The organism is Streptomyces amakusaensis, assembly GCF_039532665.1.
Classification (GTDB): Bacteria; Actinomycetota; Actinomycetes; order Streptomycetales; family Streptomycetaceae; genus Streptomyces; species Streptomyces amakusaensis.
Genome location: NZ_BAAASB010000014.1, coordinates 54,917 through 112,587, shown reverse-complemented (window position 1 = coordinate 112,587; position 57,671 = coordinate 54,917). Strand labels below are relative to the sequence as shown.

Here is a 57,671-nt window from a genome sequence, read left to right as displayed (position 1 = left end):
ATTCCCGGGCAGACCGCCACCATCATGCCCATCGAGGGACAGCGGTGGCTGGTGACCCTCTCCGGCACACGCGGCGGAGAACCGACTGACGACCCCGACCGTTTCGTCGAGTTCGCACGGTCCGTACGTCACCCGCTCGTCGCCGAGCTGATTGAGCACGCCGAGCCGCTGGACAGTGCAGGGACCGTCACCATCTCCCGCTCCGGCGTCAACAAGAGGCGGTACTACGAGCGGATGAAATGGGCTCCGGAGGGCTACGTGATTCTCGGAGACGCCGTCGCGACCTACAACCCCGTCTTCGGACACGGAATGACGGTCGCCGCAGTCGGCGCGAAGGCCCTGGCCGACGCCGTACGTCACAAGGGCATCGCCGCCCCCGGGTTGAGCGCCGAGGTTCAGCGCACGATATCCCGTTCCGTTTCGACCGCATGGGACCTCGCAACCGGTCAGGACATCCGCTACCCAGGCTGTATCGGGCCCAAGCCCCCCGCCGCCGCACGCCTCCTCACCGGCTATGTCAGCCGACTCACCCGCACGGCCGCCAGCTCCCGACGCGTCACCGTTGCCCTGATGGAACCGATGACCCTGTCCGGACCCGCACACGCGCTCGTGCGACCGTCCGTCCTCGCAGCAGTCGCCCGAGGCCCCATCCGCCCACCTCTGACCACACCTCCCCTCACTCCGTCAGAGCGAGCTCTCGCACCCAAACCCCAGACACTCCAATTCTCACAGTGAAGCAGCGGGGCGTACAACGACTGAGCCCACAGATGTGTCAGGGGTGTCACAGGGCTCTCGGTCCGTGCGGGACGGCGGTTCCCGGCGCGGGCTCGGGCCAGCTGCGTACGGCGGCCGTCAGGACGCGGCGGGCCTCTTCGGCGAAGGCGCGCTGTCTGCGGGCGGTGGCGGTGACGACGATGGCGGCGGCGTCGGTGACGGTGCAGATGCGCATCAGCCCGGCTTCGTGCGGGTCCGGTTCGCGGCCGTAGCCCTGGTAGAACGCGGAGCGCAGGTCGGGGCGGTGGTGGAGGGTCCGCTGGGTGATCCGGAGGAAGTCGCGGCCGACGGCTTCGTAGCGGCTGGTCTCGAAGTCGATGACACCCACCTCGCCCTCCTGCACCAGGAGGTTGCGGCCGGTGAAGTCGAGGTGGGAGGGCTGTGCCTGCTGAGCGGGAAGGGTTTCCAGCAGGTGCAGCGCCTCGTCGAGGATGGACAGGTCGTCACCGGTCAACGGCTCGGTGCCGCCTGCCAGCTGGCTGCGGATGTACGCGGCGCGGCCCGCGCCGAACGACGGCAGGACAGTACGGGGCGCGGTGTCGTGGAAGCGGGCGAGGAGGGCGCCGGCCTGCGCGTAGGCGTGGCGTTCCTGGCACGGGGTGAGGGTGAGGGACTGCAGCGGCTCGCCGGCGACCACGGTCATCAGGAGCAGCCGGGCGTCCTCGTCGGCATCAAGGAGCTGGGGCGTGTTCGGGCCGAGTGCCGGGGCCCAGAGGGAGAGCGCTGTGTGCTCCCGCTGGAAGCTCTCGGTGCTGGTGTTGCCCTTGAGGATCATCTGCCGCCCGCCGGCGGCCCGCAGCCGCAGCACCGTGGTGGACGTGCCGGGCCAGCTGAGGTCGGCGACGACCTCGGCCGGTCCGGTGATCCGGGCCGGCGCGCTCACGGAAGGCGCAGGAGGGCGAGGGCCCGGGCCACGGCCTGGTCGGGGCTGAGCGCGGTGGTGTCGATCACCTCGGCCCGCTCGCCCAGCCAGGTCGCGTACGCCTGCTCGTAGTCGGCCAGCTTGCGGCGCCGGAACGCGCGCACCTTCTCGCTGCGCTCCTCGCTGTCGGGGAACTCCATGCTGGATTCGATACGGGCCCGGATGGTGTCGGAGTCGGCGTGCACGAGAAGGTGGCGCAGCTCGGTGCCGTTTTTGTGGAGGGCGTCGAAGATGTCGTCGGCGTACTCGCGGCGCAGCAGCGTCATGGGCGCGATGACCGGGCCGCCGTGGGTGAAGCGGTCCAGTTCGGTGCAGAGCCGGGCGACGAGGTCGCGCCACATCGGGTAGTCCTGGAAGTCCTTCTGCCGGTCCGGGTGGTCGCCGATGCTTTTGCGCAGCAGGAAGCCGATCTCTTCGGGGTCGGTGGTGACGGCGCTGTCGAGGTGCTGGTGGAGGAGTGCGGCCAGCGTGGTCTTGCCGCCGCCGAAGGGGCCGTTGACCCAGATGATCATGATGGTTGTCTCTCGTGTTCGTACGGGTTTCCGGCCGGGCGGAGGTCTGGCCGGAAGGCGCTACGGCTGGGGGACGGTTTCTTTCTGGTGGGGCAGGAGGGGGATGCGGTGCTGGTGGTAGGCGAGGTGGAACCGGTCCGCGTGTACGGTCCACAGCCGGTCCAGTTCCGGGACCGGTTTCTCGGGCACGGTGAGGGTGACCGTGTGCCGGCCTGCGGTGGCGGCCAGGACAGCGTGATCGTACGGGCCGCGCCGGGTGGAGCGGGGCCGCAGGTGGACGGCGAGCAGGCCCCGGGCCCGGTCGGGCAGGGTGACGTGGACGTCGGCCGGCCGGCCGGGGAACAGGGCGGGCGGGACGCCGACATCGAGAGGGGGCAGGGTCGGGGGGAGGCTGAGGGCGGGCCCGCACCTGGGGCACCGCAGAGTGCGCCGTTCGGTGAGGCCGAGCGGGCTGATCAGGTGCTCGTACTCGCGGGGCGCGCGGCAGTGTCCGCATGCGGGGGCGGGTGACCAGTGCGAGGTGCGGTGGTGGGCGCGCGACGCGGCGAGCTGGCGGGAGAATGCTCCGCCGCGGGTGCGGCTGAGGATGGAGAGCACGGCGTGCCCCCAGTTCATGCTGTGTTCCTCGATGTGGTCCTCCCACGCTTCGTCCGGGGTGCGGACGGCTTCCAGGAGCGTGCTGAGTGCCGCCTGGCGGTGGGATGTCATCTCCTGCAGGCAGGCGGACAGGTCTGCGTCGGGGCGCCGGTCGAGGGAGGCGGCGAGGCCGTGATCGAGCGCTTCGGCGTCGTCCAGCCGTGCGCGCCACTCTGCCGGCGTGCCGGTGGCGGCGCGTCGACGGCCGGTCGCGGGGGCGCGCACGGCGGGTGGGGCGGTCGCACGGCCGGGGGTGTGGAGCTGCTGTTCGGGGTCGCCCAGCAGGATCGCCGAGGGTCCGCGGATGCCCCGGCGCCGGCCGTCGGTGTTCAGGCGGGCGGGGATCTGGCCGAGGCGGGCGCCGGAGTGCAAGAGAGCCGCGGTGAGGCGGGGTTCGTCGCTGCTGGTGGACAGGTCGCCGCGGAGCAGTCCGAGGACCGCCTGCGGGTGGCCCTCGACGGCGTCCAGGGCGAGGCTCACGTCGGAGGGGTACTGCTCGGTCTGGCCGAGGGTGATCGCGTTGCACACGAACAGGCCCAGGACTCGGGTGCGCAGGTCGTGCGGTGCGACGGAACGGGTACGCCCGCCCGGGTCGGTCTTGCATGCCGTGGGGGTGCACCCGCCGGCCAGCGGCGTCCCGTCGGGGGAGTGTTCGGCCGTTCCGCTGAGTCCGCACAGTGTCATGGTGCCGAGATGGGCGTGTGCGGAGGAGCCGTCGGCGTCGACCAGGAGGCTGTCCCAGGGGCGGGAGAGGACGTCGTCCAGGGTGCTGCGCCGGTCGGGGTGCCCGGGGGTGAGGATGCGGGTCAGTCCGGTGGCGCCGTCCAGGAGCCCGGTGTGCGCGGGGGACGCCTTCGCGGGGTGGCGGGTGAGGAGTTTGGCCGCGGTGAAGGTGAGGGCGGCGTCGTCGCGGCCGGTGAGGAACCCGGCCGGCGTGTTCTGCCGGGCCAGGGCGGTCAGCAGCGGCATCAGGACGCCGAGGGTCAGGGCGCGGGCCCTCGCCACGATCAGGACGCTGCCGCCCGGGGGTCCGAGTGCGCCGGGATCCTGGAGCATTCCGGGGCTGAGGGCGTGGTGGGGGCGGCCGAGTGCGCGGGCGGCGAACTCGCCCAGGTCCTCGTGGCCGGCCAGGCTCACCACCCGCGCTCCGGGAGGCGGGCTGGAGCGGAGTTCGGGGTCGGGGTAGGTGTGCAGGATGTGCGCCCATCGGTCGGCGCGTTCCGCCTCGGTGGGCCGCAGGACGGGCACGGTGCCCTCGTCCAGCAGCCGGGCGGCCTGCGGCATCCGGCTGATCCACCGGTACGGGTGCGGCAGGCGGGACATCAGCGTGCCTCCTGGTCGGCGGGCGTGATCAGGGCGCGCAGCGTGCAGGGGACGGCCACGTTCTTCGTCATGGGTGCGGCGGTGCGGCGGTGCGGCGGGCGGCGGCCATGCCGTGCTGGTGACGGGGGCCGGTGAGCTGGTGCTGGTAGGGCCAGGCGCGGTCCGCGAGCGCGTCGAGGGCCTGCTCGGCGGTGCGGTGCTGGGTGAACTCGGCCAGCGTCCGGATCCGGGTGGGGCGCCCGAGGGCGGCGAGGTGGTCGGTGACGCGCCGGTCGGTGCCCTTCCCGTGGAAGAGCGGCCGCGGGCCGTCGGCGAACGCCGCCCGGCGGTAGGCCGCGTCGATGCCTGCGAGCGGGTTGGGGCCGTCCGGGTGCAGGAGGAGACGGACGAGCCTGCCGCCGGGGCGCAGGACGCGCAGCGCCTCGTCGGCGGCGAGCAGTGGGTCGTCGGTGAACTGCAGGGCCTCGTGCTCGACGACGAGATCGGCGCTGCGGCCGGGGAGGGGGAGCGTCAGGGCGTCGGCGTGGACGATGCGGACGCCGGGCAGGCGCGCGTCCTTCAGGCGGGTGGCCATGGCGGCGGAGGGTTCGACCGCCCAGTACGCCGCGGGGCCGTCTGCGGCGAGCTGCCGGGTGATCCGTCCGGTGCCCGCACCGAGTTCCACCACCGCGCACCCGGCGAGGTCGGTCGCGGCCCAGGTGCGCAGTGCGTCGGCCATGGCCGGGGCCAGGGGGCGGTGGCGGTCGTACACGGCGGCCAGGGCCGGGGTGTAGAGGGGGTCGTCGGGGGCTTGGGGGGTGAGGTCCGGTGGTGCGCCGAGCAGCGGGGCGAGCGCGGCGGCCGTGTGCGGCCACGGCCAGGAGCCAGTGGCGCCCAGGACGAGCCGGGTGAGATGGAGCAGGTGGCGCAGGACGCCGAGGAGCGGCAGGAGGCCGGCGGCGAGTCCCGCTTTGGCGGTGGGGTCGGCGCGCAGAGAGGCGGTCAGGGCCTCGCGGACGGCCGGGGGGAGGTAGCGGGAGGCGGTGGCGCCGGGCCAGGGCGCCTGCTGGTGCCGGAAGACCATGGTGGCCAGTGCGGTGAGGCTGTGGCGGACGGTGTCGAGGTGGGTCGCGGCGGCCAGCGGGTCGCCGGACTCCGTGGCGGCGGCCAGCTGGTGGAGCGCCCAGCCGGTGTGGTGGAGCAGGTCGGCGGCGCGCGGGGCGGCGGCCGCGCGGGTGCCGGGCAGCCAGGGCGGCAGGTGTTCGGCGTCCACAACGTCGGCGGAGCCGGACCGCGCGTCCAGGTGGCCGGCGGCGGCCCGGGGGTCGGCGTTGTGCGGCATGAGCCGCCATGTGGTCAGGCGGCCGGTGGCGCTGACGGTGGCGAGGGCGTCGGGGCCGAACGGGATCGCGGTGGTGGTCGGGTCTTTCGAGGCGAGACGGGCGGCGAGACCTGCTGGGGGCAGGCCGGTGGCGAGGTGACGGGTCGAGACGGTGGTGTGGCCGTCGGCTTCGGCGTGCCCGGCGGGCGGTGCCGTCCCCGTGGGCGCCGCCTGCGTCCGCGCGGGAGCCGTCACCGGCGGGAGGACGATGCCGAGGCCGTTCAGGAACGTCTCGAACTGCGCGGCGCTGGTGTAGTGGTGGGCGTGCAGTCCCAGGTGGAGGGCCGCGGTGACGTTGGTCCGGCTGTCGTCGGTGAAGACCACCTGGCTGGCAGGCAGGTCCATCATCGACAGCGCCGTCGCGTAGGCCCCGGGGGCGGGCTTGGTCATGTGGATCTCGGCGGAGTTCGCGACGTGCTCGAACACGTCGGTGATCTGGTGCAGTTCCAGGTCGCCGTGGACGGCGGTGGTGTTGTTGGTGAGGGCGCAGGTCACCAGCCCGGCGGCGCGGGCCCGCCGCAGCAGACCGGCCATCGCCGGATCCGCATCGCCGCGGTCGGCCGCCCAGGCTTCGGAGGCCCGTCGGCCCGCCTCACCGAACTCTTCGGTGAGGCGGGTACGGACCTGGTCGGCCCACTGCTCATGGGTCCAGACGCCGTGGTGGGCGAGGTCGAAGCCGCCGTCGTAGGCGATGTCACGGACGGCGTTCTCGGGCAGGCCGCACGCGAGTGCCGCCCGGATGGCGCTGCTGCGCGGCCACAGCCGTACGACGCCGTCGATGTCGACGAGCAGACCGCGTACCGGCTCGTTCATGGGGTGCTCCCGGAGTTCAGGGCGGTGTGGAGGAAGCGGGTGGTGGGGTCGGCGTGGAACGCGTCGAGGGAGATCTCGGTGCCGTACCGCTCGTTGACCTGCTGCAGCAGGAGCAGCGCGGCCAGGGAGTCGCCGCCGGCAGCGAAGAAGTCCCGGGCGCCGTCGGCCTCGGCACCGGTCTGTTCCCGCCACCACCGGGCGACGTCCTCGGGCAGCGGCGGCACGGGGGCCCCGGAGTCCGGCGCGCCGGTGCTGGTGCCGGTGCCGGTGCCGGTGGTGAGGCGGTCGATCTTGCCGGATGCGGTTCTGGGCAGTGACGGGTGTCCGAGGATGAGCGCGGGGACGGCGGAGGGCGCAAGCCGGTCCGCGAGGTGCTTGCGCAGCCGGGACGGGAGGCCCGGGTCGTCCGTCTCCACATGCAGGACCAGCCGCGGTCTGCCGCTCGTCGCCCGGTCGGTCAGCAGCACGGCCGCGCGCACCCCGGGTGCCTGGGCGGCGGTGCGTTCGACCTCGCCCGGCTCCAGCCGGACACCGCCGAGGTTGAGCCGGCCGTCGTCGCGGCCGAGGAACACGTACCGGCCGTCCCGCAGCTGCCGCACCCGGTCCCCGGTGCGGTACACGCGCTCGCGGCACCAGCGCCGGCCGTCGGGCAGGGACAGCGAGAGGAATGCCCGCGCGGTCTCCTCGGGGCGGTCCAGGTAGCCGGTGGCGAGGCCCTGGCCGCCGAGGTAGAGCTCACCGGCTTCCCCCGCGGGCACCGGCTGCCGGCGGGCGTCGAGGACCCAGGCGCGCACGCCGGGCAGCGGGCGGCCGATGGGGACGGGGTCCTCTCCCGGGCGGATGTGCGCGGCGACGATCGCGTCGATGCACGTCTCGGTCGGGCCGTAGGCGTTGGCGACGTCGTACCGGCCGGACCACAGTTTCAGCGGGCCGGGGTGCAGCGCCTCGCCGCCGAGCACGATGCGCCGCAGACGGGGCAGTTCGGTGAACGGCGCGGCGGCCAGGCAGGTGGGGGTGGTGGTGAACGCGGTGATCTCGCGGCGGCGCAGGAAGAGGGGCAGGGCCGGGCCGGGGACGCGGTCGCGGGGAGCGGCGATCTGGAGACGGGCCCCGGCTGTCAGCGCGCCGAGGACCTCCCAGAGCACCGCGTCGAAGGTGAGGGCGGTCAGCTGCGCCACCCGGTCGCCTGCGGTGAGGCCGGACCAGGACGGCAGGACCGCGGCGCGGGCGGCGAGGGCGCGGTGGGACACCAGGACGGGTTTGGGGGCGCCGGTGCTTCCGCTGGTGTGCCAGATGCAGGCGATCCGGTCTTCGTCCGCGCATGCCTGCGTCGCCGTGGTGCCGGGCGGTGCCGTGCCGGTGGCCGGGGCGAGGGCGGTGAGAGGGCCGGCCCATGCGGGCGCTGTGCCGGTGGAGGTGACGACGGCGGTGGCCCGGCATCCGGCGGCGACCTGGCGCAGCCGCTCGGGCGGGTGTGTCACGTCGACGGGGACGGCCGGCCTTCCGGCGTGCCAGGCGCTCAGGAGCGCGGTCACCCACTCGGTGCCGGGGGCGAGCGCCAGCAGCACCGGGCCGCCGCCGGGGTTCGCCTCGCGCAGGCGGGCAGCGGTGTGCGCGACGGCCGCGGACAGTTCGGTGTGGGTGAGCTCGTGGCGGTCGTCGGCGACGGCGACCGTGTCCGGGTACAGGCCGGCGGCCGTGGTCAGCAGGTCGGTGAGGGCCGTCATCTACGCCGCCTCCTTCCGGCGGGACGGAAGGACGACGCCGCGGTGCGCCGTACGCAGCAGATCGAGGGTGTGCAGCAGGTCCTGGTGCGGGACGGAGAGGTTCACGCGGATTCGCGGCGGCCCCGGGTACAGGTGCTGCCAGGACTCCTTGGTGCCGCCGAAGAGGAGATGGGCGTTGAGCTTGAGGTCGAACTGGCGGCCGACGGAGTTGACCCAGGCGACGGTCTCGTCGGGGCGGTCGGGGCCGGAGGCCAGGCGGGGCAGCAGGGAGTATCCGGACACCGGGCGCAGGTGGGCGCCGGTCTCCAGCAGGTCGTCGGCGTGCTCGGTCAGCAGGTCGAACCCGCGGGCGAAGTGGGTGCTCATGGCGTCGAGGTGGTTGACGATGGCCCGGCAGTCCGTCTCGGAGGGGACGGTGGGCACCTGGTGGTGCGTGTACTGCCGGGTGATCCAGCGGTGGCGGCGGGTGAAGGCGGCCGGGTCGCGGTCGTGGGCGGCCTCGGCGAGGAGGAGGACCGTCAGGTAGAGCAGGACGGCCTGTCCGGTCAGGGGGCTGCTGGAGGCGGTGCGGTCGAAGAGGTCGTCGCGGACGGCGTCGAGGAGGGAGGTGTGCCCGCTGATCAGCAGGCCGGGGCGGATCCCGGGGATGCACAGGTCCTTCGACGGTGTCATCAGCACGGCGGTGTCCGACACCGAGCCGGACAGGGTGGTGCGGACGCGGTCGGCGACCTGATGCGGGCGGGGCCCGGTTCCGCCGGCGAGGAAGACGACGTCGACGACCCGGAAGTCCGCCTCCAGCGGGGGCGGGATACAGAGGGCGCCGGTGACGCCGTTGGGGAAGATCTCCACCAGCGCGGTCGCCGTGGCCCGCTCTCCGGCGGTGTGCAGGATTCCGTCGTGCCGGTAGCGGCCCAGGACCGTGCCGCCCCACCGGCGCGGGGTCTGCTCGAAGGCGTAGTAGCAGGGCGCGGGCAGCACCAGTCCTGCGTCGCACGCGGCCAGCCACCGGGTGACCAGTCCGATGCCCTCGGTGGCGCCGCTGGTGAAGACGACCTGCTCGCCGTCCAGATCGACGCCCAGGAAGGCACCGGCCAGGGTCGCGGCGAGGGCCCGGTCGCGGGCGTCGTCGAGGGTGCCGTACTCGTGGAGACGGCCTGCGCGGGCGCACGCCTGAAGGGCCCGGTGCAGGAACCGGTGGGTGGCGGGCGCGGTGGGGAACAGGTTGTAGCCGTAGCCGATCTGCGCACTGGCCCGGGAGACGCCGTCGCGCAGTTCGCGGTAGACGGCCACGCACGGCGCGTCCTCGGTGACGGGAGCGAGCAGCGCGCTCATCGCAGCACCCCCGCAGGAACGCTGTGCACGCCGGTGGCGCTCTCCTGCGGCGCCTCGTCGAGCCGCGGCGTGAACGGGTAGAGCCGGGCGGGGCCGGGCCGCAGGGCGGCGGTCCGCCGCGCGAGTTCGTCCAGCGGGACGCTCCCGTCGGCCGCGGCGGTCATGACCCCGGCCAGGCGCGGCATATCGGCGGCGCCGAGCCCCAGCCACGTAGCCTCCGCCAGCCCCAGGCGCAGAGCGTCATGGCCCAGGGGCAGATCGGTGAGCCAGTTCACGTGCAGTCCCGCCCCGTAGAGGCGGGCGGCGGCGTCCCGGGCGGTCGGCTGGGGGGTGCGGGCGACCCACAGCTGGTGGGTACGGGTGAAGCCGAACCCGGCACCGGCCACTACCCATCCACTGCGGGCGAGTTCCTGGCCCAGGGCGCGGGCGTTGGCGATGACGGCCCGCGCGTACGGGCCCGCGTGATCGGCGAACGCCGCGAGCGACAGACCCAGCGCTGCGACCGCGGCGAAGTGGTGGCTGGACACCATGCGGGGCTGGATCGCCGCGATCCGCGCTCCGGTTTCGGCGGTGCGGGTGGCGATCACCCCTTTCTGCGGGCCCGGGAAGGACTTGTGCGTGGACGCCGAGATGCTGTCCGCGCCGCAGGTGAGCGGGTTGGGCAGCGCGCCGCCCAGGACCAGGCCCAGGGTGTGGGAGATGTCCACGTGCAGGACCGTGGACAGGCCGCGCTCCTTGATCGCGGCGGCGATCGGGCGGATGTCGAGACTGGTGAGGGCGTGGCACTGGTCGACGTAGACCAGGGCCGGACGGTGCGCGCCGAGGAACGCTCCGAGCTCGTCTTCGTTCAGGTCGTGCATGCCGCGCCCGGGGAGGTGGACCGGCGTGCAGCCCAGTTGCCGGGCTATGTCCGCGGTCGCGTAGTGCCCGCCCTGGGCCGGGGCGAGGCAGGCGATCGTGCTGCCGGGCGGCCCGCCGAGCGCGGCGATGACCATCTGCATCGCGTGCAGCCCCGACAGCGGGCGCACGTTCACGGCGGCGGCGCCGGTCAGCCGGCGCAGCAGCGGGACCGCGAGGCCGGTCTCCAGCCACGCGGCCTCCTTGCCGGCAGGGAACCGCCAGTCGCCGTCCGCCGGGTCGGGGGCCTCGTCGAACAGATAGCGGGCGTGGAGGTCCGAGGTCAGGGGCAGCCGCGTGACGGGCGCCATGAGGTTCTCGGCGGGGATGAGGCTGAGGGTGAGCTGGGCGCGTTCCTCGTGGGCGCGCAGCACGCTCAGGCCGCGGGTCAGCAGCTCGGCGCCGCTGGGAGGGGACGAGTTCATGGTCCGGACTCCTGACGGGAGAAGGGGCTATGGGAGCGGGCGGAGGGTGAACAGGGCGCGCAGCAGCAGACGCGGGGCGCTCAAGTCGTCGCGGAACGGGGTGCGGCCGTGTCCGAGGCGGTCGTTGGCGATGATCAGGGCCTGGCCCGGCCGGAGGGTGAAGTCGGTGCGGAAGGCGCTGCCGGGCCGGGCGGCGGCGTCGAGGAACGTCAGGGCCCGTTCCATGGCCGCATCGCCGCCGGTCGTGGGGTGGTAGGCGTCGGTCGCCGTCCGGCTGTAGCGGGTGGTCCAGGAGCCGTCCGCCGTGCGGGCGAAGGCCGGACCGGCCGTGGAGCTGCCGGTGGTGAACGTGGAGGTCCGCACGAGGGCGCCGGGGTGGGCGAGCTGGTCGGCGGCCCGGGGGTCCACGCGCCGCAGTTCGGCGTAGGCGCCGATCAGGTTGACGAGGTAGGAGACGCCGCCCTCGGCGGCCGCGGTCACGCACAGCATGAGGGTGGTGGGGATCTGTCCGAGGGTCTGGAGGGTGCCGTCGCAGTGGACGTTCTGTCCGGCCCGGTCCTGGAAGGGGTGGTTCCCGCCCGGGGCGGCGGTCAGCCGGCTGACCCCACGGCCGGTGGTGTGGCTGCTGGCGGTGTACAGGGGCGGGGTGAACGCCTCGCCCAGGTGCAGGGCGGCGGACAGTTCGCCCAGGTTCCCGGCCGAGGGAACGACCCCGGGGACGTGCACGATCGCGTACCCGCGGCGCCGGTAGCCGTCGGTGACGCGGCGGCGCACCGTGGCGTCCGGCAGGCTCCAGGAGCCGGCCTCGACGGGGGCGGCGGGAGTGGTGAAGGCGGGCATCTGCCGGTCGGCGGTGGCGGAGGTGATGAGCGGGGTGGGCATGGGGCGGATTCCTTTCCGGAGCAGGTGCTCAGATCACGGCCGGGGCCTGCTCGCGCAGCCCGGGGTGCTGGGTGAGGAGGGCGCGGATGCTGTCCCGGTGACGGCGGTCGGTGCGGTCGGGCGCCCGGTGGCCGGAGGCCAGCAGGTCCAGGAGCGGGGCAAGACGGCACTCCAGGGCGAACCGGCCGGACGGGGCGCGGGCGTGGTCCAGAGCAGTGAGGAAGCGCTCCCGCTCGGGCCCGTCGACCACCGCACGGCGCAGGGCGGCGGCCAGTTCCTGCGGACGGCCGGGGTCGGCGACCGGGCCGATGCCGAGAGCGGCGACGAGATCGCCGGTGGCGCCGTGGCCGTCGACGACGACGGGCAGCCGGTACAGGGCGGCGTCACGCAGCCGCAGCCGATGGCAGGTCATGTTCTCCGCCGTCCGACCGCCGGTGATCACCACCGTGCGAGCGGCCTTCACCCACGCGTCCCGCGCCCGGTGCGCCACCGGCTCCCCGGGCAGCAGCAGCCGCTCCTCCACACCGAGTTCGGCCGCCGCAGCGAGCAGCGGTTGGAGGCGCTCGGGCGGCGGCTCGTACAGCAGCCGCAACCTGAGGCCGCTGGTGCGGTCCGCCGCGAGCGCGTGCAGGACGGGTGCGGGGTGGCAGTAGTCCCACACGCCCCCGTTCCACAGCACCTCGCACCTCGCGTCCTCGCGGGGAATCGCCTTGCCGGCCGTGTGGAGGGAGTGCCGGTTGTAGCCGATCGGCACCAGGCTCACCAGGGCGGCCAGGTCGGCGCCGGCACGGTGATGGAGTGCCGACATCCGGCCCGCCGCGACCAGGGCGCCCAGCGTGGAGGCGCGCTCCGCCTCCGAGCGCACCAGCAGATGATCGGACAGCAACAGCTGGAGCCTCCACCGCGCGACCGTGTCCCGGTACAGGGCCTCCGCACCGGGCCCGTTGAACGCGTCGAAGTGGAGGTGTTCGATGGGCGGCGCGTTCTCCGCCACCAGGAGCGCACCGTGCTCGTAGGCGGCCAGGAGGAGACGGGTTTCGGGCAGGTCGGTGGTGATGACGGCGTCGCTGGAGGCGGTGACCTCCTCCTCCCGACCGGCGACGAGAGTGACGCCGGGGTGGGTGAAGTCCGAGACGCGCGGCGTGCAGACGGTGACCTGGTGGCCGGCGTCGGCGAGGACCTGGGCGATCTCCCACAGGCGCAGGCCGATCCCGCCGAGCCGGTCGTCGACCGGGTACGGCCCGGCGAGGATCCCGATCCGGCTCACGAGGCGGCCCCCGTCCAGTGGGCGGTGACCGCGGGCCATGTGCCCAGGTCGGTGAACGGTCCGACCTCGACGGCGACCGCCCGCAGCACGGCACCCGTGTGGTGCGGGTGTTCGGGCAGGCCGAGCGTCGCCCGGTGCAGCGCGCCGACGAATCCTTCCGCCGCCCTGTGGGCGAAGGCGTAGCCGAACCAGACCGCGTTGAACCGGTCCACGCCCTCCAGGCCGGGTTTGTCGGCGTAGTCGGTGACCCGCAGCAGCCCGCCCGCGTCCCGCTGCAGCTGCAGGGCCCCGTCCACTGCCAGGCGCTCGGCGCGGTCCTCCCGGGCGGCCAGGAACACCGACTCCCCTCCGGAGCGGATCAGGTCCAGGGCCTCGCCGACAGCCGCCGGGGCCGGGGTGTCAAGGATCTGGTCGGCGAGGAGCACCAGGGTCGCGGGCCCGTACCAGGCGGCGGCGCTCAGGACCGCGCCGGTCGACTCCGGCACACCCGGGTCCTGGCGGACCACGGCGAGCGGCAGCTTCATCTCGTGGCAGCGGCGCTCCAGATGGCGCGCGGTCGGCTCCCGGTCCTCGCCGAGGACAGCGACGAGCCGCAGCCGCCCGGCGTGCGGGGCCACAAGGTCCAGGGTGCCGTCCAGGGCCACGCGGCCCGGCCCGACCGGCAGAAGCTCCTTCGGCGTGGGCAGCCCCAGCCGGGTCCCGCGCCCGGCCAGGGGGAGGACCACGGTGTCGCGGGACCCGGTCATCGAGTCCCGCCCTCGGTGACGGAACGGATCGCGCGGGACAGGACGCGGGCACCGTGCCCGGCCTCCTGCTCGCCGATGATCAGGGGCGGGGCGACGGTCAGGACCGGGCCGAAGCCGCGGATCAGGACGCCCTGCTCCTGCGCGGCCCGGGCGACGAGGGCCGCCAGCTCCACGGAGGCCATCTCGACGCCGATCAGCAGGCCCAGACCCCGCACGTCCCGTACGGCCGGCCGCTCCTTCAGCGGAGCCAGCGCCCTGAGGAGCTGCGCGCCGCGCGCGGCGGCGGCCGGTACGAGCTTCTCGTCCTCGACGATGTCCAGGACGGTGAGGGCCGCGGCGCAGGCGGTCGCGTGCCCGCCGGTGGTGTGCCCGTGCCGCAGCCCGCCCAGGAGCGAGTCGCGGGCGAACACGTGGTGAATGTCCGCGCGGACGGTGACCGCGGCCAGCGGCGCGTACCCACCGGTCAGGCCCTTCGCCGTGGTGATGATGTCCGGGACCCGCCCGTCGGCGCCGAGGTCGTGCTCGAAGCCGAACATCCTGCCCGTGCGGCCGAACCCGGTCGCCACCTCGTCCGCGATCAGCAGGATCCCGTGACGGTCGCACAGATCGCGCAGCGCGGCCAGCTCACCGGGCGGCGGGACGATGATCCCGCCCACGCTCAGGACCGGCTCGATGAGAACCGCGGCGACCGACTCCGGACCGACCGACAGGATCTGCGCCTCCCACTCGTCGGCCCCGGGAACCGTGCATCCGCCGTGGTCCTCACCGGCCGCGCACGCCCCACAGCGCGGGGTGGCCAGGTGGGCGTAGCCCCCGGGCAACGGTCCGGCCCCGTCCCGCCGGAACGGCGAGGCCGTCGCGGCGATCGCCGCCGCCGTCGCTCCGTGGTAGCCGTCGGCGAACGACATCACCACCGTCCGCCCCGGCCGCCCCTGGAGGCGGTGCCACATCCGTGCGATCTTCACCGCCGCCTCGGTCGCCTCCGACCCGCCGTTGCAGAACAGCGTGTACTCCAGCGGCTCGGGCAGCAGGCCCGCGATCCGGTCGGCCAGCGCCCTCGCCGGGAGCGTCGACACCTCCGCCAGGTCCCAGGTCATCAGCCGGGCCGCCTGCTCACGCATCGCCCCGACCACCGCCGGGTGACCGTAGCCCACGGCCGCGTTCAGGGTCCCCGACCGGAAATCCAGGTAGACGCGCCCCTGGTCGTCCTTCACCTGGCAGCCGTGGCCGGAGACGAGCGTCAGCCGCTGCGCCTGCCGGACCGGCGTCCAGGGATGCCATATGCGGTCCCTGCCGCCCGCGGGGAGACGTAACGGGGTTCGAACGGTCACCATGTCACTCCTTCAGAGCCGAGTTGCTGTTCGGGGCAGAGAGGGAAGGCCGGACTCAGGGCCCGGCGGGCACGTGGTCGGCCAGGAGGCGGTCCGCGATCTCCCGGGCCATGTCGCCCGGGCTGCGCGAGCTGCTGTCGAGCACCATGAGCCGGTCGTGGCGCCGGCCCATCCCGTGCAGGTGGAAGGCGTGGAACCGCTCGGTGAACGCGGTGTCGTGGACGGTGCGTTCGTCGCGGGCGTCGATGTGGTCCCGGCCGAGGCCGATGCGTGCGGCCCGCGCCTGGGGCGAGGCGTGCAGGAAGACGGCGAGGTCGAACCGTGCGAAGGCCCGGGGCCACCGCAGAGCGAGGGCCGCCGCGAGGTAGGGCCCTCCGGCCATCCCGAACGCCACCGTCCGGTCGCCGTAGCTGTCCTGGACGATCACCCGGCCCCGCGGGCGCGGGGGAAGGAGCCGGACGAACAGGCTGTCCAGCAGGAACCCGCCGAACACGTAGGCGGTGGTCGTCCACCAGCTGTCGGGCTGCCGGGCCGAGGACAGCTGGCGCAGCAGAGGCTGGAGAGGATGGAGCCCGGCGAGCATGCCCCGGTGACGGACGGCCGGGACGCCCCGGTGTTCCAGCTCGGCCACCAGCGCCCGCACCAGCGTGGTCTTGCCGGCCATGTCGACACCGTCGACGAGGACCCGCAGCTCCAGCGCCCGCTGCACGGACCGACTGGCGGGAGAAGAGTCGAGGGGACAAGCAGGGATCACGGTCGTGTCCTTCCGGTACTGCTGCGCACGTGAGCGGGCCATGAGCAGGGGGAATCACCGAAACGCAGACGGCTGGGAGCGACGGGCAGGACCGGGGCGCCGCGGCAACGGCCCGGCGAGCAGCTGCCGTGCCGTCCACGCCGCCGGAGGCGATGAGCACGGCCCGCGAGGGCCGGTCGCCGAGGTCATCCAGGTCTCCTTCGCCGTATCGGGTCGCACGGGAAACCCGGTCGGCTTCCGGCGCTCGGGGAGGGGCCGCCCGTCGCCGGGCCCAGGGTGTGAGCCGCCGGGCCCGGAGGGCGCGGACGGGGCATCAGCCCGGCGGCTGCCGGGGGCGGGTGCCCCGGGCCGCTCAGGCGAATCGAGTGTGCGTTCAACTCTCCAGTCATGTCTACGAATTACGGGTAGTCCCGGCGGTAGTCCCGCCCGGCACAACCGACACGCCGGCCTGTCCTCCGGTGGGACGATGACAGCGTGGAGACCACCACTCACCCGCTGGCCCTGGCCCGCCTGTCCGCGGGCATGACCCAGGTCGAACTCGCGGCCCGGATCCGTGCCGCCGCCGCGCGCCGGGGCCTGCGCTCGGGAACGGACAAGACACGCGTACGGAAATGGGAGGTGTGCGGGGTCGTCCCCGACGCGGAGACACAGGTCTACATCGCCGAAGCCCTCGGCATACCGGCCCACGCCGTCACTCCGAAAGCGTGGCCCGCCTGGCTCCCCCCGGCCGTGGTCCCCCTCGGCCCCGCCAACACCATTCCCGCCCTGCGAGAGGCTCTGAGAACAGTGGACCGCCGCTCCTTCCTCACCACCATCCCGCCCGCCGCCGTCACCGCGCTCGCCGGCGACTGGGCGCATGCCGACGCCCGCGCCCCCCTCGCCCAGGACGGAAAGCCCGTCGGCGACGACTTCGTCGCACTGCTGGAAGACGGCGCCCGCCGTCTCACCGCACTGGTCACCGAACAGCGCCAGCACACCGGCGTGCTGCTGGACGCCCACCTGACGGCCGTGACCGACCTGATCGCCCACGGCCGCTACCCCGCACGCCTGGGGCGACGCCTCCACACCCTCGCCGCATCCCTGGCCCAGACAGCCGGCTGGCACCGCTTCGACCACGGCCGCCACCACGACGCGGCCCTCTACTGGGTCGCGGGCCTCCACAGCGCCCACACCGCGGGCGACCGGGATCTCGGCGCCGCCCTCCTCGGCGACCTCGCCTACGACGCGGCCTGGCGCCGCGACCACGCCACCGCCGCCGCCGTCCTGCGCCACGCCCTGACCCGGGCCGAACACCCCGCCGCCCGCGCCCTCCTCCACCTCCGCCTCGCCCGCGCCCTGGCCCCCCAGGGCGAGAAGCGCGAAACCCTTCGAACCCTGCAGGCCGCCGAGCATCTCCTCAACGCCGCGGCAGCCCACCCCCGGCCCGCCTTCTGCACCTGGCTCTCCGAGGCCGACCTCGCCGTCGATTCGGGACAGGCACTGCTCGATCTCGGCGACACCGAGCGCGCCCACCGGCTCATCAAGGAGGGCCAAACGCTGCTCCCGGACAGCAGATCGAAGACGAACGGCGTCTTCCTCGCCTACCGGGCCCGGTCCGACCTCGGACGCGGGGAACCCGAACACGCCGCGGCAGCAGCCCGCCAGTCCCTCGTCCTCGCCCGCAAGATCGGCGCCCCACGCTGCGAACAGCTCGTCAAGGACCTGCTCCCCGCCTTCGCCCCGTACCGCAGCGCCGACGGCGTGCCCGAGCTCCTCCACCTCGCCCGCGCCACCTGACCAGCGACCGCCCCGACCAGGACCAGACAACACCGGACCAGCGGACACGCACAGCCCCACCACCCCGGCCAGCACGGCGTCCATGACCATCCCCCTCTCTTCCCAACAGCGAGGACCGCGCGGCCGTGACCGGCGACGAAGCCGGTCCGCCACCGGTCACCGAGCAGAGCCCCACGCCCCCGGCCCCGGGGTGCACCCATGCGGACAACGGGCCAGGCCAGCCGCCTCCAGAGCGGTTCTGCCGCCCGGCCGGAGCACTCACAGGAAACCTCCCGACCCAGCCCGGCGGGAGGGCACACGAGGGGGCATACACATCGCAGAGAAGCTGCGCTCCATGCGCCCCTGCCCCTACGCTCGAAACCCGGACGGGGAAACGACCGACCACCGGGGCGCCGCCTCGTGAGAGGGGTCCGAGATGCCCGCGGACTACCGCCGGATGCCACCAGGTCATCTGGTCGATGGACCCGGTGGTGACGTCGAAGGACAGCAGCGTCGCCGGGGCCAGCAGCTGGATGCCCTGGAAGGGGGTGTCCACCCCGGCCGGGGTCTCGATCGCGGTGACCTCCGGCCGCAGGACCAGCGGAGCGGGCCCGTAACCGGTCAGCGTGCTCACCTCGGAGGCGAACGCCAGCCGGCCGCCGTCCAGACGCCAGTAGAGCGGCTTCTCCCCCAGACGGTCCCGGGCGAGGAACAGCGTGGTGAGGCGGGGGTCGTAGACCGCCAGGGCGAACATGCCGTCCAGCCCGTCCAGACATGACGGTCCGATCTTCGCCCAGGCCCGCAGCACGAGGTGGGCGTCCGGCTCCCGCTCGCCGATCTCAATGCCCCAGGCCCTCGCCTGGGACCGCCAGTTGTAGATCTCCCCGTTGAAGGCCAGCAGCAGCACCGTGTCCTGGTCCAGGTAAGGGCCCGGGACCGCTTTCGGGTCGACGATCAGCAGGGTGTTCATGGCCAGCACCGCCCGTCCGTCCCAGCCGGTGAGGTGCAGGGTGCCGTCCGGGCCCCGGTAGTGCTGTGCGCCGCCCATCGCGGCGACGGTCTTCCGGTGCCGGACGGCGTCGCCTCCGGCCAGTCCTGCGATTCCGCACATCTGGTTCACCCCCGAGCGTGACGTCGTGGAGCCTTGGCGGCGGCCGCCGCCGGGGGCCTGTCGGCGTCCCCGGCGGTGGCCTGTGACCCCATCAGACCGGCCGGCGGCCACCGCCGGGCAGGGCTCGCAGGGGGGGGGCCCACAACTCGCGAACCGGGTTCACCCAGGGTCCACGGGGCAATACCCTCGGTGGCTGAAGATGCGGGGAAGCGTGCGGCTCTCCGTGCCCAGCCGGAACGCGGACGACGCGGACCGGCCCCGCGATGGTTCCTCACCGGCAGCCCCGGCTGCCGGTCTGGTGGAAGAGGGGGTTCGGATGGCGTCGACCAGCCGTCGCAAACGTCCGCCCAACGCGGACCTGGCCCGTCTCATCGAGACCTGCGGAGCGAGCAACAAGTCCCTGGCCCTTCGGGTCAACCAACTCGCCCAGCAGGCCGGGATCGAAACGGACTACTCGCACACCTCCATCGCGAACTGGTGCCGGCGGGGCATGATCCCCAAATGGCCGATGCCCATGTTCCTCTCGCAGGCGATCGGAGAACGCCTCGGCCGGCCGTTGACCCTCGCCGACATCGGAATGGGGGACGCGCAGACACCGGACGCCGATGCGGGGTTGGATTTCCCCAGGGACCGTGGTGATGCGGTCCGAGTGGCCACGTCATTCTGGAGTTTCGTGAACCGCCGCGACTTCCTGACCGGATCCGGCTTCGCCGCATCCGCGTTCACCACCCCCGTGACCCGCTGGCTGGTCACCCCCGCCGACGAAGCCGCCGACCACCAGGGCGGCAAACAGGTCGGCCGGGCCGACCTGGACGAGCTGCGAGACGCGGCCGAGGACGCCCGCCGATGGGACTCCAAATACGGTGGCGGGAACTGGAAAGCCAACTCCGTCACCGTCTGCCTCCAGGAAAGGGCAGCCCCGCTGCTGCGGGGCTCCTTCACCGACACGGTCGGCCGTGACCTGTTCTCCGTGACCTCAGAGCTGTCACGGCTGGCGGGGTGGACCGCGTTCGACGTCGGCCAGCACGACGTCGCCCAGCGGCACTTCATCCAGGCCCTCCGCCTCGCCCGCGCCGGTGGAGACATCCAGCTCGGCTGCTATGTCCTCACCACCATGGCGATGCAGTCGCTGATGCGGGGCTTCTCCTCCGAGGCCGTCGACATGGCCCAAGGAGCCTTCGAACGGGCCAAAGGCCAGACGGCTCCGAGGGTGCTGGCCTTCACCAAACTGATCGAGGCCCGTGCCCATGCCCGCGAGCGGGACACGAAGGCCGCCTCACGGGCCCTGGCCGCCTCCGAGGACCTCCTCGGCCAGGCGGACGCCGGCAGCGGCCTGGAGCCCGCCTGGATCGACTTCTACCACCACGCCCGCCTGTCCGCGGACGCCGCCGAGGTCTTCCGCGACCTGAAGAACCCGAAGGCGGCCCTGGCCTGGAACCAGCAGGCCGCCGCGATGCAGTCGGGCGCCTTCACCCGTTCCGTCGGAATGCGACTGGCGATCGTGGGAACCGCCCACCTCCAGGCCCGCGACCTCGACCACGGACTCGCGCTCGGCCACCGCTCCGCCGACATCCTCGCCCGCGTCCAGTCCTCCCGGGCCAAGGACTACGTCCGCGAGTTCAACACCGCCCTCGGCCCCTGGCGGCGCGAGCCCGCCGTCCGCGACTTCCTCCACCGCACCCGCCGGGAACTCGGCATCGCCGCGTGACGAAGACCCGCAGCTCAGGTCAGGCCAGAACGGCCAGGCCGGCCGCCTGCGCTGTGCCCGCCCCACGGCTCGCAGGAATCCCGGAAGCTTCGGCCTCGGCTTCCTCCGGCGCGGGCTTGGGGGTGAGGGCGGCCAGAGCCGCCTGAAGCGTCGCCGCTTGAGGGGTCCAGGCGGGCGGGATCGTCAGACTCAGCCGTTCCTTGCCCTCCGGGCCCGTCACGGTCTTCACCGGGTCGCAGTCCACCAGCGGGACCAGACCCATCTCCCAGGCATGTACGAACACCGGACGGCCAGACGGAACCACGGCCAGCAGTTCCCGCCGGGCCACCGGCCCCAGCCTCACCCGCAGCAGGCCGGACTGACTGCGATAGCCGACCAGGACCAGCCCGTCCAGACCCGCGAAGTACGTTTCCCAGTCCCGCTCGTACTCCCGCTGCCCGTCACTCCGGTCCCCGAACACCGTGCTGAACCGCGGGAGCCGGACATCAGCGGGCAGCGCCTTGCGAATCTCCGTGAACCGCCAGCGCCAGCCCTTGCGGTCGGTGATGCCGCTGGGAGCCCCGATATAGACCCTGACCCTGCCACCCGGCTCCCGCCCGGCCTCCAACCTGCCCATGGCCCGGATATAGGCGTCCCGGCGCTGGTCACTCGCGAAGCTCGCCACCGCGGAGGACTCCGCGGACGTGTCACCGTTCATCGTCACGGACGTCATCTTGCCCAGGGACATATCCACAACGTGGGACGCCGCGCATGAGGAGCCCGCCGATCTCCAGCACCAGACACCGGACGAGAAGAATCAAGCCCCACGGGCGGATCGGTTCACCCTGCTGGTCACCCGGAACTGGGGCCTCAAGGCCAGGCAGCATGCCACTGCATTCGGGCGGGAAGGTCTGGTCCCGTCTGCGGCCGTGTCTCAGCGCAGGCGGAGGGCGATCGCGTCGGCGCGGCGCTTCTCGACGGGAGCACCCTGGGCCTTGCCCGGACGGACCTCGGCGGGAACCCCGGGTGACCCCGCGCCTTCGTCATTCACATCGGAAATTTGCCGCATTAGCTTCGCTACCTATGCCGCTTCGGTATTCTCGTGGGGCAGCGATCGCCCTTGTGGGCGACGGAGGCGGGTACCCATTGCACATAGGGCGCCAGATCGCCGCGGGGGCTGGCCAGCGCCGTCCCGCGAGTCACCTCTGACCACCGAGCAAAGGCGCTGCTCAACCTCCGAAACATCAGGACATTTCCACCCTGAGTCGTTGCGCTGGCACCAACTCAGTCCAAGCCGCCATGTGGCCGGACTGAGCCTGCCCGCCCTGTCCGGCCCCTGTTCGAAGGGATTCGGACGTTGGACCACATCACGCTCGGGCTGCTGTCTGTCTTTGGCCTGCTTGGTCTCGTCTTCTGGCTCGGCGGCCGGTTAGCCAGCGAGGTAGCCGAGCTCGCCACCTCGTGGTTGAGGGCGCTGACAGAGATTCGAAGGGCACTCCGCGAGTTCCGCAGCGACGGTCATAGCCAGGCGAGCCGAGCCGGTGAGGTTCTGCCCAGGGACGATGATGAGCAGGCTGTGCAGTAGCCACCGAGCGCGCAAGTATCGGGGTTCGTGTAGCGCATGAGATGGCAGGGGCTCGCTGCCCGCGAGCCCCTGCCCTACGGACATCTGTTCAATGCCGGCATTCTGCTGACGCACCCGGTTCATGACGGTAAGTTGATGGCTGCCGACTTCAGTGACAGTCGGGGTACTGCCGAACGTGCACCGAACCAGGGCCCAGCCAGCGGGCCGCAAGTGGTCAGCTGACACGTTGACGGGGGAGAGCAACCCCCGCCCGCCACGCGGCATGGAAACCACAAACGAAGGAACACCCGCCTCCCGCCCGCCAAGGGAGGTAGAACAAAGTCCCTATCAGGGCACCACCAGAGCCTCCTCAGGGGAGAAGAACGAGTCCCCCTCAGGGGCGCACCGTGAACCGCCGCAAGGCGGCCGTAGGACCAGAGACTGAGTTCGCGCTGGCATGAATCTCAGTCCGCAACCACTCGAATCCATTCGATGTGGGCGGACTGACGCATTCCATGCATCCGCCCTAGAAAGGCGGATGTTTCATGATCAAGCTCTCGGACCAGGCAGCAGTCCTCCTTGCTGTGAGAACCACCGGGCGAACATCGACCTCAGCGGTGGGAGCGATGGCAGTGAGGTGCCACCACTGGCGGAAGCGAGCCGTCAGACGCTCGCGGAAATCGTCTGACGCGAGCTACTGTGGATACATGGTTGAGGGCGAGAGCGTCCCGGGATCGACCGCAGGCTTCGAAGGCGAGGTAGCGCACTCTGACGCTACGGGCTGGACCCGCAGGTTTCAGGGACAGCTTGAGGAATTGTTCAACGACCTCCTCAAGAGTGGTGTGAGTGCCGATGGCCGTATCGACTTTGTCTGGAGCCGCCCCAGACTCCCCGGCCGTCTTGGAGAAGGCATTTATTTCGGCAATGGGGATAAGGGCTGGGTTGTTGAGCTGAAGCCTCTTTCTGAGGCCGACCTGCGTCTGGAAGTTCCGGACGACCTGAGCGGGTCCTCTCCCGGATCGGACGAGCGTCAGCCCGCTTTGCCCGGCCTTGACGATCTTGAGGCACCGGAGATGGGGCCATCGGACAGGGCCTTCCTGGTGAGTGCAGCGATGCTCCACGAGGTCGATGTTGAGAAGCTCAACAGCCTGCACAGCCGGATCACGGAGATGCTGTCTGCCACCGAGGTTTCGATCAGGGCTCTGAGGAACCCCGGGAAGGTTCTGGGCGAGCTGGCGGAAAAGGGCGAAATCGCCCGTGTCACCAACCACGGCAAGATTGTGGGGTGGCTGGTGCCGGCGACGGAGGCCGAGCAGCACCTCGACGACCTGCTGAAGCAGGGGCGCCTGCGGCGCGGGACGCCCGCTCCGATCGAGCCGATCGACATCGAGGGCCTGGAGAGGCCGCTGAGCGAGGCCCTGGCCGACGCGCGCGATGGGGAGCGCACGTGATTTATCTGGACTCCTGCGCACTGGTCAAGCTGATCGTCCGGGAGAAAGAGACCGACGCCCTGGCCTCCTTCCTCGAAGAGCACCCCCAGCAGCGGCAGGTCACCTCGGAACTCGCCATGACCGAGGTCATGCGAGTCATCCGGCGGGGCCGTTGCGGCCCTCAAGGGCAGGCTCTTCTGGACGAGCCGACGTTCACCCGGCTACTGACGGCTGCCGAGAAGCGCCTCAACGCGACGGACCAGGTGACTCTCGACAGCGCTGTCCTCAAAGCAGCCGGGGCCCTGGAGGAGTTCAACATCAAATCACTGGACGCCATCCACCTCGCGAGCGCCATGCTCCTCGGACCAGCTCTGACCAGCTTCGTCACCTATGACGAGAAACTCCGCGGTCACGCGGAGAACCGCGGGCTCCAGGCGCTCTCACCGTCCTGACCAGGGACAGACTCTGGCGCCAACGTGCCAACCGGCCGATCAAGCAGCTGGACGAAGCAAGTACTCATGGCCGCTCACCCGGCAAATGAGGTGAGTCGGCGCCCGAGAGTATTTCTGTTTGCCGAGAATTAAGGAACGCGCCCGCACCGCCGCCACCGAAGCCATCGCCCACTACCAGGCCACACCCGGCCCGACCCGCGCGCCGACCCGGCTCGCCATCGCCCAGCTCCACCTCGCCACGGCCCAGACAGCGCTCGGCGAACCCGAAGCAGCCATCGCCACCGCCCGCCAGGCCCTCACCGGCGACCGGACCGTCCAGTCCGTCCGCGGGCGCGCCCGGGAACTCGACGCCCACCTGCACCGGCACCACCCCGGCCTCCGTCTGGTCAGGGACTTCACCGAGGAGATTCGCGCCCTCGGCGTCTGACATGGCCGCCGCCCGCACCGCAACCCGCCGTGCCGGCCACACGGCATGCCCAGGGGCGGGAGTCCGAGGGGATTGGCTGCTGCCGGATCCGGGGAGTGAAGGGCCATGGCTCCAACAGAAGAACGGGTCCACGAGGATGCGTCCGATCGGATGTCGCACGCGCAGTACGGGGGATCGCGTACGGACGCGGCACTGTGGGCGGGCGTCTCCGTCCTGATCACGGACACCTACGGCAGGATCCTCCTGCAGTCCGTCGACTACCGGGACGTCAAGCTCCTGCCCGGCGGGGCCGTCGACCCTGGCGAGCCGCCGTCCCACGCGGCCAGGCGCGAGCTCCTGGAGGAACTCGGGATCGACCAGCCGGTGACCCGAGGGCTCGCCGTCGACTGGCTGCCGTCCACCACCCCCGGCTTCCACCCGGACACCCGATTCCCCGGGGAGATCCTCCACGTCTACGACGGCGGCACCTGGAACGCCGACCGCATCGCGGCGATCCGCCTCCCCGACAGCGAGATCACCGCCGCCCACTGGATCGAACCCGCCGAGCTGAACCGCCACATGGAACCGGGCGACGCCCGCCGGGCCCTGTCCGCCCTCCGCGCCCGGATCGACGGAACGACCGCCCTGCTGGAAGACGGCACGCCGACCGCACCCGGGGTCCTGGATCGGCTGGAAGTCCTCCGCACCGTCCGCAAGCCCCAGCGCTGGCCATGGAGAGACAGTCCCGTGCCGCCCGGACTGCCCCCGACGCAGAGCTGGGGCTGGCTCTTCGCCCTGGACGGCCGCGCACTCGTCCTCATCGGCCGCGACACGGGATCCGCCTGCCTGCCCGGCGGAACCCTGGAGCCCGGCGACGGCGGTGATCCGGCGGCGGCGCTCCGCAGGGAAGCCCGCGAGGAGGCCCACGTAGAGACCGGCGAACTGATCGGCCTCGGCCACCTCCACGACGACGGCGCCCCCGGCGGCCTGCCCCGGGCCCGGATCCGGATGGCCGGACGGATCACGTCCGTTGGTCCCGAGCGCCGCGACCCGGTATCCGGTCACGCCTACGCCCGCCTCCTGGCCACACCCGAACAGATCCGAGAGCTCTTCGACTGGGGACCCGAAGGCGACCGCCAGCTCGCCGCCGTTCACCGCGCCCGCGCACAGCTCCAACTGCCTGCAGCAGCACGGCAACCGGTCACCGAATTCCCTTCGGGCGGCGGCTGGCTGTAGCGGCTCAGGCTTCCTTTCCGTGCCGCCGGTGCGCGTGGGCACCCCCTGCACCGCCCGGTCTTCACCCCGGGCCGGATCCGCTGGTTCGCCGAGCGCTTCGACCTGATCGACGTCACGAGCGCTGAAGCCCGCGCCGTCCAGGTCAACGTCCTGGCCATCGCGCCGGGCACAGTCGTCGTCGCCCAGGGGTCCGACCGTATCGCCGCCGAACTCGCCGCCCGCGGCATCGAGGTCCTCACCGTCGAGTACTCCGAAGTCACGAAGATCCCCGGCTCCCTGCGCTGCACCACCCTCCCGCTCCACCGCACCTGACCCCACCCCACGCCATACCGGCGTCCGGCCCGCCGCCCCGGGCCGGCCCCGGCACGCCCCTGTGCCCGCCTCCGCGCCGGGCCACCCGCCCGTTCTCTTTCCCGTGTGGAGGAACTCTTCCCGTGGAGCCCATTCCGCCGTCGATCGGCACCGTGCCGCCGCTGCCCGCACACACGCTGCTGCTGTTCCTGCTCCAGACCGGCGTCCTGCTCAGCCTCGCCCTCGTCCTCGGCCGTCTCGCCCGCCGGGCCCGGCTGCCGGGCGTCGTGGGGGAGCTCACCGCGGGCGTCCTCCTCGGACCCACCGTCCTCGCCGCCCTCGCCCCCGGCCTCTCCGCCCGGCTCTTCCCGCCCGACGCCGGGCAGATGCACCTGCTGGACGCCGTCGGCCAGCTCGGCGTCCTCCTCCTCGTCGGCTTCACCGGCATGCACCTCGACCTCACCCTCGCCCGCCGCAACGCCAAGGCCACGGCGGCCGTGAGCGCCGCCGCGCTGCTCTTCCCCCTCGCCCTCGGCTACGCGCTGGGACGGGTCCTGCCCGCCGGACTGCGGCCCCCCGGCGCCGACCCCACGGTCTTCGCCATGTTCCTCGGCGTCGCCCTGTGCGTCAGCTCGATCCCCGTCATCGCCCGGGTCCTGGGGGACATGGACCTCCTGCACCGGCCCGTCGGACAGATGATCCTCGTCGTCGCCACCGTCGACGACGCGGTGGGCTGGCTCCTCGTCTCGATCGTGACCGCCCTCGCCGTCACCGGCCCCGGCGAGATCGCCACCCCCCTGGTGCACCTCGCCGTCCTCCTCCTGGCCGCCCTCACCGCCGGCCGCTGGACCATACGGCGGGTCATGCGGTGGGCCGCCCGCGACGGCACCGGGGCCCCGGCGGTCACCGCCGTCGTCGTCCTCGTCGTCCTGTTCTCGGCGGGCGCCCAGGCCCTCGGCTTCGAACCGGTCCTCGGCGCGTTCCTGTGCGGGGTCCTCATCCGCACCACCAGCCCCGACCCGGCCACCCAGGCCCGGCGGCTCGACCCCCTCGACACGACCGTGCTGGCGTTCCTGGCCCCGCTGTTCTTCGCCCTCGCCGGGCTGCGGATCGACCTCACCGCCCTCGCCCAGCCCACCACCGCGCTGTGGGCGGGGGCCGCGCTGGCCGTCGCCGTGACGGCCAAGTTCCTCGGCGCGTTCACCGGCGGTGCCCTCGCCGGGCTCGGCCGCTGGGAATCCCTCGCCGTCGGCGCCGGGATCAACGCCCGCGGCGTCGTCCAGATCGTCGTCGCCGTCGTCGGCGTCCGCGCCGGACTCCTCACCACCGAGCTCTACAGCATCATCGTCCTCATCGCCATCACCACCCCGCTGATGGCGCCCCCATCCTCAAGGCCGCGATGAAGCGCCTCGACCCGGGGGCGGGCCCGCGCGACGGACACGCCCGCCCGGAGGGAAACATCCCTACGGACCCCGCCGCCGGGGTACCGGCGCTCGATGGGGATGCCCCGGTCGCGCGGCCCGCCCCGTGACCGGGAGCACGGCCGGCCACCGGCCCTGCTCGGATGTACCGGCGCTCGGCGGCGGCCAGGGACCGGGCGATCGCGTGCCCGGGCCGTTCCGCCCGCACCAGGAGGGGTGAGGGCGTCTTCAGGCCGGCTCGTCGAGGAGGCCGAAGCCTTCCGGGAACCCTTCGAGGAACTCCCGCCGCGCGGGGTCGGACTCGGCTTCGGCCATCGCCGCGAGCAGGGGGGCCAGCTCGCCGCGCTGCTCGCCCGACAGCCCGCTGACCAGGTGGGCGACGTTCTCCATGACCTTGACGGCATCGTCCTGGTCCATCTGCTCCTCGTCGCTGCCCTCGATGAACCACAGGACATCGACCAGAGCCTGCGCGAGGGCGTGGGTCAGCGACGGATGGACGGTCATGGCGGGGACTCCCAGCAGGTCACGGCAGTGGAACAGCCCCGCCATCGCATCACACCCGGCCGGCGCCATGCTCCACCGGCCTGCCGCCCGGGGGCCGGTCCGACGACCGTGCGGGGCCGATGCCGCCCGTCGCGTCTAGAAGTCGTCGGGCGGCCTGTTCGCGGCCAGGCGCGCGAGGCGCGCGGTCAGCCGCTGGCTGTCCAGATTCCGGGCCGCATCCACGGCCTTGCGGCTCAGTTCCGAGTGCTCGGCCGCATTCCCCCGCAGCCGGGCCAACTCGGCGCCGGTGATCAGCAGCTCCACACTGTCGCGCCGCCGGTCCCCGGGCAGGTCGAGGGCTTCCTTCAGCGCCTGTGTCCCGGGACCGGCGAGCCCGGCGACCGCGCACGCCCACGCCGCCTGCGTCTCCAGCTCGGGCCGGTCGAACCAGGCGATCCACCGCGGCTCCGCGCCCGCTCCGGCACGGCGGAAACAGTCCCGGGCCCGGCCCACCGCTGCCAGAGTCTGCTCCGCGTCCCCGTTGAACGCCCACGCCCGCGCCTCGGTGACCGCCGCATAGGCCCGCACCAGCGGCGCGGTCCCCTCGGAGGCGAGGACGGCGCTGCGCGCGTGAGTGAGGACATCCCGGCGCTCCCCCTGGGCGGCGGCGAGACGGGCCTGGTGGATGTGGACCCGGGCGATGCGGGCACGGTCGCCCACCGCCTGCGCCAGGCGCATCGCCTGGAGGTCGTAGCGCTGGGCGAGCCCGGGGAGCCGGTCGTCGTACGCCATGCTCGCCATCGCCAGCACCGCGTCCGCCACACTCCCGTACAGCCGCCGCCCCGCCCGCGCCGAAAACTGCCCGTGCAACAGGGGCGTGGCGTGGGTGCTGAGAAACGCGGCGAAGGGACTGCGGAACCGGCCCCCGCCATGCTGCGCGTCGAGCCGACCGTAGAGGTCGGTGTGGTCCTCCAGCAGCTCGATGTCCGCAGCCTGAACCCGGTACCCGCCGCGTCCGGCGATCAGCGCGTCGGGCGGCATGACGAGCGCTTCGCGCGAGGCGGGCGCGAACACCCCCGGCGAAAAAGTGGACTTGACCAGGCTGCGCCGCTTCAGGGCGTCGAGCTCCCACAGCTTCGACAGCATCCGCACCGCATGGGCGAGGTCACGGTACTCCAGCGACACCGCGGCGATGTCCGCCGTGTCCGCCGGCCACCCCAGGCCCTGAGGCGTCACCGGGCGGCGCAGCGCCGCCGAGAGCACGTGGCAGGCGGCCCCGGCGAGCTCGGCGCAGGGGACGGTCTCGGCGCTGCGCCAGCGGGACACGGTGCTCGGGCTCACCGTGTACGGCAGTCCCAATGCCTCGCAGCGCTCCCGGACCCTGCGGGCGAAGCCGCGGACCGACCATCCGACCTCCTCCAGTAACTTGCCCAGCTCCTCGCAGGAGCCGCCGGACCGCGCGCCGGAGCCAGAACGCGTCATCACACCACCATCCGTCGTCGAGCCGGGACTACCGCCGGCACCGGCCCGGCCCGCCGGGGCGCTGGAGCCCCCGGCCGGGCGGAAAAAACCGCGCGGGCCGTCCGCCGCTGCGGGGCTGCGGAACCCGTGCGGGGGAGGGCGCCCGGCGGGCGGCCCTCGGCGGCGGAGGACCCGATTGTGAGATCAACGGCACCGATTCGTAAATGAGTTGGAGGGGGTCCCGGCGGGGGTCCCGTTCGCGGGACCGCTGCGCGCGGGCCGCCGGTGGTGATTGGATGGACGGTGTGACCGAGCTCACCGGACATCGTCTGGCCCGTGCCCGCCAAGCCCGGGGGATGACCCGCGTCGACCTGGCGCAAGCGATCCGCGCGGCGGCCTGGCGCCGGGGTCTGCGCTCCGGCGCGGACAAGCACCGGGTCCGCAAGTGGGAGGTCGACGGGGTCGTCCCCGACGCGGACTCCCAGAGCTACATCGCCGAGGCCCTCAAGATCCCCCAGGAGGCCGTGGACGCCGACTCGTGGCCCCACTGGCTGCCCCCCGTGGCGATCCCGCTGGGCCCCTTCAGCACCGTTCCCGCGCTCCGAGAGGCTCTGACCGTGGACCGACGCGCCCTCCTCCTCACCGTGCCCGCCACCGCCCTCACCGCACTCGCGGCCGACTGGGCCCACGCCGACGCCCACCCCCTCGCCCCCGCCCGGGACGGACAGCCCGTCGGCAGCGAACTCGTCGACGTCCTCGAACACACCGCCGGCCGCCTCACCGCCCTCGTCACCGAGCAGCGCCAGCACACCGCGCCCCTCCTCGACGCGCACCTGACCACCGTGAGCGACCTCATCGCCCACGGCCGCTACACCCGCCCCCTCGGACTGCGCCTGCACACCCTGGCCGCCGGCCTCGCCCAGAGCATCGGCTGGCACCGCTTCGACCTCGGCCGCCACCAGGCCGCCACCGCCTACTGGACCGCCGCCCTCCACAGCGCCCACGCCGCAGGCGACCGCGACCTCGGCGCCGCCGTCCTCGGCGACCTCGCCTACGGCGCCGCCTGGCGCGGCGACCACACCACCGCCGGCGCGATCCTCCACCACGCCCTCGCCCGGGCCGACCACCCCGCCGCCCGCGCCCTCCTCCACCTGCGCCGGGGCCGGGCGCTCGCCACGCAGGGGGAGAAGAAGGAAACCCACCGTCAGTTCGCCGCGGCCGAGCACCAGCTCGGCGCCGCCGCATCCCGGGAACGCCCCGCGTTCTGCACCTGGCTCTCCACCGCAGACCTCGCCATCGACAGCGGGCAGGCACTCGGAGACCTCGGCGACCCCGGGGCCCACCGCCTCATCCGGGAAGGACAGGACCTGCTGCCGGCCGCCCGCGCGAAAACCCGCGGCGTCTTCCTCGCCTACCAGGCGGCATCGCACCTCGACCGGCGCGAACCCGAACACGCGGCCGCAGCCGCCCGGGAATCCCTCACACTCGCCCGGACCATCGGAGCGCCCCGCTGCGTCCAACTCGTCGAAGACCTCGTCCCCCGCTTCACCCTCTACCCTCACGCCGAGGGCGTCCCCGAACTCCTCACCCTCGCCCGGACCGCCTGAACGACAGCCCCGGAGGATGAACCCGCACCGGCACAGCCCCGTGCCCGCCGACACCCGCGCCCGGACACTCACCACGGCCCACTCCCTCCCGCTCGCTCCCCGGACGGCCACCGGCCCCGGACCCCTCAGACAACCCCCCACCCGGACCCACGGGGAGGCACACGAGGGGGCACACGTTTCCGACCACCGGACACCCGTTGCCCAGCCCTCAGGGAGGGCGGGCCGAGCACACAGCAGCGCCGCCGCCCGCAGGACGGGGTACCAGTGACCGGACCACCCCGTACGGACAGAGCCCCCAACCGGCTTCTGGAACAGCTCCTCAACACCGCAGCGATCAGCCGCAAAGCCCTGGCCCAGCGCGTCAACACCCTCAGCGCCCAGGCCGGAACCCCCAGGTCGTACACCCACACCCACGTCACGCACTGGATCCGGGGCAAGCACCCGCGCCCGCCCGCGCCCCTGCTCATAGCGGCCGTGCTCGCCGAGCACCTCGGCCGACCGGTGACCCCGGAAGAGATCGGCATGGGCGCGCCGGACCCCGACGGCGCCGCACTGGGGCTTGAATTCCCCCGGGACCCCGACGACGCCCTCGCCTACGCCGCCCGCTACTGGAGCTCCGTGGAACGCCGCACTCTCCTCGCCACACCCTTCGCCATCAGCGCCTACACCAGCCCCACCGTCCGCTGGCTCGCCAACCCCGCCGACCCCGCCCCCGGGCGGCACGGCGGGGGCCGCCGCGTCGGCCGCGCGGACGTCGAACAGCTGTGGACAGCCGCCGACCGGGCCCGCCAGGCCGACGCCCGCTACGGCGGCGGCGGGAACCCGTCCACCGCCGTCCTCGACTGCCTGAAACACGCGATGCCGCTGCTCCACGGCACCTACACCGCCGAGACGGGCCGCGACCTGTTCGCCGCCACCGCCGAGCTGGCCCGCATCGCCGGCTGGAGCGCGGTGGACAGGGGCGAGCACGCGACCGGACAGCGCCACCTCATCCAGGCCCTGCGCCTCGCGCGGGCCGGCGGCGACGTCGACGCCGGATCGTACGTCCTGTCCACGATGGCACTGCAGAGCTTCCTCCGGGGACACCTCACCGAGGCCGCCGACATGGCCGACGCCGCCTGCGAACGCGCCCGTCACGGCGGCGCCCCCAGAGTTCTCGCCTTCGCCAAGATGGCATCCGCGCACGCGCACGGCCGCGCCGGGGACGCCCGCGCGGCCTCCGCCGCCATCGCCACGGCCGAGAACCTCCTCGACACGATCCACCCCCACACCCGCGACCCCTCCTGGCTCGCCTATCTCGACGCCAACCGGATCGCCTCGGACGCCAGCGAGATCTTCCGCGACCTGGGCCAACCCCGCGCCGCACTGCGCTGGAGCCGCCGGGCGGCACCGATGCCCGCCCGCACCCGCACCCGCTCCGTCGGACTGCGCACCGCCGTCGAGGCCACCGCACACCTCCAGCTCCGCGACCTCGACCACGGCCTCGCCAGCGCGGACAGAGCCCTGACGATCCTGTCCGGCGTCCGCTCCGCCCGCGCCCGCGACTACCTTCGCGACGTCACCGGAGCCCTGCGCCCCTGGACCCGCGAACCACAGGTCGCCGACTTCCTCCACCGGGCCGGCGGCGCCCTCGCACGAACCTGACCCCACCCCGTACGGCACCACGCTCATCCGGGCGTGACACGCCACCGTGAACCGGCCTCCCCGCAGACGGTGTCTCTCACAACCGGGGCCTCCTCGCGGGTGAGCCAATCCCCGGGGCGGACCCGCCCCGGGAACTCAGAAGAACAGGTACGGGTCAGACCGTGAGGTGACCGGCCCCGTCTCCGCAGGGGCCAGGCCGATACGGGTGTAGAACTCGGTACCGAGAATCCGCGTCCGGGTTTCCTCGCCGAGGCGGGACAGAAGGGCGGGCAGCGGCCTCGGCCGGTCCAGCTGACTGCGGTGCGAGCAGATCGCCGCCCATTTCCGTCCCACCTCGGGCGTCACGTCGACCGCCGTGGTGATGTACGCGTCCGGGACCGTCAGCAGGCTCTTCCCCACCCCGGCCAGCAGCGGTCCGAGGTCACCGATACCGGAGTCCGGGTGCGTCGCCGCATACAGCGCGCCCACCGTCCACGGCTCCCCGGCCTCCGGATGGAGGGCACCGAGAGCGGCGGCTTCGACCGCGAGGACGGTGACCTGGTGGGTGCGCCGGTGGTCCGGGTGCCCGGTCATCTGCCCCAGTGCGTCGTGTCCGATGACGATGTCCGGCCGAAATCGCCTGATCTCGGCCACGAGCCGGCCGACCGCATCGTCCAGCGGCACGTCGACCAGCCGGGTACGTCCGGGCGCGGCGGCCGGATTGCGGGCATCGCCGTAGCCGAGCATCCGCGGCGGTCCGGCCCCGAGAACAGCGAGCGCGTCGGCGAGTTCGGCGGCGCGGGGGCTGTCCTCGGCCCAGGTGGCGGTGACGACGGCGCTGCGCGCCCCGCGGTCGGCGTGCCGGGCGAGGACGCCGCCAGCGAGCAGCGATTCGTCGTCGGGGTGGGCGAACACACCCAGCACAGAGAGGGGAGACGGGGAATGGGGTGTGGTCACGGCACGGGGTCCTGTCTCGGAGAAGGGTCCGGACGCGCAGGGACGGGGACGCCGGTGAGGTCCTCGGCCCGGTCCGCGATCAGCGGCGCGAGCCCAGGGTGGATGCCCCGCGCACATGCCTGTAACAGCTGCCCGAGCGCGACCAGTTCCCCGATGCGGCCGTCCGGGGTGTTGAGGACGGCGGCGAACTCGGCCCGGATCCGGGTGGCGACCGCCGGGGCGGGTAGCGAGTATGCGTGAAGGATGCCCAGGTCATAGCCCACGGGAAGTCGCCCCCAGCCCTCCCAGTCCAAGATCGTGAGGACCGGGCTGGTGAGGTTCGCCCAGTGCACGTCGGCGTGTCCGGTGGTCCAGGCGGTGACCCTGATGGGCGGGATGCCGAGGAAGCGCTCGAAGTTGCGGTCGATCCAGCTCTGCCGCACCGCCTCCCGCTCCGTCGGCACGCGCGCGAGGATGCCGAGGGCGGCCTTCAGCTCCGTCCACCAGGCGTCCGGCAGCACAAGGTCCCGGTCGAGGACCGGAGTACCGGAGGTCACGGTCGGGGCGGGGATGTACTCGGTGAGCTCGGCCCGGTAGGCATGGCCGTCGGCGGTCCAGTCGAGCACGTCGTGGACGCGGGGCCGGAGTACCGTGCGTGGCACCAGGGTGTCCGCGAGGGCGGTGCCCTCCCACAGCCGCCCGCCCTGTTTGTCCTCAGGGGCGCTCACCACGCGAAGCCAGCGGTCGTCGGCCTGGCGGGACAAGGTGCGGCCCTTCCACCCCCACACCTCCGTTCCCCGGGCGACCGTGCCGAGGGTTCGCGCGGCCAGGGCGTGGGCGCGCCGCATCCGTACCTCGTCGGCGTGTTCCTCCGGCGCGGTGAACACCGCCACCGCGGCGGCAGCGTTCGCGTTCGCTGGTGTGCTCATGGCCGTGCCCCGGGGGCGGTCGGCCCTGGGCCGGGCCGGTTCCCGGCGGTCACCTGCTCCGCGACCGGCCCCGGACCACCGAGCGGGGGGACGCTGGCCCGGGGCCGGCTGCTGAGGGGGTAGTGGTGGGCCGGAGGATGGTCGATGGGCAGGCCGGGACGCCACAGGGTCAGGCACTGCGCGCTAGGCGTGAACAGCCCGTCCGGGAGGGCGTCGAGAGGGTGCCAGCGCCAGGCGCCGACCTTCTCGCCGGGCTGGTCGGCGGGCTCCCCGGACCAGATGGTGACGAGGGCCGCCACCGTCGCCCGGGGGACGCCGACGGCGGTGTCCAGGAGCAGCCCGAGCAGGTGGACGTCGTCCTCGCAGGCGGTGAGCCCGGTCTCCTCGGCCAGCTCGCGCACCACCGTCCTCTCCAGGGACTCATCAGGCTCGACCGTGCCGCCGGGCAGCTCGTACGTGCCGTGCCGGTGGCGGCCGAGGAGGACACCGTCCGGGCTGTTGAGGATGATGCCGACGCCGAGGGTCGTGTGCGTCACGGGCGGGCGGCCGGTGCGCGGGCGGGAGGTGACCGGGGCCGGGCGGCGGGCCTGAATGAGGGTGCAGGACAGCAGGTCGCCCTCGTCCGGTGAGGTGAGGACGTCGGCGGCGTCGGTGACGAGGCCGTGTTCGGCGAGCAGGGCCTGCCACCGGGCTGGGGTCAGGGCCCACATGGGCGTCGTGAGTTCGCCGCCCCCGGCCAGGGGGAGGATCTGAGGCCGGGCCCGGACCTCCTCGGACGGTGGGTTCCCGGCGGAGTTCGTGTGGAGGACGGAGAACACCAGCCGCCCGCCCGGGCGGAGTGCCGTGGTGAGGGCGGGCAGCAGACGGTGCGGGTCGATGTAGGACAGGGCGTGGACGGCGCAGACCAGGTCGTACGGCTTGCTCTCGCCGCTCAGGTGGGTGACGGCGTCGGCGTGGATCAGCCGCAGACCGGCGACCGTACCGTAGCGGGCGGCGGCGCGCTGATGCTGGGTCGGGGAGGCTTCGACGGCGTCCACCCGTGCGCCGAGGCGCGCGAGATGGGCCGCGTACCGGCCGGTCCCGGAGCCGAGGTCGAGCACCCTCAGCCCGGACACATCCCCGAGCACCTCCGCACCGGGACCGATCTCCCCGTAGCCCCAGCGCAGTCGGGTCACGTCCTCGACCGGAGTGCCGCGCCGGAGGTGATGCGCCCCGTACACGGTCCAGACCTCGCGGACGGCGGACTCCGGCTCCCGCGCGGCCGGCCGACTAGTACCGGACGCCGGGTGTTCGGGCGCCGGTGTGCCGGGGTGGGCGGCGTGGCGGCGGACCAGGTCCAGCGTTGTGGGGCTCATGCGCAGCCGGGGCATCGTCTCCGGCCGGAACCAGCGCAGCATGACGCCCTCGGTCAAATCCAGGGTGTCGGGGTCGCCGTCCCAGCGCCCGGTGAAGATCTGAATCGGCACGGTCGTGGTGCCATCCATCGCCGTGGCGTACTCGACGGCGAAGGGCTCCAGAGGACCGGGGTCGAGGCCGGCTTCCTCCCTCAGTTCCCTGCGGGCGGTGTCCTCCAGGTCCCGGTCACCGGGTTCACGGCCGCCCCCCAGGAGGGACCACGCTCCCGGCTGCCAAATGCCGGGCCGCTGATCGCGAAGATGCAGCAGATACTCCCCTCGGCGGTTGTGGATCAAAGTGGAGGCGTTCGCCGGTGAAGGGGCCTGAGTCATGGATGCACCGCCTGGGGAGAATGGGGAGTGAGGGAAGGCCGGGGCCGGACGGTGGTCAGGGCCAGCCGAGTTCGGTCGAGAGACGGCCGGCGCGGATTCCCTCGATCGCGGCCCGGGTGTAGGGCACGATCGGCTCGGGCAGCGCGTCCAGGGGCCACCAGGCCCAGCTGACACACCGGTCCGGTTCACGGACCACCGCCTCCCCCTCCCAGACACGGGCCCGGTAGACGAAGTGCACACGCGGCAGGCCGCCCAACTGGTCGGGGCAGTGCACGACGTGGACGAGCTCGAGATCCCCGGGCCGGATCCGCAGGCCCGCCTCCTCCCACGCCTCGCGCACCATCGCGCCGGTCGCCGGCTCCCGCTCGCAATGCCCGGCCAGAAAATGATGGACCGACCCGGCGAACGGCGAATCCGGGTGACGCAGCCCCAGCAGCACGCGCCCGTCCCGCTCCAGATAGAGGTGGACGCCGACAATGTGCGGGCGGGTCAGGTTCACCGGAGCGGCCGCAGCACGGGCGACGCTCCGCGGGACCGGGTCAGGCTGCTGCGCCTGGTGGAGGTCGATGGCCCGCTGGGTCCACGGGCACATCGTCAGATACCTCATCGTCGCCGTGTCGAACCAGCGGTACATGATCCCCTCGGTCACGGGCAGCGCGTCGGCGTCGCCGTCCCAGGCACCGAGATAGACCTGGATGCGGCCCTTGGTCCGGCTGTCGGGCGCGAGGGAGTCGACGACGGTGAACGGTGCCAGGTCCGGGACGGTCAGGCCGGTCTCTTCGAGGAGTTCGCGCTCGACGGCCTGGCGCGACGATTCTCCGGGCTCGCGGTTGCCCCCTGGAACACTCCAGGTCCCAGGGTCGCAGATCCATGGCTTGTTGGCGTCGCGCAGGTGCAGCAGATACTGACCGGCCGGATTGACCAGCAGCACCGCGGTGCCAAGAGGTTCAAGGGATTCATCGGACATCGAATACCGCCTTCAGATCGCGGGAGTGTGGACGGGGTGTGGTCACGGACGGCCCTCTTCCGACGCGACCTGGTACCTCTCGGACACGGTCATCGCATTCAGCCGCTGTACGGGCGAGCACCACAGCACCAGGACGGGCACGGCAGACACCACTACCCCTGCGGCGAGCACCGCCGGAACGCTCGTCACAGCGGCCAGCGCTCCGGCGGCGAGCGCGGCGAACGGCCGGGAACCGGTGATCAGCCACGTCCACGTCTGCTGCGCGAGGGCCTGGAGCGCGGGCGGGCAGATCGTCTGCCGGACGGAGCGCTGCGTGCACCCTGCGCACGCCGCCCCGTCCAGGTGCACCGCCCCGGCAGCGGCCAGGACCGCGGTCCAGCCCGGGCCCGGACGGGCCATCAGCAGCGGCGGGTGCGCGAGCGGACACACGGCGAACCCGGCCAGCAGCACTCGCCCCGGCCTGTAACGGGCGACGAGCCGGGGCGCGGCCAGCGCCCCCCAGCGCGGACACCCTCATGCTCACGCCGAGACCGGTCGTCCCCATCTTCAGCGCCGTCGTGAAGCCGTGCCCCGGGGGCGGCGCGGCTGCTGCCCGGCGCGTCACCGGCCGGCTCCTTCCCGGAAGGCGTCCGGCTTCGGCGGGCGCTGGTGACCCGGGGTCACGTCTCCTCCGTCCCGGTCGGCGCTTCGTGGTATCCGGAGGCCTGGAGGGTGAACATTTCGGCGTATTCGCCTCGCTTGTCCATGAGTTCCTGGTGGGTGCCGGATTCGGTGATCTTTCCGCTGTCGAAGACGTAGATGCGGTCGCAGTCGGTGACGGAGGCGAGGCGGTGGGAGATGAGGACGGTGATCTGCCCGGGCCGCCGGGGTCCTTGGAGGACGGACTGGTAGACGGCGTGCTCCGCCTTGGGGTCCATGCTGGCGGTCGGCTCGTCGAGGAGGAGGACGGGCGCGTCCTTGTAGATTCCCCGGGCCACGGCGATCTTCGCCCACTGCCCGGCGGACAGTTGCTGTCCGCCGCGGAAGCGTTTGGACAGCAGGGTGGTCCAGGTGTCGGGGAGGGTGGCGATGACCTGGTCCGCGCCGGAGGCGGTGGCCGCGCGGTGGGCGGCCTCGGGGTCGGCGTCGGTGATGGTGCCGCGCGAGACGGTGATGTTCGCGAGCGCGGTGAAGGGGAAGTGGGCGGGTTGCTGGAGGACCATGGCGACCCGCTGCTGGAGCGAGACGCCGTCGAATTCCTGCGCGTCGGCGCCGTTCCACCGGACCGTGCCCGCGGCGGGGTCATAGAGGCCGGCGAGGAGTTTCGCGCAGGTCGACTTGCCGGAGCCGTTGACCCCGACGAACGCCACCGTCTCGCCGGCCCTCAGGGTCAGGGTCACGCCGTCGAGCGCCGGGGCGTCCTTACCGGGATAGGTGAAGGTGACCTCGTCGAGCCGGATCTCCTCCACCGCCCGCGGGGCCGGACGGCCCCCCGCGCGGGGCAAGAGGGTGCGGCAGTGCGCCTGCACCGCCAGAAGGTCCGACACCCACAGGGCGTTCTCGAACACGAGATGAGCGAGATTGACGAACGTCGTCAAGGACGCGCGGCCGGTCTGGATGGCCAGCACGGCCCCGGCTCCCACGGCGAGCGGAATCCAGCCGTCCAGCAGCATCAGGCACAGCGCCGCGTACGTGAGTCCGGCACCCAGACCGCCGGCGGCCCGCCCGGCGAGAGTGATCCTCGCCGCGCTCAGCCCGAGCCGCGTGTCCTCGGCCGCGACCCGTCCCGCGATGCGGCGGTGCTCGGCCAGCAGCGCCGGCTGCGCGGTGGTCGACCGCAGCTCGGCCGCGGAGTCCTGATCGAGCAGCAGCCACGTGAACACCCTCAGCCGGCGCTGCATCGCGTTCCACCGCATGTAGGAGTGGAAGCGGTCCCGCGCGGACCGTACGGCGGCCGCACCGACCGGGAGGACGGACAGCGGCAGCATGAGGATCAGCACCGGGTGGAGCACGGCGAGGACACTCGCGATGCCGAGAATGTCCAAGGCTGCGGCGGCGAGCGCCACGACGTTGCCGACGATCTGCCGCGCGTAGAAGAGACCCCGGTCGGAGGCGCGGTGGACGGTGTCGTGCCAGTCGGGGTCCTCGACGGCCTCCAGCCGCACCTGCGCGGCCAGGGTGTAGAACTCCGACTCCAGAGCGACCCGGATCTTCGGCGTCAGCTTCGCCTCCGCAGCGGCGACCCCAGCCTCCAGTAAGGCCCGAAGCGACAGCAGACCGGCGACGAGGAGCAGCTGGGGGAGGGCCGCGCGGATCCGGTCGGGGGTCGGCCCGGACCCGAACAGCTCGCGCAGAACACCGACCGAGGCGACCAGACCGAACGCGGCCATGGCCGCCGACACGAGCTGCAGGACGACCACCAGCACGGTGCTGCGGCGGTCGGCCCGCCAGGCCAGAGCGCCGACCTGCCGGACGATCTGCGGCAGCCGGCCGAGGATCTCCCGCACGCTCGCCTTCGCCGACGCCCCGTCGTGGACCGCCCAATAGGCTGTCTCCAGGCCGTCGGTGATGTCCTCGCCGTCGGCGGGCCCGGCCGGCACGCGCGCCGGGGGGAGCTCCAGCCCGGAGGGCGCCTTCCGGGGCGGCGGGACACGCCCCCCGCCGGCCTGTCCGCTGCCGCTGCGCATGCCGGTCATCCGCGCCTCCCCGTCAGCGGCGGGCGGACTCGTCCCGCGCACCGGCATTCCTCTGTCCGGGGAGTTCTCGTACTGGTCATGGACACCATCGGTGTTCTCCTTCTCTGTCGCCGCGCGGACGCGCGGGACGGCCGGCCGCCCGGCGGGTACGGGCCGGGGCAGTGGACGGACAGCGGACCTCGGGTCTCTGGTGCTGCGGTATCCGGGACAACGAGCGGGCTCTCCTGATCGAACTGGTGTGTTTGAGCCGGGTCGGAATCCGCATGAAGGAGCGAAATCCGGAACCCGTGCGTGCCATTGCGACCGAGATTTTTACTTGGCGGAAGAGCGCAGTAGTTGGCGGATCATGCTTCCGTAACGCTGTGTTGTGGTCAGTTCCGAAGATCGGGCCCTGTCGCCGTGCGGGTGGTGATGCTGTGGGTGAGTGAGCGAGATAGCCAGGGCAAGGATCCGGTCGGAGTCGAGTCGCCTCGACGATCTTGTCGTTGCGTACAGCGGGGATGCCGTATTTCGGGATGAACTCGATCTCGCGGATGGCTGGATTTGTCGGTGGAGTTCGACGTGGCGGGTGGGTGCCGGGGAGGTCTGCTGGCCTGTCCGCGACGTGGCTCATGTTCCGGTGCTGTCATCCCGGCCGGTATGGGGCTTCACCTGGCGGGCGAAGCAGCGGCATCGTCCCGGCCTGGAGGTGATGGTGTCCACGGGCAGAGGGCACGGCTTCGAGTCGCTGGAGGAGATGCGGCTGCTGGTCGCGCTGGACTTCGTGGGGGCCTCGGAGGTGCTGTCGCAGCCGTTCCGGCTGGACTTCGGACACAAGGGCGGATCGGCTTGGCACATCTCGGACTACTTGGCCGTGATCGGTGGCGGGATGTGGCTGATCGACGTACGCCCGATGAAGCTGATCAAGGACGAGGACGCGCTGAAGTTCGCGGCGGCCAGGGAGATGGCGGCGGCTTGCGGCTGGCAGTACTCGGTGACCGCGGGCTGGCGCCCGCACGTCTGGAGCGTCCTTGACCACTTGTCGTCGCGTCGTCGGCCGGCGAGGGATCTGCTGGGCATGCGGGACCAGCTGCTGGCGATCATAGGTGGCCGGGAGGGGCGTGTGATGCCGTTTTCCGCGCTGGCGGACGCGACCAGCATGCCTTCCGTGGGTCGGGCCAACATCGTGCGGCTGCTCTGGCAGCGTGAGCTCGGCGTTGATCTGGGCAGTCCCTTGCGCGACAGCTCGCTGATCTGGGGGGTGTGATGGCGGCGAGGGGGTTTTTGCAGGTCGCGCCGGGCAGGCGGGTCTCGCTCAATGGCGTCGAGTGGACGGTTGAGGAGGTCCACGGCCAGCTCGGCCGGCTCGTGCTCGTGGATGGCGGTGGCCGCACGGAGACCCGCTCGTTCCGCTGGCTCATCAACCACGCCGACCTGCGGCTTGTTCCGGCGGCCGAAGGGCCGGGGCGGTCGGCGCCGGTCTCCCGGCAGCCGAGGACACTGGCCGACCTGACCGGGGATCAGGTGGAGCGGGCCCGGCTGCGGGCGGCGCATGTGCTGGAGGCCGAGACGGGGTTCCGGGAGGGGCATCCGGCTCGGGCCCTGCCCGGGGAGCCTCGTCCGGCTTACGACCCGGACCGCACGACGCTGACCCAGCGGCGGCACGCGAAGGCGGCGGAGATGAAGGCGATGCCCCGGCCGGAGGCGGTGCGGCTCGGTCTGCAGCACCTCAGTTTCCGGACGTTGGAGCGTCTGTCGGGACTCGCGGGTGACAGTCTCCTGCTGGCCTGCGCGGACGGACGGTGGACCCGGCGACGCAGTGGCCATCGCAGCGTCACCGAGGAGGTTCGTGAGGCCATTTTCGCGGTCAAGGCCGAGTGCGGGGAACGCGCCCGCCTGAGTCTGGCCGCCCGGCACCGGTTGATGCACCAGTACATTCGCGAGCGGTTTCCGGCGTTTCCGGCCGAGAAGATTCCTTCCCGTTGGACGTTCGCGGACGTCTGGAAGGAGTGGTTCGGGCCCGGAGGCGCCAGGCCACGCTACGGACGGACAGCTCAGGCCGCCGCGGAGGCCGGCGTTTCGGGCCGGATGGTGGTTCACCGCCCGGGCCAGGTCCTGGTGCTGGATTCGACCCCGATGCCGGTGAAGCTGCGCGAGACTGTGTTCGGTGACGCGGTCACCGCGACGCTGACCCTCGCGCTCGATCTCTACACGCATGGGCTGCCGGCCTTCCGGCTGACGCTGCAGTCCGACACCTCGGTCGACGTCGCGATGCTGCCGCTTCCGATGCGGGAGGGCTGGGGCGAGGACATGGAATGGCCTTACGCCGGGGTCCCGGCCGACGTGATTGCCGAGTTCACCGGGCATCGGGTCGCCGCTTTGCCGTTCTTCGCCCCGGAGACGGTCACCACCGACCACGGCGGCCCCTACAAGAACCACGACCTGGTGGAGGCCGAGCGGGAGATCGGCTGCCGGGTCCTGCCGGCCCGCGTCCTGCGGCAGACCGACAAATTCGCGGTCGAGCGCCAGTTCCTCACGATCCAGACCATGCTCTTCGAGCACCTGCTGGGCTTCACCGGCGGCGATGTCGCGGACCGCGGGGCCGACCCCGAGCGCGACGCGAGCCTGACGCTCGCGCAGGCCGAACACGCCATCGCGACCTGGATCGTCCGGATATGGCAGAACTGCAAACTGGGAGAATATGCCCCGAGCTGGGCGCCGGGTGAAGACCACAGTCCCAACACCCTGTTCGCCGCGGCGATGGAACAGGGCGGCTTCGACCTGGACTTTCCCGAGCCGAGTTTCTACTACAAGGTCCTGCGCAAGCATCACGTGAAGATCCATCCGCGGCGCGGGGTGAAGATCCTCGGACTCTGGTATCACCACCCGGTCCTCGACGAGCCGCGCTTCGGCCAGCCTTCCGCCCGCGGTGGCAGGCACGCGGGCCAGTGGGTGGTCCGCAGTGACCGCAGGGACCGCCGGCAGGTGTTCTTCCAGGACCCCGCCGACCACGACACGTGGCACGTCCTGTGCTGGCGAGGGCTGCCGCCCGAGGGCGAGATTCCCGCCTTCTCCGACAAGACCGCCGACGCTCTCCTGGGACACGTGAAGGCGAACAAGATCAGGATCCACTCCGAGAGCGAGCTCCTGGAGCATCTGCTGGAGATCCTCGGCTCGGTCACCCCCGTCGACCAATGGCCCAGCCAGGCCGAGAAGAAGACCGGGAAGAAGCGGCGCGTCGCCCAGGCCCGTGAGATCGCTCGCGCACAGACCGCGGCGGCCGACCGCCCCACCGCGCCCGACCCCGCGGACGAGCCGTCTGCGGCCCGGATGCCTGCCGCCTGGGCCGAGCACGCCCGCATGATCGACCGGGCGGTCGACACCGACCGCCGCCGACGACGGGAAGAAGCACTCGCCGGAACCCGGCCCCTGGCTCCGCCGACGCTGCACGAGGCCCTGAACCGGCGGCCTATGTTCCTGCCTCCGCCGCGCGACGACGCGGACGCCGAGACGACTGTCCGGGAGGACGACGCATGACCCGAACCCCCTCGCACGGTGATCCGCTGGAGGGCCTGCCCTCACGAGCCAGGATCGCTGAGTTGATCCTGGGCGGGCACCCGCCGCGCGACACCTACGTCGGCTGGCAGAGCTACCGATCCCGCCGCGGCCTGCTCCTTCCCGCTCCGGCGATCTCGCCGCAGCAGTGGAGGTCGACCCCGGAGAGCCGCCGCGCGGACTACGACCTCTTCCGCCACCTGACGAACGCGAACCTCCCGCTGCAGGACACACCCATGCACGACAAGGTCGGCAGGCTGATCCGGCGTCGGCTGCGCGGGAACACGATGAAACAGGACGACCCGACACGCGCCGGCGTCATGGTCAGCGGCTGGGGCAACTACGGCAAGACGGCATCCGTCTGCTCAACCGCAGCCGTCTTCGAGGACCACTGGCTGCAGATGCACAGCTATCTCATACCCGGCACTCTGCCGGGCACCCGAGACATCCACGCGCCGGTTGTCTACGTCTCGACTCCGGTGACGGCGACACCGAAGAGCCTTTGCGCCTCGATCCTGGGCTTCTTCCGTGCCGAGATACGCAAGTCGGCCACTCTCCCGGAACTGGTACGGCAAGTCGCCGACTCCCTGCACGACCACGGCGTCAAGGCGATGATCCTGGACGATGTCAGCCGGCTGCGCATGCACCGGGCCGACGACCAGGATGTCCTCGACCTGATCCGGGCCTTCATGAGTCTGGACGTCACCTTGATCCTGACCGCCGTCAACATCCCCGGGATCGGGCTGCTGCGTGAGTCCAAGTGGAACAAGAAGTCGAGACAGTGGGAGATGCCACCGCTGGAGTCCACCCGCATCCACGGCCTGGAGATCACGCAGACAGAGCACCGCTTCGAGCTGATCGAACTCGAACGCTTCCGCTACACCACGCCGAAGCAGATCCAAGCCTTCGTCAACCACCTGGACGGGATCGAGCAGCATCTGCGGCTGCTGAACGCGAAGAGGGGCATGCTCACCGATGGCACCATGCCGGAGTATCTGATACGCCGCACCGGCGGCGTCGTCGGACTGCTCGGACGGCTCATCGAGGACGGCGCCCAGGAAGCGATGGACAGCGGCAGAGAGGTCCTCGACGAGGAACTGCTCGACGAGATCGTCCTGCGCCGGGAAGACATGACCGACGCCCCGGACGAACCCATTCCCCCGGCCAGGCCGCCCTCCGCCCGCCGGACCTCCGGCGCGAAACGCCGGCCGCGCAACACCGTGTTCGACGATCACGGACCACGCACTGCCGAAGACAGGACGGGCTGAACCGATGTCTGCGGACCGAGCCCCGTTACCCCGGAGCCTTGAGCCCCTCCCCGACGAAAGCCTGCCCGGCTTCATTCTCCGCCTGGCTCATCGACTGGACCTGGCCCCGCAGCAATTGGCGCGGCGAGTCCGGCTGGTCACCCCTGAAGGCCCTCACGCCAAGGTCTCAGCGGCAAATCTGCTGATGATGCCGCCAGATCGCCTCGACGCCTTCGCCGAAGCGGTCCGCATGACGCCCGCCGAAGCCGACGCGCTGACGCTCAGCTCCTACGCCGACCGATACCCAGCCCTCGCACAGGCGCTGGCCCGCCCGGGAAGCATTCCTCGCCCCCGCAAGCTGGCCCAGCCCTGGCTGCTGATGAACCACTCACGCTATTGCCCGGCGTGTCTCGCAGGCGATGGCACGCCAGTTCAGAACCGCTATGGCGGGCCCTGGAAACGACAGTGGCGGCTGGCTGTCGTCTTCGCCTGCCTCGATCACTGGACCTTTCTCCGCACCGAGTGCCCGCGCTGCCGCCTGCCCGCGCTGAGCGGCAGATCAGGGAGCCCCCTGGCCTTGGTGCCCGCCGCCGGCATGCTGAGGCTTCACCCCGCCCAGTGCCGCAACTCTCCTCGCGGTTCCGGCAAGCGTGAAGTCTGCGGCCACCGGCTTGACGGCGCCGAGCCGTCCGCCGCGGCCCTCACCACGGAACTGGCAGACCTGCAGGTCACCCTGCTGGATCTCCTGGACAGTGACGAGCCCGCAGAGCTTGCTTCCCAACGGTTCGCCGATCTTCAGGTTGCCATCTCCTTGATCCAGGCGGGCTGGCCCGTCGCAGCCGATCTCGCCCCCGCCGGAACCCGGGCAATCCTGGAAGCACATCTCGCACCTCCGCAGCAGAATGGCCACGGCCCCCGAGCGGAGGCCAAAACGGCCAGCTCTTCCTCCGCGGGCACGTGGAGCACACCGCCGGGCGACAGCATCGCGACCGCCGGTCTTCTCTTCGCGGCCTACCACCTGCTCGCCCAGGATTCCTCTGAACCACGCAGCGCTCTGCCCCAACTGCTGCGGCGCCTCCCCACCCGCGAGGACCTCCGCTGGGGCAGGACCTGGCCCATGCTCGCTCACGAGGCTTCTCCCTCGTTCCGGCGCCGGGTCGACCAGGTCTACCGGCACCGGCTCTCCGCCGAATGGATCCGGCAGGGGGCACCGACCCTGCGGGCCTCCAAGGCGAACACCACCCAGAAAGTCTTCGCCCCCACCAGCATCCTTACGGAGTTCGGGATCGCTCCTGAGCACATCCCGCAGTCCCTTCCCAGCTCCTGGTTGCTGGCCGCCGCCCAGGAGGACTGCGAACAGGCCCTCACCAGCCGCCGACGACTCCGGCGCGTTCTCCCAGTCCACCTGGTCCAAGCGATCAGCCACATGAACTTCCTGGAAGCGGCAGCGTTCCTCGGCATCCCCACGTCATGGACCACAAAGGGCCGGCTGCGGATCAAGCCACTGACCCCCTACCAAGACCTCAAAGACCGCGACCTGGAAGCCACATTGAAGCGGCTCGCAGAACACGTCCTCGGCCAGGAGAAGATCGACTACCGGGCCCGCCGCAGGCAGTTCTCCCGCTGGTCCATCGACGACAGGACGTGGAACGAGCTCTGCCTGCACCACCGCCAAGGCAGAGGCCCGAAGCCAACACCACACACCCGAGAGTGCGCATCCGCCTTCGTCTGGAGCCGCCTCACTGGAAGTGAGTTCGCCCTCGCACCAGTCTTCCAGCCACCCATGCGGCCCCACGACCGAACACAGACCCAGGACCTGCCGCACCTGCCCCTTCTCCGACGCTGGGAATCGCAAGAACAACCCGTCCCCTCCGCCAGCCTCTGCAGGGCCCTCGAAGACCACGCCAGACACCTGGTCGCCTCCATCGGTCACGCAACGTGATCAAGTCGGCCGCCGACCCGCCACCCATCGCCCCCAAGATCCGCCAACAAGTTCCCTCTGCACGCTGGCTACCTGCACCGACGGGAGTCGCACCCGCCAACTAGGCTCCTCGGTCGCAGCCATCGACCCGTGCCCGGCACGGGACGGGTCCGCGGCTGCTGTGGCCGAATCGCCGTTCCGCGATACCGCTGGGGCTCTTGAGCCTTGCGCGCCGGTCAGAACGGCCCCGGCGCGTCCCGGCGGCGGGGAGCGGCTGGTTCTGCGGATTGGGTACCGCCGGGGCCGCCCTGTGGGCCCGGCTGAGAGCAGGCTCGGCGGACGGGCTCGGTAGCCGGAGCGTCTTGATGCGCGATCGACGGCCGGTACCCGCCTGCGGCGTTGCAGCCGCGCCACCAGCCGGCGGCGGCATGGTCCGCCGGCCGTCGGTCTCAGGTACCGCCGACACACCGGCGGTGCCTGTCCATGAGGGATATGTGGGTGAGCTGTCGCAGGGCTGCTGTCTCCTCCGGCGGGACTGCCCTGCGACGCGGGCGGTCTGCAGGGCCTCTTCGGCCCAGACGGTCGCGTCGTCGTACGCGCCGGCCGTGGCGAGACCGGCTGCCCCGGCCAGCAGCATCCTGCACACGGTCCGGGTGCTGCCGCTCCGGCGGGCAGCGGCGAGCGCGATGCCGTGCACATCGGTTCCCGGGCCGTCGGGCTGTCGCTCCGTCAGGAAGGGCCGCCAGGCGTCGGCGACACGGCAGATCAGGCGGTCCCACCCGCAGTCCTCCCACGCCTCCATCAGCGGCGGCAGGAGAACCAGCCTTTCCCGGGCCCAGCCCAGGCCGCAGGGTCGTCCCGGAACTCCGCGGGAAGCCACCACGCGGCCCCGTGGCCGGCCGGGCCGGGCCCGGTCTGCCGACGCGGGCCGGTGGCTCTGCCGGTCAGCAGGGCCCAGTGGGCCAGACGACGCAGGGGAGGGACGACGTCCTCGCCGGTGCACAACCGGCCGGCATGGTCGTGGGCGATGCCACCGGCCCGGTACCGCGCCGCCCGGCCGCCGGCTTCCTGGAGGGCTTCTTCGATCAGTCCCTGCTCGGCGAGGACTTCCAGGGTCCACGTCGCGGTGCCCGCGCTCAGGCCGCAGGCAGCGGCGGTGAGGTCGGAATCGGTCCACGGGCAGGGCAGGACACCGAGGATTCGGTAGACATGCCGCGTCTCGGGGTCGAGTGCGCGATAGAGCGTGTCGAGGGCGGCGGCACCGCTTCGGGTGGGTGTCACAGGTCTTCCTCCAAGACGGGTGATGGTCCGGGGCCGGGATCTGCCCTTGGGAAGGAGGGCAGGCGGCGGGTTGCCGTGTGGCCTGTCTGGCGGTGCTGAGGAGTTGGGCCCGGCTCGCCCGGGAACCCCGGTGCTCGTGTCGTCCGGCGGCAGCGGGCGGAGGCGTTGCGACTTGATGGCACCGGATGCCGGCGGGGCGGCGGGAGCGTGGGCTGTGGCCGTTGCCGGATGCGGGCCTGCCGTGCAGGGGTGCGGCCCGCACCGCGGCCTCCGGCTTAGACGAGCCGTGGCTCCCCATCGAAGTAGCGGTGTGCTGCCGAAGGATCCCCGGTCAGAAGCGCGCGGATGTCCCCGGCGGAGACGAGCGGGTGTGCGTACTGGGGAGCGTCCGTCAGACCGAGCCCGGGCCGGAAGAGCTTGTACCCCTGCCCCTGTGGATCCCTGTAGCAGGAGATCCGCACTCCCGCCGAATGGAGCCGGACAGTGAGCTTCCATTCCAGCTCTTCCGATGCCGTCACACGGCACCCCGATTCCCTCAAAGCCGGAATGATCTGGTGAAACGAGTGGTCCGACAAAGGATTCCCGGTCACGTCCACTTGCAGCAGATGCGGAATTCCCAGCAGGGAGCGGAGATCCTTCACGCAATTCCTCGGAAAAGAGACGCTGAGCAGCGGCAGGGACTCGATTCCCGAGAGGTCGGAGAATCCGCTGTCCTCCAATGTCAGCGTACGCAGCCCTTCGAGCATCGAGAACTGTTCCACCGACACCGGGTCGCAGCCGGTGATGATGAGCCGCTGAAGGGAGGGGAAAAGCCCCATGCAGGAAATCTTTTCAGCGTTTCTGATATTCAAGCTGGTGACGGATTCGCGTTCTTGCCGCGTCGCCGGGAGGCTGTGGCCGACAGCCCGGAGGATCGCCCGGTCTACCGCTGGGTCGATCTGCATACTCTCGGAACTCCTTCACTGTGATCCTTCTGCGGTCTCCGGAGCAAGAGAGGCACTCCGTTGTGCGAGAAACCGGGATCTAGCGGGGAAACAACGGGCCGGGATGGGTGGCGGCCCGGTCGGCGGCCGGTCCGGCGTCGAACAGGCCGCCCTGGCGGTGGTGGCGTTGGGGGGTGAGCCGGCGGTCAACCGGCCGTGCGTCAGGGGCTACCCCGGGCAGTGCTGCGCCGGTGCCGCGTTGCGGGCCGTTCGCCGAATACCCGGCGGGCGCGGCCGGTGTTGAGCCGGATGACGCTCGCTCGGCGGCATCGGAGTCCTCCTCTCGTGTGGACGGTCGTTCAGCGGGTGCGGGGTGAGGTCGAGGAGGCCAGCGGCGGCGCTGGCGAGGCGGGCGGTGTGCCATACCCGCAGATCGCACCGGGCCGGCGGGTGGTGGTGTGGGGGCTGGGTGCGGGTGTCAGGTCAGGTAGTCCTCGCGGCCGCCGGTGCGGATGGTGTCGAGGGTGAGGCAGCGCAAGTCCCCGAACCTGTGGTGCCGGTGGCGGACCGGAAGGACCGTGAGCCCTCGTTGTTTCTCCAGCAGGGTGATCAGTTCGCGGTGGTGTGCGGCGGCGATGACCGTGTGTTCGTTGACCGACAGCACGGGAAAGGGCCCTGTCATGGACGGCGGCGGGTGGAGCACGTCCCAGGACCGCATGGCCTGCGGCAGGCAGGGGAGATACCGCAGGGAGCGCAGCAGCATCAGCCCGGGGCGCAGCGGCAGTACGACGCTGTCGAGGGGGCTGTCCGTGGTGATGGGGTGGAACCGCAGGCCGCTGGTGTTGCGTTGGAGCCAGCGCAGGGTGCGGGCGTGGTGGTGGCCGGTCGCGGTCGCCAGGATGTCGTGGCCCAGGCGTATGAACTGGGAGCCATTGACGGGGAGCGGCATGCTCAGCCATGGCGAGCCGGCCGCGTAATAGTCGTAGACGAGGTCTGTCAGGTACGGGTCGCCCTCGTCGTCCCGGGCGCGCACGTGGGGCGAGCTTTCCACGATGGTGGTCCCGAGAACGAGCATCGCGTCGCGGATGCTGACGGGCGGGGTCGCGCGGGGGTTCCAGTACGAGGAGAGGGGACCTGTCTCCTGGCGCGGGGCCGCCGGCCGCACGACGGTCACCCCGCAGTCGCTCAGGGCATGGCCCAGAGCGCGCAGGTCCTCGCCCAGTTCGTCGGCCGTCCGCCGGTCGGCCGGCAGACGGGCCCTGCCCGTCCCCGTTGCGGCGGTGGGGACCGGATAGTGCCGGGTGTGCCCGACCACGACCTCGCGGAGCTGGGTCCACTCGTCGAAGGCGGATACGGGAAGACGGAGCGAGCTCATGGTGGTGTGGTGTCTCCTCGATGGTGATGGGGAGCGACGGGCCGGTGACCGGGCCCGGAAGCGGACATGAGGCCCCCACAGCGGCAGTACGGCAAGTTGCCGCCGAGCGTGTGTCGGCCGCATCAGCTGCGCCCGGGGTTGTGGGGGCGTTCATCGTCGGCCCGGTGCGCCTGGGAGCTGGTGTCCGGGCCGGGGCTGCGGGGATTCATCAGGGCAGGTGGCTGTCGGGGCCGGGGATCACCGGGAGGGCGATAGTGTGCAGGGCCGAGCCCGCCCACGAGGTGGACTCCCCGTGCAGTAGGTGAGGAAGGCCCGGTCATGCCGGAGCGGACCGCCCGCCGGGGTTCTGGTGATCGTGCTGGTGGAGGCGGTCATCGGCCGGTCCGCTCCGGTCCGTCGGCGCGGTCCGGGACGGGGTGGCCGCCGCTCGCGCTGTGGGGTGTTCCTGCTGCACTGTCCGGGCCTGGGTGAGCAGGGTCTGGGTCCGGGCGGGCCACGGGGAGGTGTCGTCCTCGGGGAACTCGTCCCGGGCGCGCTTCAGGTCGCCGGCCGCGGCGGCCGGGTCGCCCGCGAGGAGATGAGCGTGGCCGCGGATCGCGAGCGCCCGTATCAGGTGGTGATCGGGCCCGCTCTCGTCGCGCAGGGTGGTGCGGGCGCAGGTCAGCAGGTCGATCGCCTGCTGCGGCCGGTCGTTCATCACGCACTGGGCCAGCGTGATCTGGGCGAGCGCCTCCCCGCGCCGGTAGCCGCACGACTCCCACCGTGCCATGGCCTGGGCGACGAGCGCCGTGGCGTCCTCGGGCCGCTGTTCGGCCAGACAGCCCAGGGCGAGCCCGTGAAGGGCCTGCCCTTCGTCGCGCACATCCCTCTCGGCCCGCGCGCCTTCCACCGCCGCCGTGTTCCATTCGGCGGCCTCCCCATGCTGCCCGGCGTCCAGCAGACCGATCGCGCCGGACAGCAGCATCCGCCGCTCACCCGCACGGTCGCCGTCCGCGCGGGCGGCGACCAGCCCAACCCGGTGCACGCCTACCCACAGCGAATGCGGGCGCCGCCGCTGGAACAGCGGCCACCAGCCGTCAACAGTGCGCCAGATGAGATCGGACCGGCCCCGCTCCCCCAGCGCCGTCAACAACGGAAGCAGGTTGTTGGTCCCCTGGTGCTCCAGCCACTCCAGCATCGCGGCGTGGTCGGTCGGGCGGAACGGGAACTCCAGCCCGGCTCCGCCCGGATGCGCACCGGGCGGCGGCAGGGTGGGCTGCTCCTGGTGGGGGGCGAGTTCGCGCTGGACGGCGCGGGCGCAGACAAGGATCCATACGGCCAGCCGGTCCAGAGCCACGACCTCCTCCCCGTGGGACAGGACCGCAGCATGGGCCAGGGCCGCCTCGCCGAACCGGTACAGCGGTAACCGGTCCTCATCGCCCGCGAGATGCCCGACGCGTTCGACCAGCTGCTCCTCGTCGAGTATCTGGAGAGTCCAGTCGGCCTCGGCCCAGGGGAGGGCGCACGCCGCGGCGGCGAGATCCGCGTCGAGCACCGGAACGGGCAGCGTCCCGAGGATCCGGTACACCCGTCGCGGCGTCGGTTCCAGCTCCGCGTAGGCAGCGGCGAGCGCATCGCCCGCGCGGGCACCGGTCGTGACGGTGCTGTGGTCCATCGCGTTGTTCTCCTCGGTGGTTCGTGAACAGGGGGTGCAGCCGGTCAGGCCGCGGTGGCGGCGCGCGTCTGGGGCAGGGTGAAGGTCACCGTGATGGGCCGGTGGTCGGACAGCCGGTCCAGCTCGTCGTCGACGAGGGTCCGGTAGTCCAGAACCCGGATCCGGCCGGTGGCGTACGCCTGGTCCAGGCGCATGGGGACCTTTTCGTTGTCGTACCAGTGGCCGGTGGTGGGCGCCCGGACAGGGCCGGGCACCTCGTCCTGGGCGTCCCGCCACCCTGAGGCGATCAGCAGGTCGACGGCCCGGCGGTCGTAGCCGCCGAAGCGACCGCCGGGAAGGATCTCCCGGTAGCGGTGATGCAGATTGCGGGGGATCGCGTCCCAGTCCTCCGGTTCGGTGTCACCAGGGGCGGGGACGTTCATGTCCCCGACGAGCAGTGCGTCCGACGGCCACGGTCCGAACGCGGACCCGTAGTCGGACAGGTGGTGCGCCTCCTCCAGCCGCCGTTCGCCGGAGCTGTGGGCGAGGTGCGTCCCCAGCACCAGAAACCTCCGCCCGTCCGCGGTGGTGCACACCGCCCGCATCAGACCGTGGTGGAACGCGCCGACCGCACCCGGCGGCCCTGCCACCGCGTGCACGCGCGTCGGCCGGTGGAACAACGCGCTCTGGTTGTGACCGTCGCCGATGTAGGAGGGGACGGGCCTCAGGTACTCCATGCCCGTGGCCTCGGCCAGTTCCCTGAAGCGCCTCTCCCCGTGGAGGTGCCACCCGGTCGCTTCCGTGACCCACAGCAAGTCCGGCTCCCAGGAGGTGATCCGGTCGATCTGCGCCAGGCGCCGCTGCTCACCGTCCTCGTCGATTCCGCCGAGCAGCAGGTTCCAGGCGTAGAGGGTGATCGGGCTGCCGGTTTCGTTCATGTTCCGCCTCCGCCGTGCTCGTCGTAGTCGTATCCGGCCGGGGGAAGCGGCGGCAGGCCCGGCGCTGCGTCGGCCGGCGCCCATTCCGCTCCGAGGTTGTGCTGCTCCTGTGCGCCGGGCACGGTGCACAGGACATGACGGGGCGTACCCGCCGGGGTGTCGAGGTGGTGGGTGACGACCGCGGCGTACCCGGTCTGCTCCCACACCGCGCGGGCGGCGGCCTGGGCCACGGTCTCCCGTTCGGTGCGCACGGTCAGCGGCGGGCGAAGTCCCTGCGGGCCCGGAACCAGCAGCACGTCGTGCATGTGCCGGACGACGGCGACCACCGTCTCCTTCGCCGGCCGGCCGCGCGGGGCATCCGGGGTGGCGGGGCACCGGCAGCCCGCCACCGCCAGCCCGATGCCGGCACGCTCACAGGCCGCGGCAGTGTGCTCCTGCGCGGCGGCCCGCAGCGCGGCGACGGCGTCCGGGCCCCGGACCGTGGCGTCGAGAAGGTCGTTCATCGCGGCGCGCGTCGTGCTCCCGGGGGCGCGGTAGACGGGGTCGTACCCCTCGGTCACGTACAGGGTCCGACCGCCGGTCAGGGTGATGCGGGAGCCCAGTGCGCCCAGGGCGCTCGCCAGATGGGTCAGTTCCCGGCTGAGGAAAGGTGCGATGCGGACATCGAGGGCGGTGGCCTCGGCGCGGTCGGCGAGCGCGGTGAGCCGCATCGCGGCCAGCGCGGGGCAGCCGAGCCGCTGGTCGAGCAGCCGGTCCTGGAGGACCAGCGTCGTCAGCGCGTCCGGCCAGGGCCGGGGTTCGGGCCGCCCGGCGGACGGGGGAACCGGAGGGTCCCACGCCCACTGCGCGGGCCACAACGGTCCCAGGGCGACCGCGACGATCTCCGCGGCGATGGCCTCCACCCCAAGAAGCCGCTCCCGTGCCCCCGGGCGGCCGTCGGTGAACGACGGCTCGCTGTACTCCGCGAGGTCCGCCACGACGGCGAGCCGGGCCTTGTCGCCGATCCCGACCGCGCGGGCGACGGCGAGCGCCGCGGCGACGGAGAGCGGGGCGTGCCCGGCTTCCATGCGCTCCAGCCGCCCGCCCCTCAGCCCGCCCCCGACCCTACGGGCGACGTCGCCCGCGGAGAGCCGCCGGGCCAGACGCCGCTGGCGCAGCGACGCGCCGAGGACCAGGGTGCCCGGGTGGCGGTGCGGCATGCCGTCGCCCAGCGTCAGGACAACCGGGGCACGACTCCCGGCGGTCTCCGGGCCCGGCTGCGTGCCGGTGGGGTGCGCGGTCACCGGACCATCACCTCGGCATCGGGGTGCGCGTACGCGCTCGGAAACGACGGCTCCAGCGGAAGACCGGCCGCCGCCCGGCGCGCGTTGAGCAGCTCCGGCACCGGTGTCAGGTGGCGCGCGTGGTCGGGGGCGGGATAGGTCATGAAGAGCTGAGGCTGCCCCGTGGCCACACACACCTGGTCGTAGAGCCGCGCCCACTGCGCGCGGTCGGCCTGGCCGTGGCCGGCGGCGACGGCCATCGCGGTGAGCAGGAAGCATTGTTCCCTGGTCGAGGGGGCGTGGAGGGCCAGGAGCCAGGCCGCGCGGGATCCGGTACGGCCGACCAGATGGTCGCCGGGCCAGCCGTGGCGGTCCACAACGCCCAGGAGCCAGGCGGTGTTGACGCGGTCGGTCTCCCGCAGAGCGGCCCGCTGCGTCGCGGACATCTCGTCCGTCAGCAGGGCGGTCCACCCCGGCTGGGCGCTCGTCGCCCGCTGGACCAGGTCCCGCGCGAGGTCGGGGTGGGTGGGGGTGGCCAGATCGGTGTCCGGATCATGTAGGTCCGGCCGGCCCAGTATTCCGAGGGCGTGCCCGCAGGTCACCAGATGCGCCGGCGTCCGGGCGCCGGTCCGGCCGAGCAGGGAGTCGATGGTCTCGGCCACGGCGGCCTCGCCGCGGCCGAGTGCCTTCGCGATCCGGCTCACGTCCGGGTGGACGGTGAGCGCCTGCCAGATCCGCAGGTCCAGCGGACTCCACCCGCCAGTGTCCAGACGCCGGGTCGGTCTCGGCACAATTCCGCGCTCGTACGCGATGTGCACCGCCTCCGCCGGGCTCTGGGCACCCAGGGCCCACACCGCTTCCTCCACGAGGTTCGTCACCTGAGCCGGGGTCCAGTCGTGCGCGCGGGCCATGTCCTCATGGGCGACGCCCCAGCCGGTCATGGCCAGGACGGCGGCCTGATCCGGCGCGAGAACAGGCTCGGCGAGAGCAGCACCTGGTTCGGACCCCACAGTCGCTCCGGTCGCTGCTCCGGTGGGTGGGGTCGGTGCGGCACCGGGGGGTGTCGTGCGGGTCCCGGTCATGCGACCACCGCCGGCCGGAGCGACCGCTGGACTGCGGACGGGAGGTGGGCGCGCTGGCCGGGGACGAACGCCCCCGTGCCCCGAGCGAGCGCGACGGCACTGTCGACCAGCGCCCAGTGCGAAAAGCCCTGCGGGAAGTTCCCGACCTGCCGCCGCCGTTGGGGGCCCCATTCCTCGGCGAGGAGCCCGACGTCGTTGCGTAGCGCGAGGAGCTTCTCGAACAGTTCGCGGGCTTCGTCCGGCCGGCCGGTGAGAGCCAGCGCGTCGGCCATCCAGAACGAGCAGGCGAGGAAGGCGCCCTCCTCGCCCGCCAGACCGTCGACACCCGCACCGGGCCCGGCGGTGGGGTAGCGCAGGACGAAACCGTCGGGCGTGGACAGCTCCCGCCGGACGGCCTCCACGGTGCCGGTCACGCGCGGGTCGCCGGGCGGGAGGAACCCCACGACAGGGATGAGGAGGAGGGCGGCGTCGAGCTCGGCGGAACCGTAGGACTGCGTGAACGTCCCCCGTACGGAGTCGAAGCCCCGTTCGCACACCTCGCGGTGGATCTCGTCCCGCAGCCCCCGCCACCGCTCGGCCGGGCCAGTGGCGTCGCCGGACTCGATCAGCCGGATCACCCGGTCGAAGGCGACCCAGGCCATGACCTTCGAGTGGACGAAGTGACGGCGCGGACCACGGACCTCCCAGATCCCCTCGTCCGGCTCACGCCACCGCCGCTCCAGCAGCTCGACAAGCCGGACCTGGAGCGCGGCCGCGCGCGGGCAGGGCTCCAGACCGTGGCGGCGAGCGGTATCGAGCGCGTCGATCACCTCGCCGAAGACATCAAGCTGGAGTTGTGCGGCGGCGCCGTTGCCGACGCGGACGGGGCGGGAGTTCTCGTAGCCGGGCAGATGCGCCAGCTCCCGCTCGGCCAGGTCCCGTTCGCCCGCGATGCCGTACATGATCTGGAGCCTGTCCAGGTCGCCCCCGACGGTGCGCACCAGCCAGGCGCGCCACGCCCGTGCCTCGTCCAGGTATCCGTTCCGGGCGAGGGTGGTGACGGCGAGAGCGCTGTCGCGCAGCCAGCAGTAGCGGTAGTCCCAGTTGCGGGTGCCGCCGATCTCCTCCGGCAGAGAGGTGGTCGGGGCGGCGACCATCGCGCCGGTGGGGGCGTAGGTGAGGGCCTTGAGGGTGATCAGGGACCGGACCACCGCGTCCCGGTCCGGACCCGTGTACGTACAGCGAGCCGTCCAGTCCTTCCAGTAGGCGGCGGTGGCGGTGAGGTCGGCGCGGGGGTCGGGCAGCGGCGGGATGCCCGCGTGGGAGGGGTGCCAGGCGAGGGTGAAGGCGACCCGGTCCCCGGCGGCGACCGTGAACTCCGAGACGAGGGTGGAGTTCTCGTCGGTGGTGGGGGGTTCTGCGTCCAGCCACAGCGCGTCGGGGCCGGCGAGGGCCGCGAACCGGTCGCCCTCGGCGCGGATCCAGGGCACGACCGTGCCGTAGCCGGGGCGCGGGCGCAGTACGGAGCGGACGGGCACCCGGCCGTGGACACCCTCGACGATCCGGACCAGTCGCGGGGCGTCGCCGCGGACACCGACCGTGGAGGGCATGAAGTCGGTCACCCGGACCGTGCCGTCCGGGGTGTCCCATTCCGTCTCCAGGATCAGGGAGTTGCCCCGGTAGCGGCGCCGTACGGCCTGGGGCGGGTCCGTGTCACCGGCATCGGGGGCCGGCGCGGGGGTGATGGTCCAGTGGCCGTGCTCGGGCCCGCCGAGGAGGCGGGTGAACATGGCAGCCGAGTCGAAGCGGGGCAGGCACAGCCAGTCAGCGGTGCCGTTCCGGTCGACCAGGGCGGCGGTCTGGAGGTCGCCGATCAGGGCGTGGTCCTCGATGCGAGACATGCGCGGGTTCTTCCTTGACGGTGGTGACGACGGAAACGGTGTCTGAAGGGGCGGGCCGGGGCGGGTGGTTCAGTCGCGGGTGGCGGGGAACTGCATTCGGACGGTCAGGGTCCGGCCGGGACCGAGTTCGTAGTGCTGGCGCAGGGCCCCGGGGATCCGGATGGTGCGGGGCACGGACAGGGGGCGGGCGAAGTGCCCGGCGACATCGGTGTGGATCACGCCTGCCCGGGTGGCGAGGGTCACGGCGACCGGGGCCTCTGGGGAGGGCGGGTGGGTGATCGCCTGGCCGACCGCTTCTTCCACTGCCTCCACCAGCGCGGTGCCCTGCCGGGACGGAGTACCCCAGGTGAGGAAGCCGCGGGTGACCTCCGGGGCGGGCTCCAGCTGGGCCGGGGCGGCGGGAAAGGTGACATGGCACAGCGGACCGGCCGTCCTCGGCGGTTCGTGCCGCGGTGTTCTCGGCCGGCGGGGACGGGGCGACCGGGTCTCCTCCACCACGACCGCACTCGCCTTCAGCAGCCGCAGTACCGGCTGGAGCTGGGCGTCCGGGGCCAGTTCGCCGGCCGAGGCGACGAGCAGCCGGCCGCAGCCGAGCAGGGGCCTCAGCCGCTCCCAGCCGGACCGCCGGTCGAGAGGGAGACCGGTGCCGGTGTCGGCGACCGCTCCGAGGACCCGGTACCGGCGCCGTGCGGCCTCCTGGACCAGATCGGTCGGCGTGTGCAGACCGTCGCCGTTGCTGGCGCAGGCGTAGACGGCTACTGCGGGCCTGCGCGCGCTCACGACGGCTTCCCCGGTACTTCGGAGCCGTCTGTCTGGACGGTGGCGCCGGGGTACGCGACGGTGACGGCTTCGAGGAACCCGTCCATGGTCGCGGGGAGGGTGCTCTGGTGGTCCATGAGCAGGCTCAGCAGCGGCAGGGGGTGGTCGCCGCACGGAACGGTGACCTGGCGGCTGCCCGGGATTGCGCCATCTGAGGAGGCGGGCCCGGGGAGGGTGAGGCTGTGGATTCCTGTGCCAGTGTTGCAGGTGAGGCGGATGCGGGCGGGGCCGGTGCCGAACTCCATTGTCAGGCCCCTGGCGCGGGCGGTCCCGGACTCGGTCCACCCGGCGGTGGTGAGGACGGCGCGGACGGC

Annotated in this window: 47 protein-coding genes (2 of these 47 running past the window's edge); 15 read left to right on the top strand and 32 right to left on the bottom strand. The window is 72.5% G+C overall.

What is annotated here, in order from left to right; translation table 11 throughout:
- Positions 1–735, top strand: partial view of an NAD(P)/FAD-dependent oxidoreductase gene (locus tag ABD371_RS24535; RefSeq protein WP_344480281.1) — the 3' portion only. 699 nt of this gene lie to the left of the window's left edge; the window shows 735 of its 1,434 coding nt (coding positions 700–1,434); its start codon lies beyond the left edge, outside the window; it ends in the stop codon at positions 733–735.
- Between the two features lie 46 nt (positions 736–781).
- On the opposite strand, the gene ABD371_RS24530 is transcribed toward ABD371_RS24535, so the two are convergent.
- The 12 genes from ABD371_RS24530 to ABD371_RS24475 form a co-directional block, all read right to left on the bottom strand.
- Positions 782–1,657, bottom strand: coding sequence for a phosphotransferase family protein (locus tag ABD371_RS24530; RefSeq protein WP_344480278.1), 876 nt, complete (start codon positions 1,655–1,657; stop codon positions 782–784).
- On the bottom strand, positions 1,654–2,208 hold the full coding sequence (locus ABD371_RS24525) for a P-loop nucleotide/nucleoside kinase family protein (protein WP_344480275.1): 555 nt from the start codon (positions 2,206–2,208) through the stop codon (positions 1,654–1,656). Before ABD371_RS24525 ends, ABD371_RS24530 begins: the two co-directional genes overlap by 4 nt.
- A gap of 60 nt (positions 2,209–2,268) precedes the next feature.
- Positions 2,269–4,167, bottom strand: coding sequence for a hypothetical protein (locus ABD371_RS24520; RefSeq protein WP_344480272.1), 1,899 nt, complete (start codon positions 4,165–4,167; stop codon positions 2,269–2,271).
- A gap of 67 nt (positions 4,168–4,234) precedes the next feature.
- Complete coding sequence (locus ABD371_RS24515; protein WP_344480269.1) at positions 4,235–6,340, bottom strand: HAD-IA family hydrolase; 2,106 nt, start codon at positions 6,338–6,340, stop codon at positions 4,235–4,237.
- Complete coding sequence (locus tag ABD371_RS24510) at positions 6,337–8,067, bottom strand: amino acid adenylation domain-containing protein (RefSeq protein ID WP_344480266.1); 1,731 nt, start codon at positions 8,065–8,067, stop codon at positions 6,337–6,339. The genes ABD371_RS24515 and ABD371_RS24510 overlap by 4 nt, the downstream gene beginning before the upstream one ends.
- The gene (locus ABD371_RS24505; RefSeq protein WP_344480263.1) at positions 8,068–9,399 is read right to left on the bottom strand and encodes a PLP-dependent aminotransferase family protein; all 1,332 of its coding nucleotides are present in this window, start codon (positions 9,397–9,399) and stop codon (positions 8,068–8,070) included.
- Entirely contained in the window at positions 9,396–10,721 is a 1,326-nt protein-coding gene (locus ABD371_RS24500; RefSeq protein ID WP_344480260.1) for a PLP-dependent aminotransferase family protein, read from the bottom strand. Before ABD371_RS24500 ends, ABD371_RS24505 begins: the two co-directional genes overlap by 4 nt.
- Positions 10,722–10,748: 27 nt before the next feature.
- Positions 10,749–11,603: a TauD/TfdA family dioxygenase gene (locus ABD371_RS24495; RefSeq protein ID WP_344480258.1), complete on the bottom strand. Its 855-nt coding sequence runs from the start codon at positions 11,601–11,603 to the stop codon at positions 10,749–10,751.
- Positions 11,604–11,631: 28 nt separating this feature from the next.
- Positions 11,632–12,870: a glycosyltransferase family protein gene (locus tag ABD371_RS24490; protein ID WP_344480256.1), complete on the bottom strand. Its 1,239-nt coding sequence runs from the start codon at positions 12,868–12,870 to the stop codon at positions 11,632–11,634.
- Positions 12,867–13,616: a glycosyltransferase family protein gene (locus tag ABD371_RS24485; protein ID WP_344480254.1), complete on the bottom strand. Its 750-nt coding sequence runs from the start codon at positions 13,614–13,616 to the stop codon at positions 12,867–12,869. Before ABD371_RS24485 ends, ABD371_RS24490 begins: the two co-directional genes overlap by 4 nt.
- A complete protein-coding gene (locus ABD371_RS24480) occupies positions 13,613–14,950 on the bottom strand; it encodes an aminotransferase family protein (protein WP_344480251.1) in 1,338 nt (445 codons plus the stop codon). Before ABD371_RS24480 ends, ABD371_RS24485 begins: the two co-directional genes overlap by 4 nt.
- 52 nt (positions 14,951–15,002) lie before the next feature.
- On the bottom strand, positions 15,003–15,656 hold the full coding sequence (locus tag ABD371_RS24475) for a nucleoside/nucleotide kinase family protein (protein ID WP_344480248.1): 654 nt from the start codon (positions 15,654–15,656) through the stop codon (positions 15,003–15,005).
- Between the two features lie 519 nt (positions 15,657–16,175).
- On the opposite strand from ABD371_RS24475, the gene ABD371_RS24470 reads away from it, so the two are divergent.
- Complete coding sequence (locus ABD371_RS24470; RefSeq protein ID WP_344480245.1) at positions 16,176–17,477, top strand: NsdA family TPR-like regulatory protein; 1,302 nt, start codon at positions 16,176–16,178, stop codon at positions 17,475–17,477.
- Here the strand turns inward: ABD371_RS24470 and ABD371_RS24465 are convergent.
- Entirely contained in the window at positions 17,395–18,567 is a 1,173-nt protein-coding gene (locus ABD371_RS24465; RefSeq protein WP_344480242.1) for a class II glutamine amidotransferase domain-containing protein, read from the bottom strand. The two genes, ABD371_RS24470 and ABD371_RS24465, sit on opposite strands and share 83 nt — an antisense overlap.
- 316 nt (positions 18,568–18,883) lie before the next feature.
- On the opposite strand from ABD371_RS24465, the gene ABD371_RS24460 reads away from it, so the two are divergent.
- Positions 18,884–20,275, top strand: coding sequence for an NsdA family TPR-like regulatory protein (locus ABD371_RS24460; protein WP_344480239.1), 1,392 nt, complete (start codon positions 18,884–18,886; stop codon positions 20,273–20,275).
- A 19-nt stretch (positions 20,276–20,294) separates the two neighbouring features.
- Here ABD371_RS24460 and ABD371_RS24455 read toward each other — a convergent pair whose 3' ends face one another.
- The gene (locus tag ABD371_RS24455; protein WP_344480236.1) at positions 20,295–20,978 is read right to left on the bottom strand and encodes a hypothetical protein; all 684 of its coding nucleotides are present in this window, start codon (positions 20,976–20,978) and stop codon (positions 20,295–20,297) included.
- A gap of 1,547 nt (positions 20,979–22,525) precedes the next feature.
- Between ABD371_RS24455 and ABD371_RS24450 the strand changes: the two genes are divergently transcribed.
- The 6 genes from ABD371_RS24450 to ABD371_RS24425 all read left to right on the top strand — a co-directional run bounded on the left by ABD371_RS24450 (position 22,526) and on the right by ABD371_RS24425 (position 27,036).
- A complete protein-coding gene (locus ABD371_RS24450) occupies positions 22,526–23,269 on the top strand; it encodes a hypothetical protein (RefSeq protein ID WP_344480233.1) in 744 nt (247 codons plus the stop codon).
- Complete coding sequence (locus tag ABD371_RS24445) at positions 23,266–23,700, top strand: type II toxin-antitoxin system VapC family toxin (RefSeq protein WP_344480230.1); 435 nt, start codon at positions 23,266–23,268, stop codon at positions 23,698–23,700. The genes ABD371_RS24450 and ABD371_RS24445 overlap by 4 nt, the downstream gene beginning before the upstream one ends.
- Positions 23,701–23,818: 118 nt before the next feature.
- Positions 23,819–24,127, top strand: coding sequence for a hypothetical protein (locus ABD371_RS24440; RefSeq protein ID WP_344480227.1), 309 nt, complete (start codon positions 23,819–23,821; stop codon positions 24,125–24,127).
- Between the two features lie 105 nt (positions 24,128–24,232).
- Positions 24,233–25,342: an NUDIX hydrolase gene (locus tag ABD371_RS24435; RefSeq protein WP_344480224.1), complete on the top strand. Its 1,110-nt coding sequence runs from the start codon at positions 24,233–24,235 to the stop codon at positions 25,340–25,342.
- A gap of 45 nt (positions 25,343–25,387) precedes the next feature.
- Positions 25,388–25,654 carry an arginine deiminase family protein gene (locus ABD371_RS24430; RefSeq protein WP_344480517.1) on the top strand — a complete coding sequence of 89 codons (267 nt, stop codon included), beginning with the start codon at positions 25,388–25,390 and terminating at the stop codon, positions 25,652–25,654.
- A 122-nt stretch (positions 25,655–25,776) separates the two neighbouring features.
- Positions 25,777–27,036: a cation:proton antiporter gene (locus tag ABD371_RS24425; RefSeq protein WP_344480221.1), complete on the top strand. Its 1,260-nt coding sequence runs from the start codon at positions 25,777–25,779 to the stop codon at positions 27,034–27,036.
- A 246-nt stretch (positions 27,037–27,282) separates the two neighbouring features.
- Here the strand turns inward: ABD371_RS24425 and ABD371_RS24420 are convergent, their stop codons facing one another.
- Together ABD371_RS24420 and ABD371_RS24415 are read right to left on the bottom strand one after the other, a co-directional pair.
- Positions 27,283–27,603, bottom strand: coding sequence for a hypothetical protein (locus ABD371_RS24420; RefSeq protein WP_344480218.1), 321 nt, complete (start codon positions 27,601–27,603; stop codon positions 27,283–27,285).
- A gap of 90 nt (positions 27,604–27,693) precedes the next feature.
- Positions 27,694–29,019 carry an NsdA family TPR-like regulatory protein gene (locus tag ABD371_RS24415; RefSeq protein ID WP_344480215.1) on the bottom strand — a complete coding sequence of 442 codons (1,326 nt, stop codon included), beginning with the start codon at positions 29,017–29,019 and terminating at the stop codon, positions 27,694–27,696.
- Positions 29,020–29,294: 275 nt separating this feature from the next.
- Between ABD371_RS24415 and ABD371_RS24410 the strand changes: the two genes are divergently transcribed.
- Both ABD371_RS24410 and ABD371_RS24405 read left to right on the top strand, forming a co-directional pair.
- Positions 29,295–30,605, top strand: a complete 1,311-nt coding sequence (locus ABD371_RS24410; protein WP_344480212.1) for a helix-turn-helix domain-containing protein — start codon at positions 29,295–29,297, stop codon at positions 30,603–30,605.
- A 264-nt stretch (positions 30,606–30,869) separates the two neighbouring features.
- Complete coding sequence (locus ABD371_RS24405) at positions 30,870–32,249, top strand: NsdA family TPR-like regulatory protein (RefSeq protein ID WP_344480209.1); 1,380 nt, start codon at positions 30,870–30,872, stop codon at positions 32,247–32,249.
- A gap of 135 nt (positions 32,250–32,384) precedes the next feature.
- On the opposite strand, the gene ABD371_RS24400 is transcribed toward ABD371_RS24405, so the two are convergent.
- The 6 genes from ABD371_RS24400 to ABD371_RS24375 all read right to left on the bottom strand — a co-directional run bounded on the left by ABD371_RS24400 (position 32,385) and on the right by ABD371_RS24375 (position 39,462).
- Positions 32,385–33,185, bottom strand: a complete 801-nt coding sequence (locus tag ABD371_RS24400; protein WP_344480206.1) for a PIG-L deacetylase family protein — start codon at positions 33,183–33,185, stop codon at positions 32,385–32,387.
- Positions 33,182–34,093, bottom strand: a complete 912-nt coding sequence (locus ABD371_RS24395) for a hypothetical protein (RefSeq protein WP_344480203.1) — start codon at positions 34,091–34,093, stop codon at positions 33,182–33,184. The genes ABD371_RS24400 and ABD371_RS24395 overlap by 4 nt, the downstream gene beginning before the upstream one ends.
- The gene (locus tag ABD371_RS24390) at positions 34,090–35,820 is read right to left on the bottom strand and encodes an NUDIX domain-containing protein (protein ID WP_344480200.1); all 1,731 of its coding nucleotides are present in this window, start codon (positions 35,818–35,820) and stop codon (positions 34,090–34,092) included. Before ABD371_RS24390 ends, ABD371_RS24395 begins: the two co-directional genes overlap by 4 nt.
- 55 nt (positions 35,821–35,875) lie before the next feature.
- Complete coding sequence (locus ABD371_RS24385) at positions 35,876–36,787, bottom strand: NUDIX hydrolase (RefSeq protein WP_344480197.1); 912 nt, start codon at positions 36,785–36,787, stop codon at positions 35,876–35,878.
- 42 nt (positions 36,788–36,829) lie between these two features.
- Positions 36,830–37,237 (bottom strand): hypothetical protein, encoded by a 408-nt coding sequence (locus tag ABD371_RS24380; protein ID WP_344480194.1) that lies wholly within the window; start codon positions 37,235–37,237, stop codon positions 36,830–36,832.
- Positions 37,238–37,446: 209 nt separating this feature from the next.
- A complete protein-coding gene (locus ABD371_RS24375; protein ID WP_344480191.1) occupies positions 37,447–39,462 on the bottom strand; it encodes an ABC transporter ATP-binding protein in 2,016 nt (671 codons plus the stop codon).
- 424 nt (positions 39,463–39,886) lie between these two features.
- On the opposite strand from ABD371_RS24375, the gene ABD371_RS24370 reads away from it, so the two are divergent.
- The 4 genes from ABD371_RS24370 to ABD371_RS24355 are packed head-to-tail and all read left to right on the top strand — an operon-like array spanning position 39,887 to position 46,185.
- Positions 39,887–40,708 (top strand): hypothetical protein, encoded by an 822-nt coding sequence (locus tag ABD371_RS24370; protein ID WP_344480188.1) that lies wholly within the window; start codon positions 39,887–39,889, stop codon positions 40,706–40,708.
- On the top strand, positions 40,708–42,978 hold the full coding sequence (locus ABD371_RS24365) for a transposase (protein WP_381734450.1): 2,271 nt from the start codon (positions 40,708–40,710) through the stop codon (positions 42,976–42,978). The genes ABD371_RS24370 and ABD371_RS24365 overlap by 1 nt, the downstream gene beginning before the upstream one ends.
- Complete coding sequence (locus tag ABD371_RS24360; protein ID WP_344480183.1) at positions 42,975–44,264, top strand: TniB family NTP-binding protein; 1,290 nt, start codon at positions 42,975–42,977, stop codon at positions 44,262–44,264. Before ABD371_RS24365 ends, ABD371_RS24360 begins: the two co-directional genes overlap by 4 nt.
- A 4-nt stretch (positions 44,265–44,268) precedes the next feature.
- The gene (locus ABD371_RS24355; RefSeq protein WP_344480180.1) at positions 44,269–46,185 is read left to right on the top strand and encodes a TniQ family protein; all 1,917 of its coding nucleotides are present in this window, start codon (positions 44,269–44,271) and stop codon (positions 46,183–46,185) included.
- A gap of 780 nt (positions 46,186–46,965) precedes the next feature.
- Here ABD371_RS24355 and ABD371_RS24350 read toward each other — a convergent pair.
- From ABD371_RS24350 to ABD371_RS24305, 10 genes are all read right to left on the bottom strand, one after another.
- Positions 46,966–47,445: a hypothetical protein gene (locus ABD371_RS24350; RefSeq protein ID WP_344480178.1), complete on the bottom strand. Its 480-nt coding sequence runs from the start codon at positions 47,443–47,445 to the stop codon at positions 46,966–46,968.
- Positions 47,446–47,720: 275 nt separating this feature from the next.
- Positions 47,721–48,389 carry a leucine-rich repeat domain-containing protein gene (locus ABD371_RS24345; protein WP_344480175.1) on the bottom strand — a complete coding sequence of 223 codons (669 nt, stop codon included), beginning with the start codon at positions 48,387–48,389 and terminating at the stop codon, positions 47,721–47,723.
- A gap of 457 nt (positions 48,390–48,846) precedes the next feature.
- Positions 48,847–49,743 carry an inosamine-phosphate amidinotransferase 1 gene (locus ABD371_RS24340; RefSeq protein ID WP_344480172.1) on the bottom strand — a complete coding sequence of 299 codons (897 nt, stop codon included), beginning with the start codon at positions 49,741–49,743 and terminating at the stop codon, positions 48,847–48,849.
- A 316-nt stretch (positions 49,744–50,059) separates the two neighbouring features.
- Positions 50,060–51,397, bottom strand: a complete 1,338-nt coding sequence (locus tag ABD371_RS24335) for a hypothetical protein (RefSeq protein ID WP_344480169.1) — start codon at positions 51,395–51,397, stop codon at positions 50,060–50,062.
- A 44-nt stretch (positions 51,398–51,441) separates the two neighbouring features.
- Positions 51,442–52,314, bottom strand: a complete 873-nt coding sequence (locus ABD371_RS24330) for an exonuclease/endonuclease/phosphatase family protein (RefSeq protein WP_344480166.1) — start codon at positions 52,312–52,314, stop codon at positions 51,442–51,444.
- Positions 52,311–53,597 (bottom strand): hypothetical protein, encoded by a 1,287-nt coding sequence (locus tag ABD371_RS24325; RefSeq protein ID WP_344480163.1) that lies wholly within the window; start codon positions 53,595–53,597, stop codon positions 52,311–52,313. The genes ABD371_RS24330 and ABD371_RS24325 overlap by 4 nt, the downstream gene beginning before the upstream one ends.
- Positions 53,594–54,586, bottom strand: a complete 993-nt coding sequence (locus ABD371_RS24320; protein WP_344480161.1) for a DUF6624 domain-containing protein — start codon at positions 54,584–54,586, stop codon at positions 53,594–53,596. The genes ABD371_RS24325 and ABD371_RS24320 overlap by 4 nt, the downstream gene beginning before the upstream one ends.
- Positions 54,587–54,654: 68 nt before the next feature.
- A complete protein-coding gene (locus tag ABD371_RS24315) occupies positions 54,655–56,538 on the bottom strand; it encodes a glycoside hydrolase family 15 protein (RefSeq protein WP_344480159.1) in 1,884 nt (627 codons plus the stop codon).
- Between the two features lie 69 nt (positions 56,539–56,607).
- Positions 56,608–57,318, bottom strand: a complete 711-nt coding sequence (locus ABD371_RS24310; RefSeq protein WP_344480156.1) for a hypothetical protein — start codon at positions 57,316–57,318, stop codon at positions 56,608–56,610.
- Positions 57,315–57,671: the end of a PIN domain-containing protein gene (locus ABD371_RS24305; RefSeq protein ID WP_344480153.1), read on the bottom strand. It continues 828 nt past the right edge of the window; the window shows 357 of its 1,185 coding nt (coding positions 829–1,185); its start codon lies beyond the right edge, outside the window — the gene reads right to left on this strand; the stop codon is at positions 57,315–57,317. Before ABD371_RS24305 ends, ABD371_RS24310 begins: the two co-directional genes overlap by 4 nt.

Excerpts from the sequence above, each read along its gene's own strand:
- ABD371_RS24525 (WP_344480275.1), bottom strand. The coding sequence starts at position 2,208 with ATGATCATCTGGGTCAACGGCCCCTTCGGCGGCGGCAAGACCACGCTG.
- ABD371_RS24520 (WP_344480272.1), bottom strand. The coding sequence starts at position 4,167 with ATGTCCCGCCTGCCGCACCCGTACCGGTGGATCAGCCGGATGCCGCAG.
- ABD371_RS24515 (WP_344480269.1), bottom strand. The coding sequence starts at position 6,340 with ATGAACGAGCCGGTACGCGGTCTGCTCGTCGACATCGACGGCGTCGTA.
- ABD371_RS24510 (WP_344480266.1), bottom strand. The coding sequence starts at position 8,067 with ATGACGGCCCTCACCGACCTGCTGACCACGGCCGCCGGCCTGTACCCG.
- ABD371_RS24505 (WP_344480263.1), bottom strand. The coding sequence starts at position 9,399 with ATGAGCGCGCTGCTCGCTCCCGTCACCGAGGACGCGCCGTGCGTGGCC.
- ABD371_RS24500 (WP_344480260.1), bottom strand. The coding sequence starts at position 10,721 with ATGAACTCGTCCCCTCCCAGCGGCGCCGAGCTGCTGACCCGCGGCCTG.
- ABD371_RS24495 (WP_344480258.1), bottom strand. The coding sequence starts at position 11,603 with ATGCCCACCCCGCTCATCACCTCCGCCACCGCCGACCGGCAGATGCCC.
- ABD371_RS24485 (WP_344480254.1), bottom strand. The coding sequence starts at position 13,616 with ATGACCGGGTCCCGCGACACCGTGGTCCTCCCCCTGGCCGGGCGCGGG.
- ABD371_RS24480 (WP_344480251.1), bottom strand. The coding sequence starts at position 14,950 with ATGGTGACCGTTCGAACCCCGTTACGTCTCCCCGCGGGCGGCAGGGAC.
- ABD371_RS24465 (WP_344480242.1), bottom strand. The coding sequence starts at position 18,567 with ATGTGCGGAATCGCAGGACTGGCCGGAGGCGACGCCGTCCGGCACCGG.
- ABD371_RS24460 (WP_344480239.1), top strand. The coding sequence starts at position 18,884 with ATGGCGTCGACCAGCCGTCGCAAACGTCCGCCCAACGCGGACCTGGCC.
- ABD371_RS24450 (WP_344480233.1), top strand. The coding sequence starts at position 22,526 with ATGGTTGAGGGCGAGAGCGTCCCGGGATCGACCGCAGGCTTCGAAGGC.
- ABD371_RS24435 (WP_344480224.1), top strand. The coding sequence starts at position 24,233 with ATGGCTCCAACAGAAGAACGGGTCCACGAGGATGCGTCCGATCGGATG.
- ABD371_RS24420 (WP_344480218.1), bottom strand. The coding sequence starts at position 27,603 with ATGGCGGGGCTGTTCCACTGCCGTGACCTGCTGGGAGTCCCCGCCATG.
- ABD371_RS24415 (WP_344480215.1), bottom strand. The coding sequence starts at position 29,019 with ATGACGCGTTCTGGCTCCGGCGCGCGGTCCGGCGGCTCCTGCGAGGAG.
- ABD371_RS24410 (WP_344480212.1), top strand. The coding sequence starts at position 29,295 with ATGGACGGTGTGACCGAGCTCACCGGACATCGTCTGGCCCGTGCCCGC.
- ABD371_RS24395 (WP_344480203.1), bottom strand. The coding sequence starts at position 34,093 with ATGAGCACACCAGCGAACGCGAACGCTGCCGCCGCGGTGGCGGTGTTC.
- ABD371_RS24390 (WP_344480200.1), bottom strand. The coding sequence starts at position 35,820 with ATGACTCAGGCCCCTTCACCGGCGAACGCCTCCACTTTGATCCACAAC.
- ABD371_RS24385 (WP_344480197.1), bottom strand. The coding sequence starts at position 36,787 with ATGTCCGATGAATCCCTTGAACCTCTTGGCACCGCGGTGCTGCTGGTC.
- ABD371_RS24375 (WP_344480191.1), bottom strand. The coding sequence starts at position 39,462 with ATGACCGGCATGCGCAGCGGCAGCGGACAGGCCGGCGGGGGGCGTGTC.
- ABD371_RS24365 (WP_381734450.1), top strand. The coding sequence starts at position 40,708 with ATGGCGGCGAGGGGGTTTTTGCAGGTCGCGCCGGGCAGGCGGGTCTCG.
- ABD371_RS24360 (WP_344480183.1), top strand. The coding sequence starts at position 42,975 with ATGACCCGAACCCCCTCGCACGGTGATCCGCTGGAGGGCCTGCCCTCA.
- ABD371_RS24355 (WP_344480180.1), top strand. The coding sequence starts at position 44,269 with ATGTCTGCGGACCGAGCCCCGTTACCCCGGAGCCTTGAGCCCCTCCCC.
- ABD371_RS24345 (WP_344480175.1), bottom strand. The coding sequence starts at position 48,389 with ATGCAGATCGACCCAGCGGTAGACCGGGCGATCCTCCGGGCTGTCGGC.
- ABD371_RS24340 (WP_344480172.1), bottom strand. The coding sequence starts at position 49,743 with ATGAGCTCGCTCCGTCTTCCCGTATCCGCCTTCGACGAGTGGACCCAG.
- ABD371_RS24335 (WP_344480169.1), bottom strand. The coding sequence starts at position 51,397 with ATGGACCACAGCACCGTCACGACCGGTGCCCGCGCGGGCGATGCGCTC.
- ABD371_RS24330 (WP_344480166.1), bottom strand. The coding sequence starts at position 52,314 with ATGAACGAAACCGGCAGCCCGATCACCCTCTACGCCTGGAACCTGCTG.
- ABD371_RS24315 (WP_344480159.1), bottom strand. The coding sequence starts at position 56,538 with ATGTCTCGCATCGAGGACCACGCCCTGATCGGCGACCTCCAGACCGCC.